This window comes from Brevibacillus sp. BD137 (assembly GCF_041644655.1).
Taxonomy (GTDB): domain Bacteria; phylum Bacillota; class Bacilli; order Brevibacillales; family Brevibacillaceae; genus Brevibacillus; species Brevibacillus brevis_D.
In genome coordinates this window covers 173015-228701 of sequence record NZ_JAOTNO010000009.1, presented here as the reverse complement: position 1 = coordinate 228701, position 55687 = coordinate 173015, and the positions used below count along the sequence as shown (strand labels likewise).

General features: G+C 47.7%; 66 protein-coding genes and 1 riboswitch (2 of these 67 cut by a window edge). Of the genes, 20 read left to right on the top strand and 46 right to left on the bottom strand.

Annotated elements, in window-relative coordinates:
* Positions 1 to 715, top strand: partial view of a vWA domain-containing protein gene (locus ODZ53_RS20000; RefSeq protein ID WP_372679437.1) — the 3' end only. 827 nt of this gene lie to the left of the window's left edge; the window shows 715 of its 1542 coding nt (coding positions 828-1542); its start codon lies off the left edge, out of view; it ends in the stop codon at positions 713 to 715.
* A 9-nt stretch (positions 716 to 724) separates the two neighbouring features.
* Here ODZ53_RS20000 and ODZ53_RS19995 read toward each other — a convergent pair whose 3' ends face one another.
* Positions 725 to 1336 carry a DedA family protein gene (locus ODZ53_RS19995; protein ID WP_199926465.1) on the bottom strand — a complete coding sequence of 204 codons (612 nt, stop codon included), beginning with the start codon at positions 1334 to 1336 and terminating at the stop codon, positions 725 to 727.
* Positions 1337 to 1460: 124 nt separating this feature from the next.
* Between ODZ53_RS19995 and ODZ53_RS19990 the strand changes: the two genes are divergently transcribed.
* The 3 genes from ODZ53_RS19990 to ODZ53_RS19980 all read left to right on the top strand — a co-directional run bounded on the left by ODZ53_RS19990 (position 1461) and on the right by ODZ53_RS19980 (position 5401).
* On the top strand, positions 1461 to 2318 hold the full coding sequence (locus tag ODZ53_RS19990) for a helix-turn-helix domain-containing protein (protein ID WP_372679434.1): 858 nt from the start codon (positions 1461 to 1463) through the stop codon (positions 2316 to 2318).
* 80 nt (positions 2319 to 2398) lie between these two features.
* On the top strand, positions 2399 to 3889 hold the full coding sequence (locus ODZ53_RS19985) for an amidase (protein ID WP_372679432.1): 1491 nt from the start codon (positions 2399 to 2401) through the stop codon (positions 3887 to 3889).
* Positions 3890 to 3976: 87 nt separating this feature from the next.
* A complete protein-coding gene (locus ODZ53_RS19980; protein WP_372679430.1) occupies positions 3977 to 5401 on the top strand; it encodes a DUF1254 domain-containing protein in 1425 nt (474 codons plus the stop codon).
* Between the two features lie 56 nt (positions 5402 to 5457).
* Here ODZ53_RS19980 and ODZ53_RS19975 read toward each other — a convergent pair whose 3' ends face one another.
* The 3 genes from ODZ53_RS19975 to ODZ53_RS19965 are packed head-to-tail and all read right to left on the bottom strand — an operon-like array spanning position 5458 to position 8470.
* On the bottom strand, positions 5458 to 6384 hold the full coding sequence (locus ODZ53_RS19975) for a glycine betaine ABC transporter substrate-binding protein (protein ID WP_142498194.1): 927 nt from the start codon (positions 6382 to 6384) through the stop codon (positions 5458 to 5460).
* 17 nt (positions 6385 to 6401) lie between these two features.
* Positions 6402 to 7247, bottom strand: a complete 846-nt coding sequence (locus ODZ53_RS19970; protein WP_372679428.1) for an ABC transporter permease — start codon at positions 7245 to 7247, stop codon at positions 6402 to 6404.
* Positions 7244 to 8470: a quaternary amine ABC transporter ATP-binding protein gene (locus tag ODZ53_RS19965; protein WP_015893301.1), complete on the bottom strand. Its 1227-nt coding sequence runs from the start codon at positions 8468 to 8470 to the stop codon at positions 7244 to 7246. The genes ODZ53_RS19970 and ODZ53_RS19965 overlap by 4 nt, the downstream gene beginning before the upstream one ends.
* Positions 8471 to 8729: 259 nt before the next feature.
* Between ODZ53_RS19965 and ODZ53_RS19960 the strand changes: the two genes are divergently transcribed.
* From ODZ53_RS19960 to ODZ53_RS19950, 3 genes are all read left to right on the top strand, one after another.
* On the top strand, positions 8730 to 9278 hold the full coding sequence (locus tag ODZ53_RS19960; RefSeq protein ID WP_199926471.1) for a GbsR/MarR family transcriptional regulator: 549 nt from the start codon (positions 8730 to 8732) through the stop codon (positions 9276 to 9278).
* A 214-nt stretch (positions 9279 to 9492) separates the two neighbouring features.
* Positions 9493 to 10050, top strand: a complete 558-nt coding sequence (locus ODZ53_RS19955) for a cysteine hydrolase family protein (protein ID WP_015893303.1) — start codon at positions 9493 to 9495, stop codon at positions 10048 to 10050.
* 113 nt (positions 10051 to 10163) lie between these two features.
* Positions 10164 to 10589 (top strand): NUDIX domain-containing protein, encoded by a 426-nt coding sequence (locus tag ODZ53_RS19950; protein WP_372679425.1) that lies wholly within the window; start codon positions 10164 to 10166, stop codon positions 10587 to 10589.
* 54 nt (positions 10590 to 10643) lie between these two features.
* On the opposite strand, the gene ODZ53_RS19945 is transcribed toward ODZ53_RS19950, so the two are convergent.
* Entirely contained in the window at positions 10644 to 10847 is a 204-nt protein-coding gene (locus ODZ53_RS19945) for a YwbE family protein (protein WP_015893304.1), read from the bottom strand.
* 78 nt (positions 10848 to 10925) lie between these two features.
* Here ODZ53_RS19945 and ODZ53_RS19940 point away from each other — a divergent pair, with 78 nt between their 5' ends.
* From ODZ53_RS19940 to ODZ53_RS19910, 7 genes are all read left to right on the top strand, one after another.
* Positions 10926 to 11411 (top strand): hypothetical protein, encoded by a 486-nt coding sequence (locus ODZ53_RS19940; protein ID WP_106840000.1) that lies wholly within the window; start codon positions 10926 to 10928, stop codon positions 11409 to 11411.
* A 111-nt stretch (positions 11412 to 11522) separates the two neighbouring features.
* The gene (locus ODZ53_RS19935) at positions 11523 to 13145 is read left to right on the top strand and encodes a response regulator (protein WP_372679422.1); all 1623 of its coding nucleotides are present in this window, start codon (positions 11523 to 11525) and stop codon (positions 13143 to 13145) included.
* A 12-nt stretch (positions 13146 to 13157) separates the two neighbouring features.
* A complete protein-coding gene (locus ODZ53_RS19930) occupies positions 13158 to 13520 on the top strand; it encodes a response regulator transcription factor (RefSeq protein ID WP_015893307.1) in 363 nt (120 codons plus the stop codon).
* Positions 13517 to 16405, top strand: a complete 2889-nt coding sequence (locus ODZ53_RS19925) for an ATP-binding protein (RefSeq protein WP_372679419.1) — start codon at positions 13517 to 13519, stop codon at positions 16403 to 16405. Before ODZ53_RS19930 ends, ODZ53_RS19925 begins: the two co-directional genes overlap by 4 nt.
* A 151-nt stretch (positions 16406 to 16556) precedes the next feature.
* Positions 16557 to 16763, top strand: coding sequence for a cold-shock protein (locus ODZ53_RS19920; RefSeq protein ID WP_199926476.1), 207 nt, complete (start codon positions 16557 to 16559; stop codon positions 16761 to 16763).
* Between the two features lie 84 nt (positions 16764 to 16847).
* The gene (locus ODZ53_RS19915; RefSeq protein ID WP_016741286.1) at positions 16848 to 17156 is read left to right on the top strand and encodes a hypothetical protein; all 309 of its coding nucleotides are present in this window, start codon (positions 16848 to 16850) and stop codon (positions 17154 to 17156) included.
* Positions 17157 to 17345: 189 nt separating this feature from the next.
* Positions 17346 to 18386 (top strand): acyltransferase family protein, encoded by a 1041-nt coding sequence (locus ODZ53_RS19910; RefSeq protein WP_372679416.1) that lies wholly within the window; start codon positions 17346 to 17348, stop codon positions 18384 to 18386.
* Between the two features lie 100 nt (positions 18387 to 18486).
* Here ODZ53_RS19910 and ODZ53_RS19905 read toward each other — a convergent pair whose 3' ends face one another.
* Positions 18487 to 19629, bottom strand: a complete 1143-nt coding sequence (locus ODZ53_RS19905; RefSeq protein WP_087348964.1) for a sensor histidine kinase — start codon at positions 19627 to 19629, stop codon at positions 18487 to 18489.
* Between the two features lie 491 nt (positions 19630 to 20120).
* Between ODZ53_RS19905 and ODZ53_RS19900 the strand changes: the two genes are divergently transcribed.
* Positions 20121 to 20624 carry a S4 domain-containing protein gene (locus ODZ53_RS19900; RefSeq protein WP_372679414.1) on the top strand — a complete coding sequence of 168 codons (504 nt, stop codon included), beginning with the start codon at positions 20121 to 20123 and terminating at the stop codon, positions 20622 to 20624.
* 45 nt (positions 20625 to 20669) lie between these two features.
* On the opposite strand, the gene ODZ53_RS19895 is transcribed toward ODZ53_RS19900, so the two are convergent.
* The 32 genes from ODZ53_RS19895 to ODZ53_RS19740 form a co-directional block, all read right to left on the bottom strand.
* Entirely contained in the window at positions 20670 to 21506 is an 837-nt protein-coding gene (locus ODZ53_RS19895) for an N-acetylmuramoyl-L-alanine amidase (RefSeq protein ID WP_372679412.1), read from the bottom strand.
* 6 nt (positions 21507 to 21512) lie between these two features.
* Positions 21513 to 21968 (bottom strand): phage holin family protein, encoded by a 456-nt coding sequence (locus tag ODZ53_RS19890; protein WP_372679410.1) that lies wholly within the window; start codon positions 21966 to 21968, stop codon positions 21513 to 21515.
* Between the two features lie 93 nt (positions 21969 to 22061).
* Entirely contained in the window at positions 22062 to 22199 is a 138-nt protein-coding gene (locus ODZ53_RS19885; RefSeq protein ID WP_372679408.1) for an XkdX family protein, read from the bottom strand.
* Positions 22199 to 22393 (bottom strand): hypothetical protein, encoded by a 195-nt coding sequence (locus ODZ53_RS19880; RefSeq protein ID WP_372679406.1) that lies wholly within the window; start codon positions 22391 to 22393, stop codon positions 22199 to 22201. The genes ODZ53_RS19885 and ODZ53_RS19880 overlap by 1 nt, the downstream gene beginning before the upstream one ends.
* On the bottom strand, positions 22393 to 25248 hold the full coding sequence (locus ODZ53_RS19875) for a hypothetical protein (protein ID WP_372679404.1): 2856 nt from the start codon (positions 25246 to 25248) through the stop codon (positions 22393 to 22395). Before ODZ53_RS19875 ends, ODZ53_RS19880 begins: the two co-directional genes overlap by 1 nt.
* Positions 25249 to 25775: 527 nt before the next feature.
* Complete coding sequence (locus ODZ53_RS19870; protein WP_372679402.1) at positions 25776 to 26048, bottom strand: hypothetical protein; 273 nt, start codon at positions 26046 to 26048, stop codon at positions 25776 to 25778.
* Entirely contained in the window at positions 26049 to 26366 is a 318-nt protein-coding gene (locus ODZ53_RS19865) for a hypothetical protein (protein ID WP_372679400.1), read from the bottom strand.
* Entirely contained in the window at positions 26363 to 26935 is a 573-nt protein-coding gene (locus tag ODZ53_RS19860) for a hypothetical protein (RefSeq protein WP_372679398.1), read from the bottom strand. The genes ODZ53_RS19865 and ODZ53_RS19860 overlap by 4 nt, the downstream gene beginning before the upstream one ends.
* A complete protein-coding gene (locus ODZ53_RS19855) occupies positions 26932 to 27747 on the bottom strand; it encodes a baseplate J/gp47 family protein (RefSeq protein ID WP_372679396.1) in 816 nt (271 codons plus the stop codon). Before ODZ53_RS19855 ends, ODZ53_RS19860 begins: the two co-directional genes overlap by 4 nt.
* Positions 27735 to 28169: a DUF2634 domain-containing protein gene (locus ODZ53_RS19850; protein ID WP_372679394.1), complete on the bottom strand. Its 435-nt coding sequence runs from the start codon at positions 28167 to 28169 to the stop codon at positions 27735 to 27737. Before ODZ53_RS19850 ends, ODZ53_RS19855 begins: the two co-directional genes overlap by 13 nt.
* Positions 28169 to 28417: a hypothetical protein gene (locus ODZ53_RS19845; RefSeq protein WP_064202087.1), complete on the bottom strand. Its 249-nt coding sequence runs from the start codon at positions 28415 to 28417 to the stop codon at positions 28169 to 28171. The genes ODZ53_RS19850 and ODZ53_RS19845 overlap by 1 nt, the downstream gene beginning before the upstream one ends.
* Before the next feature lie 3 nt (positions 28418 to 28420).
* Positions 28421 to 29374 (bottom strand): XkdQ/YqbQ family protein, encoded by a 954-nt coding sequence (locus ODZ53_RS19840; RefSeq protein ID WP_372679392.1) that lies wholly within the window; start codon positions 29372 to 29374, stop codon positions 28421 to 28423.
* Between the two features lie 13 nt (positions 29375 to 29387).
* Positions 29388 to 29978, bottom strand: coding sequence for a hypothetical protein (locus ODZ53_RS19835; protein ID WP_016741302.1), 591 nt, complete (start codon positions 29976 to 29978; stop codon positions 29388 to 29390).
* Positions 29975 to 32182: a hypothetical protein gene (locus ODZ53_RS19830; RefSeq protein WP_372679390.1), complete on the bottom strand. Its 2208-nt coding sequence runs from the start codon at positions 32180 to 32182 to the stop codon at positions 29975 to 29977. The genes ODZ53_RS19835 and ODZ53_RS19830 overlap by 4 nt, the downstream gene beginning before the upstream one ends.
* Positions 32183 to 32409: 227 nt before the next feature.
* On the bottom strand, positions 32410 to 32796 hold the full coding sequence (locus tag ODZ53_RS19825) for a phage tail assembly chaperone (protein ID WP_047069578.1): 387 nt from the start codon (positions 32794 to 32796) through the stop codon (positions 32410 to 32412).
* Positions 32797 to 32810: 14 nt separating this feature from the next.
* The gene (locus tag ODZ53_RS19820; protein ID WP_016741306.1) at positions 32811 to 33263 is read right to left on the bottom strand and encodes a hypothetical protein; all 453 of its coding nucleotides are present in this window, start codon (positions 33261 to 33263) and stop codon (positions 32811 to 32813) included.
* Positions 33264 to 34601, bottom strand: a complete 1338-nt coding sequence (locus tag ODZ53_RS19815) for a phage tail sheath subtilisin-like domain-containing protein (RefSeq protein ID WP_372679387.1) — start codon at positions 34599 to 34601, stop codon at positions 33264 to 33266.
* A gap of 2 nt (positions 34602 to 34603) precedes the next feature.
* Complete coding sequence (locus ODZ53_RS19810) at positions 34604 to 34795, bottom strand: hypothetical protein (RefSeq protein WP_199926491.1); 192 nt, start codon at positions 34793 to 34795, stop codon at positions 34604 to 34606.
* The gene (locus tag ODZ53_RS19805) at positions 34795 to 35292 is read right to left on the bottom strand and encodes a hypothetical protein (RefSeq protein ID WP_372679385.1); all 498 of its coding nucleotides are present in this window, start codon (positions 35290 to 35292) and stop codon (positions 34795 to 34797) included. The genes ODZ53_RS19810 and ODZ53_RS19805 overlap by 1 nt, the downstream gene beginning before the upstream one ends.
* 16 nt (positions 35293 to 35308) lie before the next feature.
* Positions 35309 to 35473: a hypothetical protein gene (locus tag ODZ53_RS19800; RefSeq protein ID WP_372679383.1), complete on the bottom strand. Its 165-nt coding sequence runs from the start codon at positions 35471 to 35473 to the stop codon at positions 35309 to 35311.
* A 187-nt stretch (positions 35474 to 35660) separates the two neighbouring features.
* Positions 35661 to 36314, bottom strand: a complete 654-nt coding sequence (locus ODZ53_RS19795) for a hypothetical protein (protein WP_372679381.1) — start codon at positions 36312 to 36314, stop codon at positions 35661 to 35663.
* A 257-nt stretch (positions 36315 to 36571) separates the two neighbouring features.
* Positions 36572 to 36766 carry a hypothetical protein gene (locus tag ODZ53_RS19790; protein ID WP_015893333.1) on the bottom strand — a complete coding sequence of 65 codons (195 nt, stop codon included), beginning with the start codon at positions 36764 to 36766 and terminating at the stop codon, positions 36572 to 36574.
* Entirely contained in the window at positions 36763 to 36990 is a 228-nt protein-coding gene (locus ODZ53_RS19785; RefSeq protein ID WP_087348928.1) for a hypothetical protein, read from the bottom strand. The genes ODZ53_RS19790 and ODZ53_RS19785 overlap by 4 nt, the downstream gene beginning before the upstream one ends.
* Complete coding sequence (locus tag ODZ53_RS19780; RefSeq protein ID WP_041749652.1) at positions 36936 to 37274, bottom strand: sigma factor-like helix-turn-helix DNA-binding protein; 339 nt, start codon at positions 37272 to 37274, stop codon at positions 36936 to 36938. The genes ODZ53_RS19785 and ODZ53_RS19780 overlap by 55 nt, the downstream gene beginning before the upstream one ends.
* Positions 37275 to 37653: 379 nt before the next feature.
* The gene (locus ODZ53_RS19775) at positions 37654 to 38130 is read right to left on the bottom strand and encodes a DinB family protein (RefSeq protein ID WP_372679378.1); all 477 of its coding nucleotides are present in this window, start codon (positions 38128 to 38130) and stop codon (positions 37654 to 37656) included.
* Between the two features lie 28 nt (positions 38131 to 38158).
* Positions 38159 to 38716: a DNA-3-methyladenine glycosylase I gene (locus tag ODZ53_RS19770; protein WP_015893337.1), complete on the bottom strand. Its 558-nt coding sequence runs from the start codon at positions 38714 to 38716 to the stop codon at positions 38159 to 38161.
* A gap of 124 nt (positions 38717 to 38840) precedes the next feature.
* Positions 38841 to 39584 (bottom strand): type I methionyl aminopeptidase, encoded by a 744-nt coding sequence (gene map, locus ODZ53_RS19765; RefSeq protein ID WP_372679376.1) that lies wholly within the window; start codon positions 39582 to 39584, stop codon positions 38841 to 38843.
* Between the two features lie 122 nt (positions 39585 to 39706).
* Positions 39707 to 40036, bottom strand: coding sequence for a DUF2085 domain-containing protein (locus ODZ53_RS19760; RefSeq protein WP_172142214.1), 330 nt, complete (start codon positions 40034 to 40036; stop codon positions 39707 to 39709).
* A complete protein-coding gene (locus ODZ53_RS19755; protein WP_372679374.1) occupies positions 40036 to 40260 on the bottom strand; it encodes a hypothetical protein in 225 nt (74 codons plus the stop codon). The genes ODZ53_RS19760 and ODZ53_RS19755 overlap by 1 nt, the downstream gene beginning before the upstream one ends.
* 298 nt (positions 40261 to 40558) lie before the next feature.
* On the bottom strand, positions 40559 to 41557 hold the full coding sequence (locus tag ODZ53_RS19750) for an ABC transporter permease (protein ID WP_372679372.1): 999 nt from the start codon (positions 41555 to 41557) through the stop codon (positions 40559 to 40561).
* 1 nt (position 41558) lies between these two features.
* Positions 41559 to 43049 carry a sugar ABC transporter ATP-binding protein gene (locus ODZ53_RS19745; protein ID WP_372679370.1) on the bottom strand — a complete coding sequence of 497 codons (1491 nt, stop codon included), beginning with the start codon at positions 43047 to 43049 and terminating at the stop codon, positions 41559 to 41561.
* 93 nt (positions 43050 to 43142) lie between these two features.
* Complete coding sequence (locus ODZ53_RS19740) at positions 43143 to 44165, bottom strand: sugar ABC transporter substrate-binding protein (RefSeq protein ID WP_188066124.1); 1023 nt, start codon at positions 44163 to 44165, stop codon at positions 43143 to 43145.
* Positions 44166 to 44547: 382 nt separating this feature from the next.
* A riboswitch (SAM riboswitch) is annotated at positions 44548 to 44667 on the bottom strand.
* A gap of 202 nt (positions 44668 to 44869) precedes the next feature.
* Here ODZ53_RS19740 and ODZ53_RS19735 point away from each other — a divergent pair.
* Complete coding sequence (locus ODZ53_RS19735; RefSeq protein WP_372679367.1) at positions 44870 to 46123, top strand: ATP-binding protein; 1254 nt, start codon at positions 44870 to 44872, stop codon at positions 46121 to 46123.
* Positions 46124 to 46169: 46 nt separating this feature from the next.
* Here the strand turns inward: ODZ53_RS19735 and ODZ53_RS19730 are convergent, their stop codons facing one another.
* Complete coding sequence (locus ODZ53_RS19730) at positions 46170 to 46889, bottom strand: DUF421 domain-containing protein (RefSeq protein ID WP_372679365.1); 720 nt, start codon at positions 46887 to 46889, stop codon at positions 46170 to 46172.
* Between the two features lie 88 nt (positions 46890 to 46977).
* Positions 46978 to 47721: an IclR family transcriptional regulator gene (locus ODZ53_RS19725; RefSeq protein ID WP_372679363.1), complete on the bottom strand. Its 744-nt coding sequence runs from the start codon at positions 47719 to 47721 to the stop codon at positions 46978 to 46980.
* Positions 47722 to 47911: 190 nt separating this feature from the next.
* Here ODZ53_RS19725 and ODZ53_RS19720 point away from each other — a divergent pair, with 190 nt between their 5' ends.
* The 4 genes from ODZ53_RS19720 to ODZ53_RS19705 all read left to right on the top strand — a co-directional run bounded on the left by ODZ53_RS19720 (position 47912) and on the right by ODZ53_RS19705 (position 51378).
* Complete coding sequence (locus ODZ53_RS19720) at positions 47912 to 48787, top strand: dimethylarginine dimethylaminohydrolase family protein (RefSeq protein WP_372679361.1); 876 nt, start codon at positions 47912 to 47914, stop codon at positions 48785 to 48787.
* A gap of 224 nt (positions 48788 to 49011) precedes the next feature.
* A complete protein-coding gene (locus ODZ53_RS19715; RefSeq protein ID WP_015893350.1) occupies positions 49012 to 49266 on the top strand; it encodes a FeoA family protein in 255 nt (84 codons plus the stop codon).
* The gene (locus ODZ53_RS19710; RefSeq protein ID WP_372679359.1) at positions 49263 to 49994 is read left to right on the top strand and encodes a FeoB small GTPase domain-containing protein; all 732 of its coding nucleotides are present in this window, start codon (positions 49263 to 49265) and stop codon (positions 49992 to 49994) included. Before ODZ53_RS19715 ends, ODZ53_RS19710 begins: the two co-directional genes overlap by 4 nt.
* The gene (locus tag ODZ53_RS19705) at positions 49972 to 51378 is read left to right on the top strand and encodes a nucleoside recognition domain-containing protein (RefSeq protein WP_372679357.1); all 1407 of its coding nucleotides are present in this window, start codon (positions 49972 to 49974) and stop codon (positions 51376 to 51378) included. Before ODZ53_RS19710 ends, ODZ53_RS19705 begins: the two co-directional genes overlap by 23 nt.
* Before the next feature lie 57 nt (positions 51379 to 51435).
* Here the strand turns inward: ODZ53_RS19705 and ODZ53_RS19700 are convergent, their stop codons facing one another.
* From ODZ53_RS19700 to ODZ53_RS19675, 6 genes are all read right to left on the bottom strand, one after another.
* Positions 51436 to 52839 carry a hypothetical protein gene (locus ODZ53_RS19700; RefSeq protein WP_372679355.1) on the bottom strand — a complete coding sequence of 468 codons (1404 nt, stop codon included), beginning with the start codon at positions 52837 to 52839 and terminating at the stop codon, positions 51436 to 51438.
* Positions 52836 to 53393: a sigma-70 family RNA polymerase sigma factor gene (locus tag ODZ53_RS19695; protein ID WP_372679353.1), complete on the bottom strand. Its 558-nt coding sequence runs from the start codon at positions 53391 to 53393 to the stop codon at positions 52836 to 52838. The genes ODZ53_RS19700 and ODZ53_RS19695 overlap by 4 nt, the downstream gene beginning before the upstream one ends.
* Positions 53394 to 53514: 121 nt before the next feature.
* Positions 53515 to 54255: a GNAT family N-acetyltransferase gene (locus tag ODZ53_RS19690; RefSeq protein ID WP_372679351.1), complete on the bottom strand. Its 741-nt coding sequence runs from the start codon at positions 54253 to 54255 to the stop codon at positions 53515 to 53517.
* 97 nt (positions 54256 to 54352) lie between these two features.
* Entirely contained in the window at positions 54353 to 54919 is a 567-nt protein-coding gene (locus tag ODZ53_RS19685) for an SMI1/KNR4 family protein (protein ID WP_372679349.1), read from the bottom strand.
* Positions 54912 to 55520 (bottom strand): histidine phosphatase family protein, encoded by a 609-nt coding sequence (locus ODZ53_RS19680; protein WP_372679347.1) that lies wholly within the window; start codon positions 55518 to 55520, stop codon positions 54912 to 54914. Before ODZ53_RS19680 ends, ODZ53_RS19685 begins: the two co-directional genes overlap by 8 nt.
* 95 nt (positions 55521 to 55615) lie before the next feature.
* Positions 55616 to 55687 carry the 3' portion of a methyl-accepting chemotaxis protein gene (locus ODZ53_RS19675; RefSeq protein WP_372679345.1) on the bottom strand. The gene runs 1995 nt beyond the window's last position, so the window shows 72 of its 2067 coding nt (coding positions 1996-2067); its start codon lies beyond the right edge, outside the window; its stop codon occupies positions 55616 to 55618.

Sequence of the window (55687 nt, the reverse complement as noted above, 5' to 3'; positions counted from 1 at the left end):
CAGGGTGATTTTATGCTCCGATGGCGTGGCCAATGTAGGGGAAACAGGAGCTGAGGGAATTTTGCGTTCGATCGAGGACTATGCGCGAAAAGACATTTACTTGAGCTCCTTTGGCTTTGGCATGGGTAATTATAATGATGTCATGATGGAGCAATTAGCGAATAAAGGAGAAGGCAGCTACGCCTACATCGATACGTTTTCAGAGGCACGCCGCATTTTTACGGAATCTTTGACAGGCACCCTCCAAACGATCGCTCGAGATGTGAAAATTCAGGTGGAATTCGACCCTAAGAAGGTAGACTCGTATCGCTTGATCGGTTATGAGAACCGCGATGTCCGCGACGAAGATTTTCGCAACGACAAGACAGATGCGGGCGAGATCGGCGCTGGTCATAGCGTGACCGCTCTTTATGAAGTGAAACTAGCTTCCCCTGTCCATGCAGAGCTCGGGACGGTTCGCGTGCGCTATCATCATGCCTCTTCCCAAAAAGTAGAGGAAATCTCTGAGCCCGTGAAGGTGCAAAGTACCTTGTCTCCTGATGTGACGTTCCTTGCTGCTGTAGCAGAATACGGGGAAATATTGCGAGAGAGTCCTTATGCCGAAAGAAGCTCTCTTGCCGATGTACTCAAACTGGCGGAAGCCACAGCCATTGGAGAGGAACAGCTAGAATTTGTCCGCTTGGTAAAAGATAGCATGGCGATCAAAAGGAACTAATGCTTGTTCCTATGCTTTGGTGTCACGCCTGTATCTCATCCAAATATAAACCATCATGCCAACCGCCGAACCGATTAGCAAAAATGTGATGCCATAATGACGTATATAAACGACGACCTTGAGCCATTCTTTCTCAAGCGCCCGTCCCAACAGTAAAAAAGTGACACTCCAAAGGAATGCGCCAGCGTAAGCAAATAAAGCGAATCGTCGAAACCCCATCGTAGAGACTCCTGCCAAATAGGCGGTAATATGACGGACGCCGGGCAAAAAATAGCCAATGAGCAACAGGTATGGACCGTACTTAGCAAACAGCTTTTGGGTTGACTCTATTTTTTTCGGCGTAATATGCAAGTACGGTCCAACCTTCATAAGCAACGGCAGCCCCCACTTCCACGCGATGGTATAGCTGACCGTAATCCCTACTGCCGCCCCCAAAAAAGCGCTCAGTATTGTAAACGGCATTTGCAAAACACCGCGAGAAACCGCATAACCGGCGTACGTCATCAGTACCTCATCGGGTATGGGGAGCCCCACAACACCAAGTGTGAGCGAAAAAAAGATGCCGACATATCCATATTTCATCAAAAAAAGATCCAAATGCTGCTCCACGGCTACCTCCAATAATGTTGTCCTACTTCATTGTATTCTCTCCCTATTCTTTGGCATTCTGGCTTTTTTACAAAAAAATCAGATCAAGGCATATGGTATCCTAAAAAAGATCTTATTTCCTTTTTCAGGTGACGTCATGAATTATATGGAGCAAATAACGTATGCCCTCTCGTTTATCGAGAAGCAGTTAACGGAAAAAGTCACTCTCGATGAAGTGGCATCAGCCGCCGGATATTCCAAGTACCATTTTCAACGCTTGTTTTTTCACGTGACAGGAGAAACAATCGGTCAGTACATGTCGAAGAGGCGCTTGACCGAGGCTGCCAAAGCGCTGTCGCTCGAACAAAAGAGTGTGACAGAAGTCGCCTTTACCTATGGCTTTGATTCCCACGAAGCCTTTACTCGCGCCTTTACCAAACGCTTTGGCCTGCCTCCTTCTGCTCTTCGCCGCTCTGGTAAGATGCCGCGATACATGATGTTGGAGCGCATGGAGTTGCCGTATTTAGAAAATATTCAGCGACAGTCCATTGAGCCCTTCTATGTCCCTGCCCACGAAGCACTGAACCTCGTAGGCTGCTACTCCCCTAGTTTTTCGGTTGGTGATATTACCGGTTGCTGGAGTCGCTTGGGGCAACAAGTGGGGTGGCAGCCAACGCAAAAGCGTTATGGTGTCCTTCGCTACCCAGATACATTTGGGCTGGAGCTGAGCTTTACGTATTTCGCCAGTCTGCCCGCATCGGAACATGCTGACATCGACAGTCTGGAAATGCTCACTTTGCCTGCATCAAGTTATCTTGTGTTCCCTCACAAAGGATCGGTGCAAAATCTCAAGCTGACGTATCAATACATATACGGGAGCTGGATGACACACGCATCCGCATCCGACCAGCTTTATGCTCGATGCGATTTTGAATACTACGATCACCGCTTTCTCGGAAATGACCATCCTGATTCGCTTTGTTTCATTTATATACCCGTTCTAGCCCGAGAATAGTCGGGAACGGTTCGCATTTTCGATCAAGTTTTTCCTCCTTTTCCTGTCGTACGCTGGATGTGTGAAAAGGAGTGGATCGAATGAATGAACTGACCTATTTGACAGCAACGGAGATGGGCACTTGGATTCGCGAGCGAAAAATAAGCGCCGAGGAAGCTACCCGGCATATCTTTAAACGAATCAACTCCCTCAATGGCAAAGTGAATGCCATCGTCGCCTATGATGAAAAGGCTGCGTTCGAAGCCGCCAAGCAAGCAGATAAAGAAATAGGGGAAGGCATCTATCGCGGGCCTCTTCACGGGGTACCCATCACAATCAAAGACTCTTTTGCCACAGCAGGACTCGCCACTACTTCTGGTTTCCCACCTCTCAAAGGCTACATTCCGCAACACGACTCAGCAATCGTTAGCAGACTGAAGCAGGCCGGAGCCATCATCCTGGGCAAAACGAATGTCCCTCCTCTTCTGATGGACATGCAAACAGACAATGATATTTACGGTAGGACGAATAATCCATGGAATCTGGAGAGAACAACAGGCGGAAGCAGCGGAGGATCGGCAGCCGCAGTTGCTGCCGGGCTTTCCTATTTGGATATCGGCAGTGACATTGGCGGTTCGTTGCGTGTTCCGGCTCATTTCTGTGGCGTACTTAGCTTGAAGCCAACAGAAGGAGCCGTTCCGTCAAGAGGACACATGCCCGGTTTTGAAGGAACCGCTGATTACACTTCCTCACGTCATCTTGCTTGCTATGGCCCCGTCGCTCGATCGATCGAGGATCTGGAAGTGGCCTTTTCCATCATTAGCGGTGGAAACGGCAACACTGGCCTGCCTCATGGACCACAAGTGTTGCCGCCTCTCCTCAAGGAACAGCCCCTGCACATTCGCTGGATGGAGGAGCTGCCCGGTTACCCGACGAGTCGAGCTATCCGCAATCAGTTGCGTCGCTTTGTCAAAGTGCTGGAGCAACAAGGTATGCATGTAGAACAAGTCACGGCACCACCTTTGGATATACGCAAAGCTTGGGAAACATGGGGGAAAATGATCGACGCGGAGTTAAACTCTACGACACCCACACTCATTCGCGGTTTGGCTCATCTCATGACGATGCCGATTTATCGCCAGCTTCCCACGGCTACCATGCTCATCCCGCTGACGTTCAAAAACTACATGCGTGTCTTAACCATTCGGGAGCAGCTCATTCGCAGCTTCGAGCAATTTATGGCCGACTGTGACTTGTTTTTGTGTCCGGTTAGTTGCACAACAGCTTTTCCACATATGGAAAAATCGAAAATGTGGGGCTACAAGCCGCTTTACACCAAACCGCTGTACGTAGACGAGAACCCGCAAAACTACTGGGCCGCTACGACTTTTTATACGAATCTGTTTAATGTAACCGGAAGTCCAGTCGTAACGATGCCGATTGGTTTTGATGAGCAAGGTCTCCCTATTGGCATACAGTGTGTGGGCAAGCGATGGCGTGATAGGGAATTGCTACAGAGTGCATCGACATTGTATGCGACCTGCCCAGAATGGCGAGCGCCTGCCATTTCTGTGGAGCCGCATTCAGAATAAAATATTCCAGTCAATCTGCATAAAGCCCCTTTCTTGTGAAGAAAACTACCAGTGCGAACCCCATTTCTGGTAATGAGGAGGGGCTTTATGCTTCCGTTATTATTAAAAAAGCGCCTGACACTGATCGTTTCCATGCTTTGCATGACGCTTCACCTGTCCGGCCTGTCCTTTGCAAAAGAGACAACAAACGCTCCAGCTGTTCAACAGTCCCATCTCCTCCAATCGAAGACGTTTCTTCAATCACAAGAGAGGCTTGCCTATTCGCTTGGCATTCAAGCATACATTTACGGCTATCCGTTAGTGATGTCCGCCAAAACGATGGAAGCCATGGTCAAAAATCGGGCGCCGATCAACCAGTTTTACTATGCGGACACACTCGCTTCCCCAGCTTATCGGGATATCGTGACGCCGAACTCCGATACCTTGTATATGAGCGCATGGCTGGATTTGTCGGAAACACCCGTCCGCTTGACTGTCCCCGCCAATCCGCAAAACCGCTATTATACCGTGCAAATGCTGGATGCGTACACAAATACGTTTCGTAATGTCTCCAATCGTTCCACCAAGCAGCAGGCCGGACAATATATCATTGCAAGCCCACAATGGAAAGGGCCTACCCCAGCCCATATCCCTGTGATCTACGCCCCTACGAATACCGTCTGGCTCATTGGTCGTGTCGAGGTAAAGGGTGAGGCTGATTTGCCGCAGGCAGTCTCGTTTGAAAAACAACTCGCGATTGCCCCTGTCCATCCAAAATTGCAGACGGCACATGTTCCCGAAGCGCTTCCCCCTGATGTGTTGTCGTCCCTTTCTTTTTTCCAAGTGATGACAAAATGGATCCAGAGCAATCCTCCCCCCGAATGTGATCGCGTCTTGCTCGATCAGTTCGCACAAGTCGGGATCGATGTCCAAAAAGGATTTGATCCTTCCGCGCTTGGTCCAGCCAAACTTGCGGGCCTACAGCGTGCTATACAGGATGCTCCGTCCATCGTACAAAATGGCTTTCCCAGCTACGCCACCTTCCATAATGGCTGGGGCTCCTTTTCCCCCATCGGCACGTATGGAAACCAGTTTCTCGCTCGTTCCTTTATCGCCTATTCTGGTATTGGGGCCAATGTGCCGAGCGAGGAAGCTTATTATCGCGCATTGACAGATGGCTCTGGAAAACCACTTACGGGAGCCAAAAGCTACACGTTGCATTTTACAAAGGAACAGCTTCCTAAGACGTCTGCTTTCTGGTCGATCAACGTCTATGACAACCAGTTGTTTTTAGCCAAAACAGCGGCTGATCGCGCATCGGTTCGCAGCAATACAGGAACGCTTGCGTACAATCGCGATGGCTCCCTCGATCTGTATTTGCAACAGCAACCGCCCAAAGGCAAGGAAGGAAACTGGCTCCCGCTCCCTGAGGGTGAGTTCAATCTCGTTTTGCGGGTATTCGCACCAGAGCCTGCAACGCTGGAAAAACAGCACGCTTGGCCCGTTGTCATGGAAAGCAGCCCATTACCGTAACACAAACGCAAAAAGGCACCGCCCCATCGTGAGCGGTGCCTTCTGTATTGAGTCTGTTACTTCTTCAAATCTTCAATGGAGTTAACATCCATGTAGGTTGGAACAGCCAATCCCAGCTTGGTTCCTTGCAGGTTCGGACCGAGGTCCTCTACGTCTTTCCCCAGCTTTTCCATGTAGTCTGCGTGCGTCGTTGGCAGCCAAGCTGCTACCATTCCATCCACATCGCCGTTCGATACACCGACCCACATTGGTCCAGCTTCTACTTGGCTAAGCTCCACTTTGTATTTCAGCTTTTGCTCCAGGACCGTCTTCACCACGTTCGTGCTGGCAATCTCCGAATCCCACGCGACATAGGCGAGCGTCAATTTTTTGCCTTCTGCAGGCTGGATGCCTTCTACCCACTTGTTGACGGTAGCCTCATTGTTTTTCACCCATTCGGCTGCTGCCTCTTCCGGCTTTTTGCCGCTCTCGATATCGAGCATCACTTTTTCCATATCCGCAGGTGTCCACGAAAACTTATCGAGGAATGCATACGCACTTGGTTGCTCCTCCTTCAGTCCTTTGCGCACGATGGTATGAATTTGCTCATCCTTCCCGAAAGTGCCTTTCGGATCATCGAGGTATTTCATTTGGAATTTAGAGAACATCCAGTGAGGTGTCCAGCCAGTCACGATAATCGGCTTTTTGTCTTTGTAGGCTTGGGTCAGAGCTGCTGTCATCGCTGCACTGGAGCCCTCCACCAGTTCCCAATCTTTCAGATCGTAGTCTTTCATGGCTTTTTCCGTCGCTTTCATCAGACCAGCGCCAGGATCGATTCCGATAATTTTATGATCCACTTGTGCTCCAACGCTATTCGGTGCAGACGTACCCGTATTGCCCTCGGCAGGCTGATTTCCCTGCGGTGTTCCCGCGTTTGAACATCCTGCCATTACCATGCTGAGTCCAAGTGCGACTGCCAGCCCTTTCAAGGCACCTTTTTTCATTTTCATGAAAACCCCTCCTACGCGTTTTTTCTCTTTCCAACACTTTGCGTGAGACGATCCAGCAAAATCGCCAAAATAACGATGGCCAGACCCGCCTCAAAACCTTCACCGATCTTGATCTGTGTTACGGCACGATACACGTCCGCTCCCAAGCCTTTCGCTCCAATCATGGAGGCAATCACGACCATGGACAGCGCGAGCATAATGCTCTGGTTAATCCCGGCCATCATTGTCGTCTTGGCAATCGGCAGCTGTACCTTCGTCAGCTTTTGCCAGTAGGTAGAACCGAACGCTTCAGAAGCCTCGATCAGATCGGCAGGAACCTGACGAATTCCTAGGTTGGTCAGACGAATCGTCGGTGGCATCGCAAAAATGACAGAAGCGATAACCCCTGGTACTTTACCGAGTCCAAAGAAAAAGATAGCAGGAATCAAGTACACAAACGCCGGCATCGTCTGCATAAAATCAAGCAGCGGTGTGACGACCTTTTGCACAGAATCATTCTTCGCGCACCAGATACCGACGGGAATCCCGATAATCACCGAGATCAGCCCTGCCGTCAATACCAGCGCAAGTGTTTCCATTGAGTGCTCCCAATAACCCAAATTCTGAATCAGAAGAAGTCCAATGAAGGTAAAAAGAGCAATTGCCACTTTGCCAGCACGATACGCCAGCAGCGTAAACAAAATGATCAGGGCCCAAAACGGGATTCCTGTTAGAATCCACGAAAACAAGTCAACGGTTCCACCGATTCCAGCTGATATGAAGTCGAACAAGAAGCCCAAATTCTTTTCCAGTCCATCTACAATCGTTTCTACCCAACTGTCGAGCGGCAGCTTCGGAAAAAATTGATCTTGACTCATGATGGATTCACCTGCCCCTCTTCAATCGTTGACTCTGGAACTTGTTGATTTACTTTTCCTGCCAATCCGCCCAGGACGGCTCCTTTTACAATCACGCCCAACAGACGATTTTGTTCCCCGATAACCGCCACAGGAATATCTGAAAACGCAACAAGGTCAAACATCTCATTGAGAAGTGTCTGCGGTCCGACAGTCGGTACCTCTGTTCGCAGCACAGATTCCAGCGACTGTCCTGCTTCCTTGGCTCCATTCACCGCGTCTGCCGTCAGCACACCCAGTAATGTTTTTCGTTTATCCACTACGTACAGACTTGATACACCACGCTCACGCATCATTTGGAGTGCGACGCGAGGCCCTCTGTCCAGTGTGATCGTCTCTGCTCGCTTCATGACTTTTTCCGCAGACAACACCTTGGAACGATCCACATCCTCTACGAAGCGTTCTACGTATTCGTTTGCTGGATTGGTCATGATTTCTTCCGGCGAGCCGATCTGCACGATCGCACCGTCTTTCATCAGAGCGATTCGATCCCCGATCTTTAATGCTTCGTCCAGGTCATGCGTAATGAAAATAATGGTCTTCTGCATGGTGCTCTGCAGTTCCAACAGCTCATCCTGCATGTCCTTGCGAATCAACGGGTCCAAGGCACTGAACGCCTCATCCATCAACAGCACATCGGGTTCATTCGCGAGTGCACGGGCCAGGCCCACACGCTGCTGCATCCCGCCACTCAACTGATCCGGATAGCTTGCTTCCCAACCGCCGAGTCCGACAAGTGTGAGTGACTTTTTCGCTTTTGCCTCACGCTCGGCCTTTGGCATCCCTTGAATCTCCAGACCGTACTCCGCATTTTCAAGTACTGTCCTGTGAGGGAACAAGGCGAACTTTTGAAATACCATCCCCAGCTTCTTTCTTCTTACTTCCTGTAACTGCTCGGTGTTCATACTGACGATATCCGTACCGTCAATCAGGATCTTGCCTTCTGTAGGTTCAATCAACCGGTTCAATAATCGAACCAAGGTCGACTTCCCGCTTCCCGAAAGCCCCATGATGACGAAAATTTCGCCTGCATGCACCTCAAAACTCGCTTGATTCACCCCAAGGGTAAGACCCGTTTCCTTCAAGATTTCTTGCTTGGTCTTCCCCTGCTTCACCTGGGACAATGCGCGTTGGGGTTGGCGTCCAAAGATTTTGGTCAAATTCTCTACTTTGATCTTGGGCATATGGTCACCTCCAACTATTACGCCCGGCATCCGGACTGTTCTTTACCCTTACAATTGTAACCAGCCATTTTTTTTACCTCAAACTGGGTGAGGCATGATAATCCGTCATTTTCAGCGTTCAGAAAAAACTTTACGTACTTTACTTCCTGTATTCTCAGTTTATCGCGTATATACTGTACAATATCTCCATTTACTTTTTGCAGTTGGAGACGTACAATTCTAGTCAGGTTACTATGATAGAGGAGCTGCTTTTTTCAAAATGGATACCAATCAGGAAAAAATCCTCGAAAAAGCTCAGGAACGCGTGATTGAAACGCTGGCTCGCAACATGGATCTGTATGGAATCACCATGTCAACGGGACTGCTGTATGGCACATTGCTCTTTCAGGACAAATCAATGACACTCGATGAGATGGGCGAAGCACTGGGCATGAGCAAAACCAGTATGAGCACTGGCGTCCGCACATTGATGGACTTAAATATGGTAGAAAAGATATGGAAAAAAGGGACACGGAAGGATCATTACGAGGTCAATCTGGATTGGTACCAGAACTTCATTGACCTCTTTTCCGTGAAGTGGCGTCACGCCTGTGAACATAATGCACACGCCTTGAAAAAGTCGCTCCTTGAGCTTCGCGCGCTCCAGCAATCCGAAGAGCTTTCCGAAGAAGTCACCGAGCGTGTGGACCTCAGTATCAAGCGCATTGAAAATGGGTTAGAGTATTATCTGTGGCTGTCCCGTTTGATCGACTCCTTCGAATCCCATGATATCTTTCAGTTTGTACCGAAAAAGGAAAATGAATCATAAGAAGTACACAATCGAAAAAGACTCGTTCCTGACAATAGGAACGAGTCTTTTTGTGGTACAATTATCCAGAGCGAATTCACGCTCTTCTATGATGAAAGGAGTGGTCAGTTATGAAAAAGGACAGGAAACAACGTTCTTATAAAGCTGTGCGTGTACCAAACAACCAAAAAGGGGAACACCAACACTAACCCCCTTTCACCAAGGAGGAAATGGATTGATTCGGAAAACAGCTCTACTGATTATTGATGCGCAAGTAGGTATTATCGAAGGGCAACTTGGTCCTGTTTTTCAGCCGTCTACACTTGTCCAAACATTGAAAAAAGTAAGAGAAGACGCCTATAGCAAGGGTATTCCTGTGCTGTACGTTCAGGATGCGGATGTCGGGGAAGTCGGTTCAGACGACTTTGCCATCCACCCTGAGATCGCACCTCTCCCATCAGAAACAGTGATTCAAAAACTAGCGACTGACTCGTTTCACGGAACAGACCTGCACGAAAAGCTACAAGCGCTCGGAATTAACCACCTTGTTATCACAGGGTGCAAAACCGAGTATTGTATCGACAGCGCCTGCCGCAAAGCGACGACACTCGGCTATGATGTGACGCTCGTCAAAGACGGGCACTCTACATCGGACAATCAGGTATTGTCAGCGGAACAAATCATCGCCCATCACAATACATGCTTGCATGGATTAGGGAATATTGAGCCATTTATTTTGGTACGGGAGTCAACCGAGGATATCTTCGCCCCTACCCATGATTCTTACCGATAACGTTTTGCTGAATTTCCCGAAACCGTCTCTTCAGGCGGTTTCTTGTTTTGTCCTGCTTACGATTTGATCTTGCTATAATAGAAGAAACGAATCTGCCTATCGAAGGAGAAACCATGTCGACTACTATCGCTATACCAAGATTGGGCATAGGAGCTGTCATCCTAAACGACAAGAATGAAATTTTGCTGGTATTACGAAACAGAGATCCTGAGAAGAATACATGGAGCATTCCGGGTGGAAAAGTTGATCCCTATGAACAACTGGAGACGAGTGTTGTCCGCGAAATCAAAGAAGAAGTCAATCTCGATGTCGAGGTAAAGGCTCTGCTGTGCACCGCAGAAACCATCCGCCCGGAAAGTGTCGAGCATTGGGTGTCGGTCATTTACGAAGTCACGATCCTGGGTGGAGAAGCACGCAATTTAGAGGAAGGCGGGGCGATTGGAGACATGCGCTGGTTTTCACTCGATGCACTTCCGTCGAGTCTGGCTTGCTTCGCGGTACCAGCTATTGAGCATTTGCAAAACCGGAACCGTTCATGAAAAGCAAAACGGACAGTTGCCCATAGGGTCTGTCCGTTTTTTTAAAAAAGAAGATTACTGCCCTTTTCGGATGATCTCTTGCACTCTCCCCACTTGTCCATCCGTCAAACGGACCTTGATTCCATGCGGATGGGTACTGGAGTTCGTCAGGATATCCTTGACGATTCCACGGGTGCGCTTGCCTGTGCGTTGGTCCTGTTTCAATACAATCTCGACCTCAAGACCCGCTGCGATGTCTTTTCGATTTTTTCCGTTCATTTTTCCCTTCTCCTTTTTTCGTTCTATGTCCCACCTATGATATAATCTACAAACAAATCCATCTCACCGGAGGAAACCATGCTTACTTTTGAAGAAAAACTAGCGATCATTGAATCTTTTCCACAACTGACTCGGAATGACGTCTCCCTGAAACGGGTTAATTTTCATTATGAGGAAAGTCTTCATGAAAAGAAAACGGTTGTCTATCACCTTCATCCGAACGGCAACGGCTTTGTGTTCGTCGGCTTTGTGAAGAGCTATCAAAAGCAAAAAGACGATAAGGGCTTCATCAATATCCGTGATTTCTCGGCGGAAGAACTGCGCACGGTTATCGAAGCGTCTATCCACTCTCTCTCCCAAAAACGTGAGGAAGCGCCTAAAATCACTGCCGCATCAGATCAACTGGAGCAAACATGGGTCGACAAGCAAAACCGCACGCTCTTGCTGCAACAGGAAGACGCGTTGTGGAACGTATACCACGGGATGAACCTGGAAGCTTCCTTTGAATCGTACGTAGAAGCGGAGCAGTATCTGATTGAAGAAGGATTTTCCCTTCAACAATAAGCCCTTCCTCCTCCCTGCTACATGTACCATACCAAATCGTAGAGGTTTTGATCAAATGGGCGCAGGTGAACCTACCGCTTGCGCCATCCCAACACAGGGGGGGCGTATGACATGATCAAGTACAGAGATGCACTTCTTACGAATATTCACAAACAGATTGAGACGTGGTATACCCAGAAGTCCCCCATCTCTCATGAAGAGCTATATCGCTTTCTTCATTCGTTAAAAGGGACATCCGGGACGATTGGCTTGACCGACTTGTCCGATCTGTCTCAGATCCTCCTGGATCGAATGGATGACATGCCGGCCAAGGATTGGTCGCTCGGTGAATGGCGATTGTTTTTGCACGAGTTGATCAGCTTGTGTTACGAACAACGGCCGGAACAGGAAGTTTTTATCGAGAACCCCATTCTCCAACGGGAATCCCCTTGTGAGCAACAGCCTTTGGTCCTCATCCTGGACGATGACGTCACCCTGCTTATGTATCTAAAGGAATATTTAGAAAACCACAATTGGTCTGTCATCGCAACGGTCTATCCTCATATGGCTCTCGACTATTTTCACGACATGAACCCCGACTGCTTCATTCTGGATTTGAACATCCCGGAAACGGGCGGCTTCCAAGTGATACAGACGATTAGCGAAAAAATAAAGAAGCAATATGTGCCTACGACCATTATCAGCATCGATTGCGGACGGGAGACCCGTCTGAATGCCTATCGTTTGGGCGCAGATGACGTCATGTGCAAACCGCTTGATATGGAAGAGCTGGTTGTACGCCTTGAACGCCAGCTTCGCCGGAAGCGCTGGATGAATAGCATTTTGTTTTTGGACGAGCTCACGGGTGTCAACAATCGCAATTCTTTTGTTGATACATACCAACGGCTTCTTTCTGATGCCCAACGAACCAACACCCCCTTCTCATTGGCATTTTTAGATATCGATTTTTTCAAAGGGGTCAATGATACATATGGTCATCTGATCGGGGACGAGGTGCTGACTCGTTTTGCTGCTTTCATCGGGCAGAGCGCGGAAAAACAGGATGTATTATTCCGGTACGGCGGAGAGGAATTTATCCTGTTGATGCCGCGTACGACTGTACAGACAGGAAAGATACGCCTGGAACAAATGCTCTCTGCTTTTTGTTCGCTTACGTTCGATGCTCCTGAAGGAACGTTTTCCTTAAGCTTTTCCGGTGGAATCGTACAAGTAGATGATCCTCATAGACCGCATACGTATTGGGTAGAAGCTGCAGACACTGCTTTGTATGCAGCCAAAAATGCAGGGCGGCGCCGGATTGAAACCGCTCAAATCACAGAGACACATGATACCCCTAAGGTAAAACTAAAGGTTGCGATAATCGATGACGATCCGATGATTCGCGTGATGCTTGCCGATTCCATCCAAACCAGTTTTGACGGTTGGATGCACGTCGACATCCAGACTTTCGAAGAAGGAGCAGCTTTCTTTGGCTCCACCTGGCATCAGGGACAAGAGCCTTATCTGGTCATTTTAGACGGGATGATGCCACAGATGGATGGCCTCGAGGTTCTCCGGAAAATCCGGAATTTGCCGAATGCCAAGAAATATACGGTGATTATGCTAACAGGTCGTACGGAAGAGCAAGACATAGTCCGCGCGCTTCAGCTCGGAGCTGACGACTATATGACCAAGCCATTCCGTACACGCGAACTGGAGGCTCGCATCACGCGACTGGTTAAGCGAATGCTGTAAGGAGGTAGCAAGATGGCAACAATTATGCTGGCCGAAGACGAAGCCGTGTTGCGCATGTTGATTGGCGACACGCTCGAAGACGAGGGACACGAGCTCGATATCGCTTGTGATGGAGAGGAAGCCCTGCAAAAAATCGGTCAAAATGAGTACGACTTGATTATTTTAGATTATATGATGCCAAAGCTGACAGGCTTTGAAGTATTGCAGCAGCTCAAACAGATGGACGATAAAAAGGCAGTCAAGGTCCTGATCCTCTCGGCAAAAAGTCAACATGCCGAACAGGAGAAAATGCGTGAAGCTGGTGCTGATGACTTCATGCCGAAGCCCTTTAGCCCGATGGATCTCGTCCGGAAAGTGGAGGAAATGCTCGCATGACGGGTTTCTGGGCGTTTATCAGAAAAAGCATCACGCGTCGCTTCATAGCGATGATGCTTCTTTTTCTGTCACTGCTGATTGCGGGCGCTGGCATCGTTCAAGATTTGAATAGCAGCGTACTAACCCATTATCAGACGGAGATATACAATACCAAGGAAAAACAAAATTTGGTCGCAGACATCGCTGAGCACACGAACCAGATCTTTTTTCGCGCAAGGGGTTATTACGCTTTCTTGAGCCCATCTGAGTACAATGAGCTATTTCTTGAGAAAAAGAAGCTGGAACAAGCGCTGGATAAATTTAAGAAGCTTCCGCTCAATGATGATGAGCAAGCGCTTGTCGCTTCGATCGAATCTTTCTTTACGAACTTTTTCGCCAATGTGTTTCCTACTTTTTCGAGTTATGCAAAAAACGGAGACTTTGAATCCATGCGAAAAGCTTCGGCCAGTGGCGTGAATCAGGAAGTGAACAACCTGCTTACATACGCCGCGCGGTATCAGGAAGAGCACGATCAGCTTATCTATACGAAAAACCAACTACTGTTCGATGAGATGTCACAGCTAAGCACCTGGTTTCTCGTGTACTCGCTGATGGTGCTGGTGATCATGATAGTAGTGACCATTCAAACTACGCGGGATATCGGCAGGCCGTTGGTTCGTCTATCCCAAAATGCTGAACAGTTCGCTAATGGCGGTACACCTCTTTTGCAGGACTTGAACAGGATTGACGAAATCGGCAGGCTCTCCCGCTCCCTCGACTATTTGATCAGGCAAATTCAAGCCAAAGAAGAAGTGCTCATGGCGCAAAACGAAGAGCTGCAAGCCCAGCAGGATGAACTGATGATGCAGCAAGAAGAGTTACAAGAAGCATTGGGCAAGATGGAGGAAAACGAACGGTATTTGGAAAAGAAAAACCGTTTCATCCTCGCTTTGTCGAATACGCTGGATAAAGATGAGCTGCTATCCAGTATCATTCGTAATATAACTGAAGTCATGGATGCCGATAAAGGTGTTATCGTCATGTTGAACACTGACAGGGACGCAGCTAGCTTTGGCGTTTCGCAGAACGGTCTGGAGCAATTGCGCAAAGGATTGGATGATGGTCCATTCGTGCGAATCAGGGAAACGGGCCTGCCATATGTCCTGATGCGTGAAAGCACTGACGCTGAGCGCGGCTACACAGAGGAAAAGTCACAAACATTTGAGCTTTACCTCCCAGTGCTAGATGCTCAGCAGACAATCGTTGCCTGTATCATTTGCTCCCGTATCGGTCGAAAATTCACGAATCAGGAGCTACAAGTCATCATCGGCATCGCCAAGCAGATTTCCTTGGCACTCGACAAGCTCGAGATGTATGAGGAGACAGAGCGACAGCGTAAAATGACGCAGGATATGCTCGATTCTGTTCAAGAAGGCATTCAGCTTATAGATTTGAGTGGAGAAACACTTCAGGTGAACTGGAATTTTTGTGAGCTCATGTGTTACGACCATCAGCTCGCTTCGCAAGGATTTGACTTGGAACAGTTCCTTTCCCATCTACAGAGTCGAACCTCTGAGCCTGATCGGCTGATTCAGTATGTCAGATCTGTTGTTTTAGACGAAGGTGCCATTCCTTCAGGCAGTATTGTGTTTGAGATGACTGGACCGCAAATACGCTATATTCAGCTCTATGCAGAGCCATTGTACCGGAACCAAGAGAAATGGAGTACCTTGCTCGTTTACCGTGACTTCACCAAGGAATACGAGATCGACCAAATGAAATCGGAATTCGTCAGTACGGTCAGCCATGAGCTGCGTACTCCTCTTGCCAGCGTACTTGGTTTTGCGGAGCTGCTGTTAACGAAAAAGCTCAAGCCCGAACGTCAACAGCGGTACATAGCGACCATTTATCAAGAAGCTACTCGCCTGACTGCACTAATCAACGATTTCTTGGATTTGCAACGCATGGAATCCGGCAGACAGACGTATGAGCTAGAGAATGTTGCCATTGATCAAGTGATTCGAGATATTTTCGAACTTCATCGAGTACAGTCCCCTCTCCATCGGTTTGAACTCGACTTGCAAACGGATCAAACCGTTGTTTATGGAGACCAAGCCAAGTTGCATCAAGTATTTTTGAATCTAATCAGTAATGCCGTCAAATACTCACCGCATGGTGGTCATGTCCGGGTGGGTTGTCGACAAGATGGCAATCGCTTGCTCGTGGAGGTCCAGGATGAAGGGCTAGGCATTCCTTCCGAAGCCATCCCTCACCTGTTTACCAAATTTTATCGCGTAGATAACTCGGATCGTCGCGAGATCGGCGGTACAGGATTGGGTCTCGCCATTGTTCAGGAAATCGTCCATATGCATCATGGAGAAGTTTCCGTTATTTCCGAATCGGGCAAGGGTAGTACATTTACGGTTACTCTTCCATTGACTGAGCACGCTTTGTCCCCTGGCTATCCAGCGGGAAGTGAGGAAGCTGTTTCTCCAACTGGTCCATGCAAAGGAAACGTTGTGATCGTCGAGGACGATTTGAACTTAACCGAGCTGCTGCGTCATGAGTTAACATGCTCTGGATTCAGCGTCAATTCCTTCTCTACGGCGTCCGAGGCAGTAGCAGCAATCGAGGAGCTACGACCGGATGCTGTCGTGCTTGACCTTAACTTGAAGGACGGCGAAAGTGGTTGGAAGGTCATTGAGGAGATACGCAACAACCCGGATTTACGAACCATTCCCATCGTGATCTCCAGTGCTTTTGAGGAAAAGAAAAAGGCATTTGATCTGGGGGCAACCGGCTATCTGATCAAGCCTTATCATCCAGATACCTTGTCTAAAGCGATTTTGCTGGCCATCACGAATCATGAAGCAACGGGACAGATCTTCATTCCCGACGAACAGTAAAGATGGTATGGACAAAGGAGGCTGCGTCGATGGAAGCGCGGCCTCTTTTTTTTCCTACTACCAAAGAAAATCTTGGTATATTCACGCGCTTTCCATCACACATTAATAGAGGTTACTTTGTGCACTTTTGCCCTGCAAAGGAGGAGTTCATGTGTATTTCTCAAAAAAAGCAGTCGTTCCAATCGAAGAAGAGGAAACAGATGTATGGACGTGCAGTAACGAGGGCTGTACGTGCTGGATGAGAGATAACTTTTCCTTTGATAAGAGCCCGAGCTGCCCTTTTTGCCATGCCCGTATGGTAAAAGACACGCGCATGCTACCGGTCCTAACCAATCACAACAGCAAACGGAACTCTTGAGTCCTTCTTTTCTTTTTTCTTGCGGGTATTCTTCCTCTTCTCTACAATAGGCTCATGACGTACGAATGTTAGAGGAGTATGCCCATGAACCGAAAAGAGATGGAAGATCAAGTGATTCAAGCCTACCAGCGCGATGAGGGCATGATGATTCTCGTTTTTGCCCAATGGTGTGTGAATCACGGTCTCGATGCACGCGAATTATACCGCCGCGCTTATCCCGCTCAAGGGGAAAATACGTTACTCGCTCAAATGCTGGACAATACCGTTCCCAAAGAAGAAGCTGAGGACATTCCTGATGCGACTCTCCTCGGTGTATTGTCACTGTTTGGCAATGACGATTTGGCGTTTGTGGTCAGTGAGACCATCGATGAAATGAAAAAGAATCCGAAATAATGTATGAAAGCCATTCTCGTGCGAAAGCTACACGCGCGGGTGTGGCTTTCTTTCTTTTTAATTTTTTCCGGAATCCCCCTCTCCTGTCCAAATACGAATCAAAGAAAACTTTATTATCATAAAACCATTCACAGTTTATTGTTTGAGCGACAACGTCAGCCGACAAACGATGAAATGGAGAATATCGAAATGTATACAGATTCAAAAATCTTGAAATCTCTGTTTTACATCCAGCTCTTCTCAAGTTTTCTCGTTGTAGTCGGTCATTTCACGGCTTCTGCACTTTCTTTTACAGATCCGTTCTGGATCGTGGCCCTCAATCAGATCAGTCGCTACGGCACTGTCCTGTTGACGATCGCCACTGGTTATTTGACTGCTTATTCTTTTGAAGCCAAGAGCCCTACTGCTCGCGAGTTTTTTTCAGGGAAGCTTCTCTATATTTTTGTCCCTTATTTAGTATCTGGTGTCCTGTACCATTACTTGTTGAAAAAAGGGATGCCTCATACTGCCCAAGACTTTACGAACATTGTTTTAGGCAAATCGGGTGACCATCTATACTTTGTGTTTATGATTTGTCAGTATTACGTTTTTGCCTATCTGTTTCGTCGTGTGATTACGAAGCGCAATATTTTGGTTGTCATTTGGATTCTGCTCGGTATTCAGTACATCTACATCAACTTCATCCATCAGGGCTGGTTCGGGCTCACCACGCGTCATATGCTCCCGAGCTGGATTTTCACCCTATACATGGGGCACGTGTTGTATTGGTACCGTGAATCGATCCTTTCCTTTTTGCGAAACAACCGCTCAATCCTGACGCTGATGACGGGTGTTTCCACTGCGGCTGCGCTGTTTTTTGTTATCTCAAACAAGCTGTATGTGGCTGTGCATTTGACTTTTGTCTTCGCCACGCTTTTGTCGTTTCTCGTGCTCATGGTCTTCTTTTTGGAACGCGTCGATCGTTTGCACATCAAGTTTCGAAAAGGGCTGACGTATTTTATTTTCTTGTTTCACTCTGCTTTTTTGATCATGTTCAAAGATTATTTGTTTGCGAAATACGGCGAGGTCGCTTGGCTGTTTGAAAGCACGTTGTACTCGCTGCTGTACTTACTCCTGATTATCGGGTGTAGTTGTCTATTGGCGCTTATGCTGGTCTGGATGGTAAACAAACTGGAGCGTATCTCCAAAACCATACGACAAACACGTAGGCCGCTTCACGCTAGCAAATAAACAGTCACGTGTTTTTTCACAAAAAAATGACCTATTCATGCTGCACGTCTGTTCTCGAGCGTGCCTTCAGGAATAGGTCGTTTTTTTTTTTTTTGTACCGTTAGATATGATGGCTCATCGACATCGAGCCACTTGTACATGTGTCGCAGGGCTTGAATTGCATGGAAAACTTCGTTTGCAGATCAGTAGATTCGCACGTAATCGTTCCTCCATGTCGCTCAATGATTTCTTTGCAAACGTATAAGCCAATTCCAGTACCGAGCTCCTTCGTCGTGAAAAACGGTTCAAAAATAACCGAGAGCAGGTCAGGTGGTATTGGCGAACCATTGTTGGACACTGTAATCGAGGAGCTGTCGGGCGTTTGGGACACCTCAATGACGATCTCCTTATCGCTTGTTTTTTTATGTAACGCATCCAGCGCATTCGAAATGATATTGATAAACACCTGCTTCATTTCATCCTTGTAGCCTTTTAGTTGGAAGGTAGGATCGATACTGCATTGGATATCCACATTCACGTCAACGATATTCGGATAAAGGAAGGACAGAATCTCATCAAACAACTCCCAAACGCTAAAAACCTCCATTTGCTTATAGACCGCTCCCTTTTTCGAGACCAGCAAAAACTGCGAAACCCGGTAATTCAATTGCCGCAGCTCATTTTCAATAATGTCTACGTAAGGGAGGTTCGGGTAATCTTCTTTTAACAAACGCGAGAATCCCATAATGGAAGTAAGCGGGTTCCGGAATTCATGGACGAAGCTGGATGCCATTTGCCCTAGAATCGTGAGCCTGTCTTTGTGAGAACGCTCGATAAATAGCTTCTTCTCTTCCAAATCGTTGTCTTTGAGATCGGTATATTTAAAAACAGCATGTACCAAAAAGACATCAAAGCATTCGTTTATTTTCAATAGGGCAGGCATTAAAGTGGCAGGCGTAAAAGGACCTTTTTGGAGAAGATCGATAACCATTTCTCGGCCCATGCACACGTTGGAAACGAAATCGCCGATGTTGGTCTCTGCCCTGTTTCGTTCATATGCGACCTTGTAAGCCAATTCTTTAATATCCTCAAGAGTGATTTCCGAACGAAAATATTCAATAACCATACGATACAGTGCTTGTCCATTCAGATGGATCAATCCCTTGTATTGATCACTGTCCGAAACGGCAATTCGTCGCTTGAATTCTTTTACGATCGCTGCCTCGTGCTCGTCCAAATATACTGCCAAGTCATCCATCGGCATCTATCCCCACTCCGAATTATAGGCAAACTCACCTTCCAGCCCATTATACTATCATTATCATTAATTAACTAAATATTTTTACTACTTTAGCAAAAAAGAATAGTAAGGGGAAAGGAGCTACTTGTCAAAACCACTCGTCCTCCTGTCGTCAACAATACGATTCCCCTTGGAAACTGACCCATTATCTGGTATATTGGTGTCACGTCTATTTGGATGGAAAGGTACGGTAACTACGTATGCCAACAACTACTTTGTAATGGCCTAAAAAACTGGATAGCTTGCCCTTCGGAAAACTAACGGTGTTTTTCGCACAGGTGCAGTCTGCCCTTTTTTCCCATTACAAAGGAACGTAACGAAATCTGTAGGTGTATATCCTAACGGAGGTTCGCTATGGGGAATCTCCGTTTTTTTGTGTCCAAAAACAGGCCTGCCCTACAGGACATCCAAATAGCAGGTGCGTTCCTTTCACTTTTTATACGAGGTGAAGGACCATGCATACCATCGAGCATACGTGGGTATTACGTGAAAATCATGAAAATCAGCCAGTCCAGCGATATTGCAGCAATTGCGGGCGAACCGTTCTCTTTTTCGATACCAACGTCCGCCGCCACAACGCTAACGGCAAAAACATCTATCGCTTCGCTATCTATAAATGCGAAAAAAATCATACATGGAACGAAAAGCTGGCCATCTACAAAGCCTTTACAGATCATCGGGAGGTGCCAGATACGGAGTTCAGTGAAGAGATCGCGCCGCTCCCTATTCTCCCTTTGCTTGAATACCAGGAAAAGGGCGTTCAGGAAGTGACGATTCGTATAGAGAGTACAGAGGCGCGCTTCCGCCTCGACAAGCTGCTGTCCGAACAGATAGAAGGCTGGAGCCGCAGCCAGATTGCCCGCAAGATCAAGGACGGGCAAATTCTCCTAAATGAGCAGGAGACGAAGCCAAGTGTTGTCTTGAGTGCAGCGGATATCATCCAGATTCGGATTGGATAATAGTATGTATGGGAAAAGTCGCAGACGGAATCTGCGGCTTTTCTTTTATTTCTTCAATACGACTGCTTTTCGCGGCTCGTCCCACTCCACTTGCAAACCAAGTAAGGCGGCAAGCTCTCTTGTTTTCGCAAAAGCAGTTCCCTGGTCGTTTACATAGGAGACTTCCTCTCCGTTCACGGTTACTTTTTGCGTGGTAGGCTCCCATTCCACTGCCCCACCCACTGCCTCCGCAATCATACGGATGGGTACATAGGATACATCATCGATTAGTTTGCCTGTAGAAGTTAGTGTCAGTTCAACCGCGCACTTATCCACATCAAGCTGTGGTTTTTGTGGATAAGCTGTGAGAAACCTGTGGACATCCTGTTGAAACTTTGCCCATGCGTCCTTCGCTGGCATTCCCGTATAGGTTTGTGCGGTCGTATTGACGACAAAAAAGGCTGGGCAGTTTTTCCCCGTAATGTCGTAATGACGCCACAGGTGCTCGACTCCCCAGCCATGTCGCTTCAAGATATCCGCGGTCAGCGCCACTGTTTGCTCGTACATTTTCGCAAAGCTTCCATCTGCATTGACGCACATTTCAATCCCAATCGTGCAGTTGTTCGGATAGTTGCTCAATTTGTTCAAGGCGGCCTGTGAATAAGTCTGCGCCCCGACGTGGTAGCCCATCTCGTCCTCCGGCAGGCAGCGAATGATTTGCTTGTCGTCCACGATGTAGTGGGCGCTCGCTACTGTCGTTGGTTTGTTGAAGTAGTTTCGGTTTGCGACGGCATTTGCCCCGCTGCGTTCATTGGCCGTCCAGTGGATGACGACTCCTTTTGGGGCAATTTTCTTTTTGGGACGGGAATTTACGTTGGTCAGAAGCATCTCGGTGATATTCATTGTTAACTAGGACTCCTTTCGTTTGGCACGCTCTGCCTTTGCCTTGATTTCGGCGCTGACTAATTTCTCGACGGATTTGGGCATCGGCCAGCCTGCGCGGTGGGCATTGGCGGTCAGGCTTGTCCAGGTGTGGTAGATGAGGCCGAAGGTGACGCCGTAGAATAAGAAGCCCGGGGTGCCCATGACGCGGTCTAAGAGATTGGCTACGGCTGGTAGGGCCATGAGGAATAAAATGCGGGGGATTCGGGACAGGCCGTAGTCGGAGGAGTAGGATTGGTTCTTTTTGGCGGCGGAGATGCCTGTGATCCAGTCGAGGGCGATTAGGAAGAAGAGGACGATGAGGATGTCTTGGCGGTTGGTGCCGTATAGATAGTGAAAGGCGGGCGACACGATTGCACCTGCTGTGGTCGCCCAGGCGTTTGCTGGGGTTGCGATGGTGTCTAGGCTGTGTAGGGATTTCATAGGTTCGTACCTCCTCGCCCCCTTGGGGGAACAAAAATAGCCCCGCTAGGTACGGGGCTGACTCCAATTCTTTGTGTATGAAATAGTAGTAGCTTAAAAATCTTGGTTGGTAATTTGCTTGAATTCCTTTGGCGAGATTTCTCCAAAAGGATTGGATGTTGTTTTTACTGCTAGCCGCAGCTTTTCTGCTGTGACCCACTTCATGCTAAATGCCAACTCCCAAAATGCCATCAGTTAGCACCTCCTTTTAATTGAATGAGCTCAAGCTTAACTTGGGCTACCTGTTCGCCCATTTTTTGGATTAACGCATCTTTTTGGATGTTGCTAATTTTGAGCGAGGAGAGCTCCTGTCCCATTGTCATAACTGGATCGGTTTGTTGCTGTTCTCTAATCACTGAGATAGCCTCTTTATTTTGCATCTTCATTAATCGAACGCACCCCCATAACCATTTACAAGTACGCGTTCCTTCGCTGTTCCTTTGTCGATGGTCACCCATAGATTGATAGCCCATTCGGGAGCTGTTTTATTCTTATTGGTGAACAAGTAGCCTCGATTTCCCTTTACTGCCCCTGTGCAATCTTCCCATGTAGGTGCGTCATCTAAGTAGTTATTGCATACTTTTACACTTTCAATGGACGAGCCTTCTGGTAAGTATCGCTCAAGTGTCACTAATACACGTAATGGCATACCGTCCAGGGTGAAGTCTGCTTTAATATCTGGATTTCCGTACTCTAGCATAAATTCGATATGGGTCTCTGTTCGGGTGAATGTGTAAATTCGCTCGGATGAGATTCCCGCGCTGTCCGTGGCAACGATCTTGATTTGATGTTGTACGTCCAAATCCAGTCGAATCCAAGCGTCATGGCTAATATCAACTGTGTATCGCTGGTCGGCTATGCCAGCAAACGACCTGATTTTCTTGCCATTCAGATACTCGGTAAAGGTGAAAGTGTTGGCCTCTGGATCAGTGGCTGAGTAGTTCACTATTGGAGGCTGCATGAAGACGCCCAGGTCTTTATTCTCGCCATCAATAACTGGTGGGCGGTTCCAGACGACTCGGAACTTGCGTGTGACCTCCAAGCTCTTCCCCTGCTTGTTGTCTTCTGCCCAAACTGTGAGGATGTGGTCGGTATTCTGGGTTAAATCAACGCCTGTGAGGTCCGTATTGCCGAGGTAAATCCGCTTGTTTTTATAGGTAATTGTCTTGTCAAACAGAATAGGCTTGCTACCATCTGATATGCTGGATGCAGCCGCCTGAGAAGGTCCGTTATTTATTTTGAAAAAGAAAGAGACGATGTTTCCCGCGTCCTCGTCTACAGCGCTACCGGATACCTTGAGAGTTGCGTTTTCCATCAGAGTTTGATTCTCAGGCGTGGCCAGAGTGACGACAGGGCGCTTGTTAAGGTTCAGCACGCCGCGATACTTGACTGCGTTGCTCGTCCGATAGATCGTTGGCGGAATGCTGAAATCAGTTGCAAACGACTGGTCATAGAACGTTGCTTGATTGGTGCCTACGCCGTCTACAAACGGGCCGCTGAATGAGACAAACTCGTTGCTGGACTCAATCCGCTTGATATAGCCGCCATCCTCATAGGTGATTGTCAACTTGCCGTTTTTGTCGCTCGTGATGCTGGCGTTTGTGCCTTTGACGAGCTTCTTGGGTGTAGGGAGCCAGCTTGTGCCGTCTGTGGAGTTACTGTACCTGATCCATGGGTTAATACTGTCGCTTGAGTCCGTGCCATGCCATACAATGTACAGCTTGCCGTTTGGCGTGCGGATTGCCATGGGTGAGGATTGGGCGTAATTCCCCGGCGCGTACAAATTATTTACATGCGTCCAAGTCGTGCCGTTAAAGTTAGAAAACCCGATTAGTTTGTTAGTTGAATCGGCAAAATCCCACGCAACCGAAGGCATATTGTCCGACCTTATAACAACAGACGGATTCTTGTAATCAGTTCCAGAAATATTAGTCGCTGTAACCTGAGTAACAACACTCGGCGTCCCCAGTGTCCCGTCCGTGTTGATAGGAATGGAACCAGTGCGGATGTTGAAGCTGTTTGGAAACGTGCTGTTCTTCGTACTGGCTGCCCAATATAGCTTTGTTCCGTCAGGAGTAATTGCGCAAGTGGTTGAACCAATAGAATTTATACCACCATCAACAATTTTAGCATGTTCGAAACTTAGTGGGCTGATTGGACTTTGTACATCTACAGCGTAAAATAGAATATTCGATCCTTCGGTAACGAGAAGATATACTTTTGTTCCAATTGCACACAGTGAAAGATTTGATGGTGTTGTTAACGAGCGATATGTGAGTATATTCCATGTGTAACCGTTGTTTTTGGAAAGATAAACCCATACTGAAGTTCCAGTCGTATCTGAAATTCCAACTACCAACCATCCATTGCTCAACCGAACAGGCGGAGCCATCTTAGACACGAGATAAGGATGGCTCGCCACATTAACAGGTACGTAAATCTTCCCATCCTCTTGCTGTATCGAGAAGTTCCTTGTCTGCTTGGCTGAATCGTCTATACCGTCGTTCGCCCAAATCTGAATCGATGACGCCTCTGCTGGCAACAAACTTGATACGGCTGTCGAGCCATCCCAGAATTGTCCTCGAGAATAGGTCAGCGTCTTGCTGAACGACTTCGGATTTACCCCGTCTGCCGTGCCTACAGGAATGCTCTGCGCTGGTCCTCCAGCTATGGAGTATTTGACGGACAGCGCTTGTCTTACGCCTGTATCGGATACGGTTCCCTCTAATTTGTAGGAGCTACTTTCCGATAATGAGAGATTATTTGCTGGTGAGGTTACGGATATAACTGGCAAGGTATTGTTAATGACAAACGTTCTCTCGTCTGAAGTTGTAACTCCACCTTTGCCGTCTTTTGCGATGACTCTCCAATAATAAGTTCCTAATACAACCCAGTTGGAAGCTTCCCCTTTTATTGATGTTTCACTTCCCACATTTGCATTGTAAATATTAGATGATCCTGGCGATATTCCTACCTGAAACGTGTAGGTCAGAACGTCCTTGTCTGGATCACTGCCAGACCATTGAAATTGGATATCGCCTCTTGCGAAGGTTTGATTATTTGCAGGTGATGTTAGAGTTATAACAGGAAGGCTACTTAACGGCATGCGAACAAATAACGTCTTCTCTTCAAAAAGGCCTGTAGTCAAAGAACCGCCTGAATTTGCGATACGGACACTACTGTAAGTTGCTCCCGATACATCGAGTGGGACCATGGTAGTATTTTCGGTTTTAAACAGCAACTCCTCTTGTCCACTTGCTCTTGATGTTCCATAAACACTAATACCATAACTATAGCTTGATTGTGTTCGAATTCTATACCTATGTGTTGAGGCAAGTGGAGCTGACAACTGGGTGTAACCCCATTTGATATATTCCCAAACGTTAAAAGGATTGTCTTTATCACCTACAGCAATCGGCATTCTATTGAGCACTGTATAATCAAGTAATAAACCTGTAGTCAAAGAACCACCTGAATTTGCGATACGGACACTACTGTAAGTTGCTCCCGATACATCCAGTGGGACCATGGCAACATTTTCAGTTTTAAACAGAAGCTCCTCTTGTCCGGTTGCTCTCGATGTTCCATAAATGCTAATACCGTAGTTATTAGACGAAACCACATTAATCTGGTACTTATGTGTACTAGCTAAACCTGCAGTAGTTGCGGCATAAGGTAACTGCACATATTCCGAAACATAAGCCAACATTTCCATCTCCTTCCCTATTTCAAGTGGCCATTATTGTGACCCATTCCTGTTTCTACCATCTATACCTCCAGCCGACTCTGAGCTTCGTTATAGTAGCCCCGAATCACTCTTATTGAGCTGATAGTAGACAGGTCATCGTTGAAATTGTTGTGTACGAATCCGTCCGGCAATGTAGATTCGATTGTATTCACTCGTACTTTCAGATTTGATACATCTGCCATCAGCACAACTAGCTCTGCGTGGGCATCCGCAATGCCTCGCTCCCAACGGTTAATGTCCTGTTCGGTAACCGGGTCATCGTGTTTCCAGTCCGTTTTCGCTACATAGGACACTTACACCCCTCCTCTCACTTCGATAACAAAGGCTAGGTTTATGAACTGCGCCCCGTTCATTTCAATGTTTCCTGTCTTCTCAGCAACGACCGATCCAGTTCTGGTCCTCAACTTTGCGCTCGTGATTACTGGCACGCTGGCAACATGCTGGGCAGATACTTGTAATGCTATCCCGTCTTGTATGCCCGCAATCGGATGCGAAGCAATCTCCACAGCCTGTACAGGCACTGAAACTGAGCCGTTTATCAAAATGTCGCCGCCCGACACCCTAGCCAGCAGGTCATTCCGGACGGTTTGAAGATAGCTTGGCAGGATCATTTCACGACCTCCTTATAACGCTTGATTGGTGTCATCCCTACACGAAATTCACTGACCTTGTGATACTCCTTAATCCCAACCACTAAGATATCTCTCAGCTCGATCTTCTCCGACACAACAGGTTCAAAAGCGACTCCATTACAATGAACTGGCCTGATTCTCTCAACAGCTTGAACAGCATTCTTTGTATCGAATCGGTCCTCAATCGGGTAGACGTACCGAATCACCTTTTTGCCGTAATCTTCGACCATCTGGACATGCTTGAATGACGAGGAACTCAAACCAATTGCACGCAGCACGCTTGGGGTAAATCCAAGATACGACCAATGCTTTTGCTGGATATTCTTTCGCCGTTCCTCCACGCTCAGCAATTGCTTTCTCCCGAAATAAATCCAATCCCAGACATCCAATCCCCAGGTAGCTGACCATGGGCTAAACTGCTGTAGGATGTCCTCACGCTGCAAATTGAAAGCATCTACAACTGTCCCTGCACCTTCAAAGTGATATTCCGCCACTTTATTCTCGTACCATTGCGGCGGCAGCATCTGCCGATAGCGTTCTGGTATCATGCTGTCACCGCCATCGTTAGTGTCGAGACAGAGTCAGCAGGCACAGTCACATTCAATTCCGCGCCGTTTAAGGTGTAGCCCGTGAAATCTATTACCCCATCCACGAAAAAGAGCGCTCCGATCTGCTGATACACGATCTGAGAACGCCCTTTTAGGTAGGTTTTGATTTGCGTAGTAATTTGGTCTTTGACCTTCTCGATTTCCGCATCTGGTCGCAAAGCAAGTTTTACAGCGATAGTCACCGGATACACTTTCGCGGGTAACACCTGCAAGTCATGCAAGGCCCTGCGTTTGGCTTCCAGTTTCGTCCGTACACTCGTAGCCAGTTCCTGCCCCGCAGGGTTGCCTGTCAGGTCTGTGATATACACGTCGATAGATAGGTCATGCCGCGCCTTCTCGATAGCAACGGCTCCTCCTACCCCATCTACATTTCGCGCCCACCGCTCGTAGTCTTGTCGTCTGCCGTCTCCCTCTTCTGTACGAGCTCGATCAATTAAGCGCTGCCGATATGCGTCGTCAGTTTCCGCCTCATTGCGAGATAAGCCGAAGAATACGCCTGTGGCATCCAAAAACTCTCCATCCGCCCATGGGAGAAATCGCTGAAGAAAGCCGTACTCAAATAACTGTTGCTGATCGCTGATTTCCTCTGCAATCGGATAGCCGAGGTCATAAAAGATTTCTCCCTCTTCCGTCGCTGGTGGCGTCTCTCCACGCTTTTGCGCTATCTGGTCCATCCGATTAGCCATTCGCTGATAAATCTGATCCGGGGTTTCCCTGAGAATCGGCATTTCTGGTTTGTCTAACGTTGCCATGTATTCACCTCCATCCTAGTTGTCCCTCTCATGCCCTCAATTTCAAGTAAAAAAATGACCCGGTTTTCCTCAAACCGAATGTCTACCACTTCCGCACGCTCTATCTCACTGTGAGCCTCTAGTGCCTCTTGTGCATGCGTCTTAATCGCTGGCAATGAAATGCCCGAGCGCATCCTTCCTGTCTCATATAGGAGGTCTACTCCGTATCTTTCGGAGTAAATCTCGTACCGGAAACGACGCGTATTCAAGATTTTCTTTGCTGTCTCTTCCAGATACTCCGCATAGGTAGCCGTCCGCAAATAGCGACCATCTGGCCCTTGCATCAATTGTTTTGTAGTCCAGTCGAATTTGTATGCCCATGGAATCGGGTTATCTGATGATCGAACCAGTTGTGTTTCGTCTCCGTTCAGCTCTGGAAACATTACTCCACCACCCCGAGCAGGAGGTATTGTTCGTTGTTGCATCGCAGCAGAGCTACTTTTTTGCCCACATCTTCTTGCAACAATCGGGCAGAACGCAGTACAGACAGCTCATACGGCTCCAAGGGTGTCGGGTCCTCATCCAACTTTACAGACAAGGGCGAGAGCGACAAAAGCTTGCCGAATTCCCCTTGGGTGTTCTCGATGCCGTCTTGTGCATGCCCCCGCAGTTTTGCGATAACCGAATGCATCCCTTACGTCCTCCTTTCCAATTGGAGATCCATTGTGTATTGACCGCCTTGCCAACGCGCCTGACAGTTGGTGACGATCCAATCCGTGATGGATTTATTGTCCTTTTCCATGATTTTGATTAGCCAGCCTGCGCGAAGTCTCGCAGCATTTTCATCCTCGTGCTTGACCGAAATGGAGCGCGTCTTTGGGATTTTAGACAACTCCGCAAGCTGCTTGGCTGCCAATCCAGCCACGTTTTTGTCCTCTCCTGCATCGATGACTTTTTGCATGCGTCCGATTTGTTTGACCAGGCTATCGTTAGATTTCGTTGCACTGCTCACGACCCGATCATCTCGGTAGCGCTCTGCTGTCACAACGGTGTAAACCTCCTCGATGCTCTCACCCGTCGAACTGCTTGTGAGCAAGCTCGCCTTGAACATCGGGATGATGCTGTTTTTCCCCTCGGGCAGTACCGTCAGCTTGTCTCGCTGGTATTGTACAAAATAGCGGATGCCTGTCTTTTCGTACGCCTGCTCTGTCAGTGATGTAAAGAGAGACGTATACGATTGGGACGAGATCCTCTCCTTGACCGTAAAACCGAATGCCGGGCAGCTAAAATAGATACCTGCCGACTTAATGATTCGTGCAAGCTCTGTTCCTGCATCTCCATCCAGCTTGAGCCTGGAGACTTCGTTTTTTTGCAAATACCAGCCAAGCTCGTATGCTGTTGCAGATAAATCGCCCGTCCGATCATCCCGGTCAAAACGAACGAGCGGGCCATGGAACAGCTGCTGGGATTCTTTTAACTCCGCACCTGCAAAGAGCATCAAAAAACCCGCCGTTTGCAGCGGCGGGCCTCCCTTGATTTTCACATCACAATTTTGGGCGATTTGTCCCCTGGCCGAGGACCAGGAAAGCTCGGTAACGGCCGGGGTCAGGTCATAGCGGGTCTGTTCTTTTCCGTAAATGACTCTCATTCCATCCACTCCGTTACATTCTGTTTTCTCTTTCTAGCTTCTCGTGAATCTCTCTTTTCCTATCTTCCAACCTTTTACTGTCTATCCGTGGGGCCGCTTGCTGCTTCTTCGTCTTCTTTGCTACCTTCCCGCTCGTGTTCGGACGAGCTGGCTGCTGTCGCGTGATGACCGCACCCGGGGATAAAAGCTGGGTCTGATTGCTCCACGTAATGAACTCATCTTTGACAAACAACGGTAGCTCAATCGAGCCATGAAAATCGACGTTTTTCCCTTGGAATTTTCCGTCGCATGGCCCGATGAGCACATTCCACGCCAAATCAAGCTCGTCTATAGTCAAAAGTGCTTCAGAGCCCGTTAAGCGATCCAATCCAGCAAGCCATTGCCTAGGCCCTTGATAGCCTTGTACCTCGACATAGGGGGCCGTACTGTCTCCGGGTAAGATGAAGTCAAAAGAGATGGACTTCGGACGTCTGGAAGAGATGCGATTGCCGGACAATAACGTAATCGATGTCGAGCTTTCGATGTCGTTGCCGTAGCCACGAAACTGGATTTCCGCAGGTGTAACCGGAAACGTCAGCCTATATTTTCCCTGTAGACGGATCATTTCGTTACTCCTCCCCTCGTCTCTATTGCATCCAGCAGGGAGCGCTCGATGATGTCCTTGATTCTCTGCGCGACAGATGGATCGCTGAGCATTTTTAACATAGTTGGTATATCTTGTAGTACGCCTTGTACGTGCAGTGGAATCGAAACTTGCGGAATAGCAATGGAGACAGGCTGCGGATTCCCAGGTGAGTTACCAACAGGCGAGTGATTCGGAGCAGCAGGACCTGCTTGAATTGCTGGTTTCATAGCTGCAGCTCCCGCAGATGCCACAGGAGTCTTGTTCTGCCACCACGACTTGATCCCATCATAGAGGGCACCACCTGCTGTTGATCCACCCATTCCACCAATAAAGCCACCAACTATCCCCCCGATTGCTGTACCAATCCCAGGTAACACCGAACCAATAACTGCTCCAGTAGCCGCTCCCGCTGCTGCCCCTCCCCAGCCACCAAGTGCTTCTGCCCCCACTTGTGCTGCAGTATCCAGCTTGTTCGCTGAGCCTGCAATAGCTGTGACGCCTAGTAAAGTTCCCAGAAGAGGAACCCTTCTGAGTCCTCCTTTCAGCATTTTTTTCCAGCCACCGCTGGCAGCTTTACCAGTCTCAGCATGATTGCCGCCACTATCTGGTCCGGGTTGATTTCCTACAGAAGAGGGAGTTGGCGCACTGTTTTGATTTTTGTTTTTGCCGTCAGTTTTCTCTGCTTCTTTTTGGGGATTACCGCCACCAGCGTCCGGTTGTTTTTTTCCTGCCGTAGAAGTTGTTGGGCCATTGTTTTTTGTTTTCCCGGCTTGTCCTTGGGGCCCACCACTATTCGAAGCAGATTTCTCTCCAGTTGGAGAGCCAACCGGAGAACTTTTTTTCTTTGATTTCTTTTTAGAAGAAGGACTTTGTGTGCCATCGCAGCAACAGCAGCAGTCTTTTCCGCCAGTCTCTTCTTGAGGAAACTTTTCTTTGGTTGTCCGAAGATCTTTGATTTTTCTCAGTTGAGATATAATATGGTACAGAGCACTGCCAAGGATTAGTACTCCTCCGACAAAAATCGTAGTACTTTTTATCGACTCGTTCAAAGAGTTAAACGAGCCCATTACTCCTTCAGCTGCTTTCGAAATCCCTGTATTTATCTCAGACATTTGTTCTGCGTAAAGAGTCGCGATCTCCATGGCCTCGTTTCTCGCCATCGCTTGTGCCTGCCCAGTTTTATAATAAGCATCGTTCTGAGCAGACAGCTGATGCGCATTCACCGCTTCATTCCCGACTTTATATGCGCTCTCTTTCCCCATTTCCGGCACAAAAGCCCCTGTAGCCGTATCTTTTACTTCTCGCAGACCCTTCGCCATGTCATCTCCGGCATCGCCTCTCAAAGTATCGAATGCACGTTGTTGTAACGTTTGATCCTGGATGCTAGAAAAAGTCATCAGGAGTTTTCCGAGGGCGATATTTATTGTTTCTTTCTCCCCTGTTGCGAGACTTCGATTCAGCGTTGCTATATCTTGGGCGGCCTTGGCCTTTGCATCCTTCTTATTTTGAGCCTTGTAATGCTTCTCAAGAATTGCGGCGAGATCACCATTATCCGACATCTTCATTGCATTCTCATATAACGCACCATACGTTTTAAAATCATTCAAAAGGTTCCCTATTGAAACATAGGTAGCGGCCATTTTTTCAGGCGTATTCAGCAAATTGCCATTCTGTAGGTTGAAATGAGCCATAGACTCCACAAATTTTCCAGTCGCGGCTCCTCCTCCCTTGTTGCTTAAATACTGAACGGCATTTGATTGCCTAACGGTACTTTCATCACCAGTAGAAATCTCAATGGAGCTCATCATTTTCATGATGTCATCTTCCGTAAACCGCGTCGTGTATTTCAGCATGCTTGCTTTTTCTGCATACTTTAAACCATTGGATGCATGCACAAGTTCAGCTTTGGCCATGAGGCTGTATGCTTGATCTTTCTTTATATCAGGGTTGAGCTCACGTATGGTTATGGAAGTCTCTTCTATCTTCAAGAGTTGCTCCTTACTTTTGCCACCAGCTTCAAAAAGTGTCTTTTCTCTTTCAGTCGCCTGAGCTTCTTGGGCAACCGAACTCAGCGTTGTTCCAACACTCTTTTCGATCAAGGGAGTTAGTGAGCCCAGGAGTCCTTTTGCGAAACCGTCATATCTACCTACTAAATCAAGCGCTCCCATTATTGTTCCTGCCATTCTTTCACCTCCTTGTCCTCCTAGATGTCTACACCCAGCAGAACCCGAAAAAAGCCGGGAGATCTATCCCCCAGCCCTTTCCTCATCCTCAGCCTCAATCATCTGACAAGCAAAAATAAACAGCTTCTGCTTGTACAAATCGACTTCGTACTCAAGTAGATCCGACGGGCGGCCTCTGCCTTTTAGAAAAGCGCGGCAAATATGCCAGGCCTCGCCGTCAGATCGGATTAGTTTTTTGCTTCTTCAATGGCTTCTTCTTCCGTTTGGGTCGCATTGACTTCACGGACTGCATTGAGTAGCTTGGTGTAGCCTTCTGGGTTGTCGCGGAAAATTTTCTCGACGAGCTCATACTTGGTGCCAACCTTGTACGCTTTCTTCAGCTCTTCCTGATTCCAAGGAAAATCGTGCTCGGTGGCCTTCACCAAACGCGCATCGTTGTACAGGAACCAATCCGTTTTCTCTCCCTTGTCAGCCATGCGTTCGCAATCACGCAGCTCGGACAAATTCAGTTGGCGTACCTTCCACTCGTCACCGTCGATGGTTACGGTGATTTCTTTTCGCGGAGCTTGTTCATTGGCTTTGGCCAAAAATTTCTCGAGTTTGTTTTTGTTCATATTCAAGCACTCTCCTATTCGGTGTAGGTTGGCAATTCATCCAGGTAGTCTGGCTTCTCAATGGAAATCCCTTTTAGATCGTAGGTCGCGTGATCGTTGCCGTCTGCTTTGGCTTCCCACAGCGTAATCTCGTCTGGGTTCAGCACGATGTTGGAAATGCGGACGCGTTCGGAGTTGCCGGCTTCCTTGTCCAGCGTCTCGCCGATCAGGAATGGGAGGACTGGGGTCTTGCCTTGCGTCAATTGATCGACGCAGTAGTATTTCAACGCAGCGTTGGTTGCGGTAATTTTCAATGTCACTTCTACATGCCAGTCGTTGACGGTTTGGATTTTTCCTTTTTGCAGGCGATTTGTGTCGCCATACTCTACCTTGAGAACCATTTTTCCTTCCAAGGTACCGAAGATCGGGTCTCCGTTTTCATCGTAAATTTGGCAGTTCTTCAGTTTAATATCGCGTGCAATAGCCAATTACAGCACCTCCCAGTCAATGTCAAAGTATTCGATGGCATCAAGCGGTTTCGCAGACAAGAGGAAGCCACGGCGATCCCCGATGCCATTCTTTTTATCCGTAAATGTCCAGCCCGTATCAATCGCGCCCTGCTGCTCGCGGACGGTCATGTACGCGTTGACGGCAGAGACAAACACCGCGCCGCCCAAATCGTTGTTGCCGAGCTTGCCTTTGTATTTCTTGCCGACTTGGCTGATGTCGTTGACGATCTGATCCAGCGTCATGCTGACACGGATTTTGCCGTAGTCCTCGCGCTCATGCGTACCCAGAACAGCCAGCGTATTGACGGCGCTCTCGATGATGTACACATCTCCGTCGCGGGTTGCGATCAGCGTACCGGAGCCGAGCGCACTCAAAATATCGGTGTGCCCCCAATCCTTGAGCGATTTTTTCAATGGAACGACGACGGCCGTCAGCGATTCATGCGCAGGTGTCGCGGCGATCATACCCGCTACCCATGCGGCCCACTCCAGGCTGCCGTATACTTTTCCGTTATTGTGTTGACCAGCGATAGCACTGTTCACGACAAAACGAGCATTTTGCGCCACAGAGCGCTCGATGTGCTTCGCCATGTTCTCATCGTCAGCCGCTTTTCCACCGATTACCAGCGTGCTGAGCTTCTTGTTTTGTGTGCGACGATCGCTCATGAATTGCTTCGCTGCCGCTTGTACAGCCGCATCGTCAAAAGGCAGATACATCGTGTCAAAATCAGCTCCGGACACAGCCATGAACAGCTTGGTAGAGTCAGCTGAGGTAAGCGCTACCGTGCCACTTTTCGCTCCTGTTAGTGCTGTTTCCGGCACGATTGTAACGGCAGTCTCACCCAGCTTTTTCACACGCACATAGTTGGATTGGCTCGTTTTCGCTGCCAGCTCATTTGCATCCGCAAACGAAAACTTCTCCGTTTGCAGCGGACCTGTTACCTGAAGTTCTTTTTTACCTGGCTCGGACGTCGAGACCGTGATCGTAACCTTCAGCTCGTTACCTACCAAACCCGGATACAGAGCCTCGACTCTGATTGCATCGGCTTGCTCATACGCTGCTTTTGTGGCTGTGCCATTCGTCATGCGGTACGCGAGAATCGTCGCCCCGCCTTCTGCTGCCAGCTCCACTGTATCGACCTTGCCAAATGTCTGGGCAAGTCGCTCCTCAAAGCTCCCCAGCTTCACCAGCTCATCTGGCGCACCCCACTCTGCTTGATACGGTACCAGTACGACACCGCTCTTCGGTACTACACGTTCTTTTGCTTTTGCGATCAGTTCGACCGTTACACCCGGACGCTCACGTTGAATGGTCATGCTTACACCCCGCCTTTGTATTTGGTCAGTCGGCTCTTCACTTGTCCTTCTGCCAGTAGTTGATCATCTGCTTCAGAAAAAAGAGCACCTGCTACCTCGAACCGTTCGGCTCCAAGGTAAGCGGCGCTCTTGATCCACTCTTGTTTGTTTTGCACAAGCTCTGGGGCCTGTGCTTGTTGTTCTTTTCGTGCCACTATGATCGGACCCCCTCTACATCAAATTCGTTGATTTTTTCTGTGACTGCTCTCTGCACCGCCACGTTGTAGGTGAACTGGAACGCGATTTCCGTCCGATCCTTTTTATCCCGCCAAATACGCAAGGTGGAGCTGTCGATCTCGATAGAAAATCCAGACGTCTTGCCTTGATAACTGAACTGCCTTTGGCGAAGAAGCTCACGCAGCGGTTCGGCTGAAAGCGGCTGGTAGACGCCCGCTACCTTTGGATAGTGGAGGACGATGGCTGCTTCTGAGACCACCTGATAGGAAGTGAGGCTTCTTCCTTCTTCACGGACCCCTTGCGTCAAAAGAAACGCGATAGGCGGTTGGAATCGCTGCGCCATCCAATCGTCCACATTCACAACAGTAAACAGCTCTGGATACGCTTCCTTCACCAACTCACTGAGGACAGCTAGCTCACGATCCATCCAGCTTCCACCTCCCATACTTGCGGTATTCTCATCTGTCTTCGTCACATGTCTCTTCCCCCCACTATTTCACTTCATTTGGCAAGGTATCCACGGCAAATACCCGCCGAGCAGGGAGCGAGTGCCTTTGGCTTTGACTCGCAACATCGTGTGGCGTCAATTGCCGTTTTCCCCGCTCGCCGGACATTTGAGTCGGCGGCGTACATAAAAAGCCACCCGACAGCTTCATCGGATGGCTCGTATCTCTCTTACTTGTTTCGCTTGACTCAAGTATAACCGATTTGAAGGAAAAACCGGGAAAATGACCCGATGTGTCAGGAAGTGTCAACCTTTGTCAGCCTCAACATACTTGTGAAAATAAAAAGAAGCTGTCATCATCAGACAGCTTCATCTATTAAGCCGGGCTCTGTTTTTCATCATCCAGTCTGCTGTACCTGATCGCCATACATCGCCCATGCCATCTTCATCACGGCACTGCGCTTGATTTCATAATACCGCTGTCGGGACACACCGATTTCTTTGGCAATCAGATTGTTCTTGTCGCCATCCAGCAAAGCTTCGACTATCAACCGTTCCTGCTCTCCTGGAATCGTCTCAACCGCTTTGTTGATCCGCTCGATTTTATCCTGCAAATTTTGTAGCCTCTTCCATTTCCGCTCCCGGCGTACAACCTCTGCGTGCGTCTTATCACCATTGCTGCCTTTTCCTTTCGGCATCCCTGCATCCAGTCCGTACTGTGCGACCATTCCTTCCCCTGCTTCACGCAAAAAACGCTGGATGCGCACGATCTCGATCTGCATGTAATTGTAGTCGCGGATTTCTTCCTCCGCCTTTTGTAGAAAATCTGTAATGGGTGCTTGCTCGCTCGTCCGGGCAAAACCTTCTTTTTTTGTGGATAATGTCTTTTGCTGCCCTTTTGTCTCTTGATCCCGCATGTACTTGTCCCACTCCGGGCAAGAATCGATTTTTCCTACGTGCTTATCATGAACCTGGCAATGTGATTTCTTTCCCCAGCACGTTGCCGGACACACCTCGCATACTGCTTCCATGAAAATATCTTTGCTGATCAAGGTACTATTCCCCCTCGGTCATATATATGAAGTCCGTATGATTGCTTATTGCTTATCGGTTTTCGTTGAGTCTTGCGTCTTTTCTTAATCTTTGAGACAAACCGATCTGTCCGATAATGACTCCGACCAATAATACAACTGCTCCGATTAATGCTGCTTCTATCATTTCGTACGTATCTCCTTTGCATGGTCATTTTCTTGTATAATGAAAGGGGGCAAAGAGGATACTCACCAGTTGTATTCTTTGCCCCAAGCAATTAATGGGGATTCCGATCGTCAGTCGGGGTCTCCTTTTTTTCCTGCTGCTCTTTCTTTTTCTCTTTGTTTGCCTTTAATTGCAGGTTGAACAGATTATTGATCCGAATCTGCAAATCCACCTGCTTAAACGTGACGATTAGAGCAAGGAAGCACACGACAACCGCGAGAACCTGAACGTAATCAATCGTCATCATAGCATCACTTCTCCACTACGGATCGCCTCGAGCATCGCCGTTTTCATTTCTTGCATGCTCTCTTCGCGAGGTAGTTTGATAAAGGAAGCAAGGTACTCCATGTCAGGAAGCAAAAAGTCGAGGATCGTCAGTACGGCCCGATTATCCCCTAACTGTGCTTTTTGGAGGATCAAGCTGAACGAGTCAGCTTCTCGGCCAATTGGCGCAAATATTTGTTTTTGCATTTACTCACTCCTTGTCTGGTCATATTCAGTTTTTGGGCTACCTGTTCTTCTGTCATTCCTTGAATAACGACATGCTTGATAATGATCCGGGCTTTTTCTGGGAGCTGCATCAACACCTCCTGAACATACAGGTCGGACAGATTGTCCTCGATCGTTTCCGTTCCCCGCATCCCTTCTTTGATCACCGTCTCCCTGCACAAACGCTTCTTGGCGGCGTATTGCAATCGCCAAGCAATCCTTTTGAGCACCTTTCTGCAATGCTCTTTTAACTGCTCATCTGTCATATGCTTCACCTTCTGTCTTTTTCGAACATCCAACCGAAAATAGGAACACTCGTTCTCTTTGTAGTACAAGTATCTCATGCTATGGTAATAAGTTCAAGTTCTTTCTACCAGATTTTTGGAGATAATTTCTCCGATTAAACTTCTGCATAAATTCTAAATAAAACGTCAAAAAACACGATCCCCAGTGGAGATCGTGCCTGTGTAGAAGTATGAAATTATCCTTACACAACGGATGTTCCCACTCTATAAAAGTACAAAATCTCCATACTTTTCGAGCTTTATCTGTCCATCACACAAAAACACGATAAAAATAAAAAAGCAAGCTCCTCTCTCATTCACAACAGAAGAGCTAGCCTGCTTTTTTATCTTTCGCACTTTTTTAATCCCAAATATTCGGTCGTTCAACGCCCATCGTTCTCATATAATCTAGCAGTTGACCGGTATGTACCGACTCATGATAGGCGATTCTCAGTAGCATGTCTCCAAGTGTGCGGACATAGCCTACATCGGATCGATCAATGCGGACACTATCCAAATCGCTCTTGGACAGCCCTCTGACGAAGCGGAGAAACTCTTCTCGATATGGCTTCGCAAAGGCTAAATCTTCTTCTACGGTCGAAAACTCTTTGGTTTCATACGGATTGGGAATGTCAGACAGGGCAGCGCTTCCCCGTTGGATCAAAATCTGGTGATACAAAAACTCACCCTCCATGACATGACGAATCATTTCTCCGCACGTGAACGCTTTATCGTCGGGCTTCCATTTTAGCATATCTGTAGGGATTGCCTTCCACACCTTGATGCTTCTACGCCTTACTTCCTCAAAATTTAAGATTAAGAGATCATTTTCGTTCATGCCATTCTTCCCTCCCCGTAAGCTCGTCCTAATTTTTTTGATAGAGATCACAAGTCGCTACGTGATCATTGACCATGCCGACTGCTTGCATAAAAGCGTAGCAAATGGTTGAACCGACAAAGGTAAAACCGCGCTTTTTCAAGTCCTTGCTCATTTTGTCGCTGATTTCGGTAGAAGCAGGCACATCCTTCATTTCCTGAAAATGATTATGAATCGGCTTCCCGCCTACAAACGACCAAAGATAGCTACTAAAAGACCCAAACTCCTCCACAACCCGCAAATAGGCGTGGGCGTTCTTCACGACGCCCCGAATCTTCAGCCTGTTTCGAACGATGCCTTCGTCTGTCAGCAATTGCTCGATTTTGGCTTCATCGTATTGAACGATTTTCTCCGCTTCAAAGTTATCAAACGCTCTTCGATAATTTTCCCGCTTCTTCAGGATCGTGTACCAGCTCAGTCCGGCCTGTGCGCCTTCCAAATTCAAATATTCAAAAAGCAAACGATCCTCATAGACAGGAACTCCCCACTCGTGATCGTGATAATCCATATAAATAGGGTCCTGATTCACCCAGCCGCACCGATTCATGGAAAGAAACCTCCTCCACCAAATACGAACATATATTCCTATACAAAGAATATACAATCATTGGGTATTTTGCAAGTTTTTCTTCACAAAAAAAAGACCTCATCTATCCGAGGTCTCTCTGCAATCAAGCAGTTAAAATAATTGGCTTCCCCTTCGTTACAACGATGGTGTGCTCGTATTGAGCTACGTAACTCTTATCAGGCGTAATGAGCGCCCAACCGTCCCTGCCATCATCCACATATTCCGTCCCCGTTGAGATGAATGTTTCTATTGCCAACACGAGACCTTCTGTGAGCAAGCGTCTTTCCTTTTTGTCATAGTAATTCAAAATGTAAGCAGGCTCTTCATGCAAGCTTTTGCCGATGCCATGGCCCGTAAGGTTTTTGACCACGGTAAAGCCCTTTTTCCTAGCCTCATGGTGAACAATGCGACCAATTTGGCTTAGCTTTGATCCCGCCTTTGCTGCATCCAATGCCTTGTACAGCGACTCCTCTGCACATTCGCATAAGGATTGCTTCTCAGGCTCACCTTCCCCTACAACAATTGAAGCACCTGTATCGGCGAAATAACCATCCAGTTCCGCCGAGACGTCAATATTGATGATATCGCCATTTTGCAGAACTGTATCATCAGGGATGCCGTGCGCAACAATGTGATTGACACTGATGCATGTATGCCCTGGAAAATCATACGTAATATTCGGTGCAGACCGCGCTCCGTACTTTGCCAAGATCTCTCCGCCAATCCGGTCGAGTTCTTTTGTTGTCACGCCTGCCCGCACTGCTTTGAGCATCGTCTCCCGTGCTTCTGCCACAATGCTACCAATCCGCTTCAAACAAATTAAATCATGTTCATTTTGAATCGACATGTTGTTTCCCTCCTGCCTACGAATGTAATGATTCCTCTACATTGGAACATTTTTCATTGCCAATCGCAACCTGTTGAAAAAACAAAGAACCCCAGAAGCACCCTCTGCGACCTTATCTAGCTTCACCCCAGTCTCTCTACCAAAAACCAAACGACATTGGAAATGAGCAAAGACTGTCCGATTCCAAAACTGAATCCTGTGAAAAAACGCAGCTTGTTATTGCTTGTTCGCCACTTCCAATGTTGGGTAAAGCCATCTATCAGCATGGGCAATAAAAGCAGTCCAATCAAATAGTAAGAGGTCACGATATGCATTCCTGCAAAAACAGGCGCCGGCAGGTATCCAACTAGGATCGAAACACATCTGGCACATAGGGGCATTTTCTTACCACCGATAGAAAAGGAACGATCTGCTCGTCGATGACAGGGAATCCACTGTGTATTGATCATCATCAACTCCCACAATCTGGCTTGCAATCGCAATCTGGTGTATCACAATCCGGACAATCAACGGGAAGATAGCTGCAATCTGGCGAACCATTTTTACGCTTTTTCCGGTTTGTCGAATAATAGAGGATCATGCTAATGAAAACGAGAAGACCAAGTATGAGCAAGACTCCTCCTGTAACATAATCCCCTTGATACAGAAATACGCCTCCCGCAATCCATGCGATCATGCAAAGCGTTAATCCAACAAAAAACAGATACACCCTCTCCCTTCCCTTCTTTCTACGGGAAAGAGTATCTGCAGTTTCAACTGTGCGTTACGTTCGGGCGTGAAGTCATCGACCCTGCTGATTTGTTATAGCGTCCACATATTTATACCGCTCTGTACGTGCCGATGTAAGCCGATAAAAACAACATCCCTTCTCTTTATTTGAAATTGCTTTCGCATTTGTCTCACTTGCGTAAGACCAATACTAAGCTTCAAAAAAGAGAAGGGAATAATAGGAAGATGAGAAGAACGTTACGATTCTAAGCGTTTCGTTTTCTCCGCAGTTGATAATAGGTCACAGCCAGTGCAAGCGCCAAAACCGTCCCCTTGATAATATCGTACGCGTAATACGGCAGATTGAGCATCGTCATGCCGTTGAGCAGCACCCCGATCAGGATGGCTCCCACAAATGTACCGAACACATTTGGCTTCCCTGCTCCAAAAACGGAGAAGCCTACAAAAGCAGCTGCTACTGCATCCATCAGCATGGAGCCGCCGCTACTCACCTGCCCGGTACCGATCCGCGCTGCCAAGAGCATCCCACCCAAGCCTGCAAAAAGAGCAGAAAGCACATAAGCCAAGGTACGATAGCGATTCACAGGAATCCCCGACAGACGAGCTGCTTCCAAATTACCACCTGTCATGTACAGCATCCGCCCCTGTCTCGTATAGGTCAAGTACACATGCGTAATCGCGACAAGTAAAAACGTCAGGATAACCGGAACAGGAACGGAGAGAATTTCTCCTTGGCCCAGCCACAGAAACCATTCCTGGAATTTTCCTGGAGCCTGCGAGCCGTCCTGCATCGGCATGTTTGCGTAGATCGAGTAGCCTTGGGAATACGTCATATGAATGCCGTTGACGATGTAGAGCATCGCCAGAGTAGCCAGCAAATCAGGAATGCGGATTTTTACGACCAGGAAAGCGTTGACCAGCCCGACGAGCAAGCTGAGTACAATCGGAACAACCAAAGTCGTGAAGACTCCTTGTTCGTACCAAACCATCATCGAAGCAGAAACGACCGTGGTCAATGAAACCGTCGATCCTACAGACAAATCAAAGCCTCCGACAATCAGCGAGAACGTAACGCCTATCGCGACAAATGTCACAATCGAGATGGAGCGAAGAATGTCCGTCAGGTTGTCGTACGTGAAGAAATACGGGTTGGTCAGACTGAATAACAACATGACAATGACGATGACTGCAGCCGTTCCGTATTTGTAAACAAAATCAAACAAGCTAAACTTTTTATTTGCCACGTTACTCACCTCCGCTTGCGTAGTACATAATCAGCTCTTGTGTTGCTTCCCCGCGACTCAATTCCTTCACGATCTTGCCCTCGAACATGACGAGAATCCGGTCTGCGATCCCGATGACCTCCTGAAACTCACAGGAGAAATACAGGACGCCCTTTTTCTGCTCGGCAAGATTTCCAATCAGGCGGTAAATATCGCTTTTCGCCCCGATATCCACTCCTTTTGTCGGCTCGTCAAACATAAGGAGGTGAGCGTTTGTATCCAGCCATTTGCCGATCGCGACTTTTTGCTGGTTTCCGCCGCTGAGAAAACCGACCAGCTGCTTGATGTCGGCTGTTTTTACACCAAGGCGCTGCACCAGCTCTTTTGCGTTAGCCGCTTCCGCCCCTCTTTTGATAAAACCGAGCCAGGACTTCTTTTTCAACGAGGAGACAGACAGGTTGTTCTGCACGGACTCTTCTACGAAAATCCCTTCTTTGCGCCTCTCCTCCGGGACGAGTACGATTCCGGCATCGACGGCGTCTTTTGGCGAGCGCAGTTGGATACGTTTTCCATGCAATTGAATGGCTCCAGCCTTTTCCTCATCTGCACCGAAGAGCAATCGGGCGAGCTCAGTCTTCCCTGCCCCGACTAGACCGACGACACCTACGATTTCTCCCTCGCGAACCTGCAAGTCGACTCCGTGTACCTTGCCGCCAGTCACACCTGCTGCCTCAAAAATCGTTTCGCCAATCGGCACTGCAAGCTTCGGGAACTCCTCGTCAAAGCTTTTGCCCAGCATGTTCGCGATCACTTCGTCCATGTTGGTCTTCGCCGTCTCTGTGGTTACGACATGCTGTCCATCGCGCATGATGGTGATCTGATCACAGATTTCAAAGATTTCCGGCAGGCGATGGGAGATATAAATGATCCCGACTCCAGCTTTTTTCAACTGCGCAATAATTTGAAACAGCCGCTCGCTCTCCTTCGTGCTCAACGGCGCTGTCGGTTCATCGAAAATGACATACTTTGCCTTTTGAACGGTCGCCCGTGCAATCAAAATCAATTGCTTTTCCGACAGCGTACATTCTTCGACGAGCATCCTCACCGGAATGGAAAAGCCGAAGTTGTTTAAAATCTGCTCCGTTTCGTTGTACAAGCTCTGCCAGTTGATCAGTCCCTTGGTTTTCGCCTGGACGAGCTGGTCCGCCAATATGTTTTCGGCGACACTCAAATTCGGGATCAAGGCGGTGTCCACTTCCTGATATACACATTGAATGCCCTGTGCTTTGGCGTCCTGCGGAGATTGAATCGACACGGCCTGTCCATCGATGGTGATCGTACCGCCATCTGCCTGATAGGCTCCCGTGAGAATTTTCATCAGGGTACTCTTTCCCGCACCATTCGCTCCGAGCAGTGCGTGAACCTCTCCTGCGCGCACCTCAAAATCGACGGATCGCAGGGCAGGAACCCCAGAAAACTGCTTCGCCATCCCTTTCATCTGCAATGTGGACATTTTTCACACCTCCTGTTAACCTGCGTGTTCCCACCGCTATAAGGAAAAATCCCGTTGACGGATACAGCTCAACGGGAAAAGCCATTTTGGTTCTTACTTGCCCCACTCTTGTACGTATTGGGACAGGTCGCCCATCGTTACTTTTTTATCCTTCGGCAGGTCTTCTTGTTTCACCAGTACTGGGTTCAGCTTCACGTTGTCTGGCACTTGCTCGCCTTTGATTTTTTGGAACACGGTTTGGGCATGAATGCGCCCGATATTGGATGGGTCTACCGCTGCCGTCGCTGCCCACGGAGAGTTTTCTGCCTGGATCATTTGCAAATCCTCATCGCTCAAATCGATGGAGTATACTTTGATTTCCGTACGGCCTGCTTGTTGGATGGCACGTGTCGCCCCTTTGGCAAATTCATCCCAAGCCGCCCATACCGCTGTGATGTCGCCTTTGTTCGGATACTTTTTCAAGATCGCTTCCATCTGCGTTTGTGTATCGAGTGCTGTATTGTTGGTAGCAGAACCGAATGCCGCAATTTCTTTCAAGTCCGGGTATTTCTTCTGGAAAGCTTCATACGTCACTTGGCGTTTTTCCATGGGCGCAAAGCCAGCTACCCAAACTTTTACGATGTTGCCTTTGCCGTTTGTATCTGCCGCCAGCTTCTCCAGGCTCAGCTCAGCCAACTTGTTGTCATCCTGCGCCACAACTGGCACACCCGGAATGTTGATGTCTGTATCAAACAGGACAACCGGGATTTTTTTATCCACGGCCTTTTGCGTGCCCTGCTGCAACGCTTCTGCCGTACCATGATCGATCAGAATGCCATCAAACCTTTGGTTCACAGCCGCATCGAGGTTGGACGCCATTTTTGCCAGATCGGTATCTGCGTTGAATACGGTCAACTCGCCGCCGTTTTTCTCCACCTCTGTCTTCACGCCATTGATATATTGAGCGGAGAACGTCCCTACGTTTTGGCGCATGATCAGTGCGATTCTCTTTGCCTTCTCTCCCGAGGCACCGCCGTTTGTGCTGCCGGTTCCCGTTGTTGCCCCACTGCCGCATGCCGTCACGAGAACAGATGCTGCTAAAACAAGTGATGTGATCAGACCGAGTTTCTTTTTCATTGAGATTTTCCCCCTTTTTTCTTTTTAAAACAGATAACAAGATGAAATTTTTTTGTTTCCCCTCAATCGATTGAAGCTTCTTTTGATTTCACTTTCAAAAAGGAATAAAACTTCGTAGAAGAAGCGCATTTCCAGTCCAAGCGCCTCTGGAGCCCATCTCAGCTTCGGAATAAATGGCGGGGAATTTCAGCTTCACTTATGAAATCCTTCCTGAACCTTCTGCGTTTGAAGCGCTCCCGACATTTCTTCCGAAGCGGACAGTCTTCACTCACAGCGGGGCGGAGGCCGAAGTGTAGACTGGAAATGCGCTTCTTCCCCACGACAGCTACGCAAAAAATCCTCTTTCACAGAGAAAGAGGACAAAAATCGACAAGATTCTCGCCTCTTATCTGTCAGGTATTCTACCTGTTGGAGTTAGCACCTTGGCTCGAAAGAACGGATTCTCTCGTGCTAGGTTGCCGGGCTTCATAGGGCCATTCCCTCAGCCTTCTCTTGATAAGAGTAGTTTCTATTTTCAAAACGTTTGTATAAGTATATACAGAATATAATCTGGCAATTACCTATCTGTCAACTAGGTTTACCGAAAGAATTTTCTTGATAAATATTCCAGTTTCTTCTGTAACATCAAGAGGGATTTTGTTGTGTCTTGTCGAATTATCGTAGATTGATACAAGCCTAGCAAATATTTGCGATGGGGATGCTACATGAGTCTATTAAAAGAAGTTATTCTTCAATGGTTTTTCGCCATTATCCCGTTTGTGTTTTTCAACATTTATTACCGTGACAAAATGAGGAACTACAGCCGTTCCTTTATTGCCATCACCAGCTCAGCCTGCATGTTTCTCGCGATGACCTTCGCCCCGAGTGTCACGAATGGCATGTTTTTTGATATCCGACATGTCATCATATTTTTCGGACTCGTTTATGGCGGAATCGAGATTGCCTTGCTCCTTCTGATTGAATCCTTGGTTTATCGGTACTACCTTGGTGGCGAAGGAACATGGGTTGCCTTGCTGATCCTTACAGTCAATTTTGTGTTGTCACTCTTTTTGTATCGACACTACAAAGCCAGTTATCGGAAAACACTGTATCTTTTTATGACGAGTGCGATTTTTTCTACGGTTGCTTTAGGGACTACTTATTACTTTTTTCCCACGTATGTAACTCAACACCTCGTTTACTACACCATAGCGATTCCTATTCAAAACTTTTTCGGCCTCTGGTTATTAATGTCGCTTTTCAGCAAATGCGTTTCGGATAAGGAGCTGTTTATCCGCCACGCGCAAAACGAAAAAATCCAGACGATGAGCCATGTTGCTGCATCGCTCGCACACGAGGTTCGCAATCCGCTGACAGCAGTCAAAGGATTCTTGAAATTAATACAGGAATCTCCGGAAAATTTAGTAAAAGTCGATCAATACATTCGCATCAGTCTCGATGAAGTTCAACGCACAGAAGCCATTTTGACCGAGTACCTTGCGATTTCCAAGCCGCTCAAGGAACGACATGAGATCATTAATCTTAGCGAGCATTTGCATGCCATCCGCGAGGTGATGCTCCCCTTTGCCAATATGCATAACGTGGAGCTTACGCTGCAAGATTTTGAGAGACCTGTGACGATCAAGGCCAATCCAGACGAGTTCAAGCAAGTGTTGGTGAATTTCATCAAAAATGCTATCGAGGCGTGCTCGGATATTTCGGACGGAAAAGTCTCCCTGGACTTGCTCATCGAGCGAAACAAAGCCCTATTGGTCATCAAGGATAACGGCGTCGGCATGGATGCAGGACAGATTAGCCGTCTCGGAACGATTTACTTTTCTACGAAAACAACTGGGACCGGTCTTGGATTGACGTATTCCTATCATGTCATTCATGCGATTGGCGGAACGGTCAATGTATCAAGTAAACCACGAGTAGGAACCAAGTTCACCATTATGCTCCCGTATAAGGCACAGTGACTTCATGCAATTTTGCAGAGGGACTGTGCCTTTTTCCATTCGATCGCTAATGATGCAACGGGGGTACTTGTGGTTCTTTTTTGTTTTTCAAGGAAAACTGCAATTCATTTTGGCGATTGATCGTCGCGAGAAAGACTTGTTCGGATGCGATCCCCTTTTTCTTCAATTCGTGCGCAAGCCATTGCTCATCGCGTTTCCGGTATGACAGCACGTCCGGATAAATCTTGCCTTCTACAATGACCGGCAGCGACATTCCCGCTGAAGAAGTGTGGATGCCCAAGTCTTGTTTCGTTACGACCTGCTGTTCTACTTTTTTGAGCACAGTCAACCGACCGTTTGCCTCGATAATAGCCAAATCAATCTCTGCCAGGTCAAAAATATCTTTTTCGCGAAGCATATGGAGGACATTATCGAGCGAGTAGCGGATTTTTTTCAAGTTTTTGATGTGAAAAGCCCCGTTGTGGAAAATGACGGTCGGTTCAAATGTTACCATTCTGCCAAACCAGCGAAAGACAATGGACAACTGCGATACGACCCGTTGCAAGACCCCCAATGTCACAATCGCTACTGCAATTGAAATATGCCGGACATCTGGCTCTGCAATGTCAGCTCCGGCCACTGAGCCCAAAGTAATAATGATGATAAAGTCAAAAACAGGTAGCTCCCCAATCGAACGCTTGCCCATGAATAAGGTGATGATCAGTAATAAAGGAATAATCGTACATACGCGCCCGATGACAATCATGGTTTCTCCGAATCCTTCCACGTTTGTCCCTCCCTTCACGCTTTACTATGCAATTTCTGGGAAGGTATTATGCAAAAATACCCATTTGTTTCGAAATAAAAAAGGCCAGTCAAGCCTTTGACAGGCCGCCTAGCCGTTGCGAGGTTTTGAGAGCGACATCCTTTACCCGTTCAATCAAATACTGGAGTCGTTCCTCCTTCAAATCATACGTGACAATTCCAATGCTTAACGCCCCAATTACCTTTTGATTGTAGTCGATCACCGGTGCTGCGACAGAGGCCGTGTTTTCCGTCCGCTCCGCAAAGCTGACCGCATGACCAGCACCTCTGATCTCCTGGAGCTTCTCCATAAAAGCTGGCACCTGCTCTTCACCCACGAGTTGGACGACCGTTTGTCTGGCTTCTTCCACAGGCATGTGGGCCAGCACGACTTTATTGGCCGCACCGATATGCATTGGAATCCGCAAGCCCAACTGGTCGTAGATGCGGATATTGTGCTGACTGTCTACGCGTTCGACGACAATGGATTCGAGTCCGCTAGGTTGACTAAAATAAACACTTTCGTTCACTTCTCTGGCGAGCTCCTCGATCATCGGCTTGATCACCTTCCGATAATCGATCCGATCAAGCACCCGCAAGCCGAACTCCATCCATTTAATCCCCAACGTATATTGCTTGGTCGCAGCATCCTGCTCTACCAGTCCATGCTTCATCAACGTGTACAACAGCCGATAAATGGTACTGACCGGGAGCTGGCATTCCTTCGCTAAATCATTGATCGTCCACCATTTTCTATGTTCATCCGACGAAAGTGCCGTTGCAATCGCCATCGCTCGATCAAACGATTGAATCACGGTCATCCCCCCTTTTCTATCTATCTTCACCTATGAAACTATGTTAAACCATTTGCTCTAATCTTGTGAATCGCAAAAAAACTCCCGAAAGGAATCGCAGATTGACAGTCAGAAATCAGAATGTGTAAACTAATGGTGAACATTTCGAAATATGAATAATATTCTGCAATGTGGAAAAAGGGAGGCAACTATGTTCCAAGGCAGCCAATCCATGGTCAAGAAGATGAAAACCGTCATCATCAAGCATCCCCATCAAGCATTTATCAGTCAAGAACATCTCGATCAATCGTGGAAAACCTTCAACTATACAGACCGCCCTGACTGGGACCGTGCTCTGCATGAATACGCCAAATTCGAATCGATTTTGCGCGAGCATGTGGAAAACGTCCTGCACTTGCCACAATCCGATAAAACCGGACTGGATTCCATTTACGCCCACGACCCGGTGAAATTTACTTCCAAAGGGGCAATCATCCTCAAATCTGGTAAAGAGCTCCGACAGGGAGAAGCAGAAGTATACAAAGCCTTTTTAGAAGAAAACAATATTCCGATCCTGGGACAGCTCACAGGCGATGCCTTGTCAGATGGCGGCGATCTCGTCTGGCTGGATGATAAAACACTCGCGATTGGCCATGGCTTTCGTACGAACGAAGCGGCTATCGTTCAAATTACGGAAATGGTCAAGGATTTCACGGATGAAATCATCGTGGTACAGCTTCCTTATGATCGCGGTCCGGCGGAATGTTTGCATCTGATGTCGATTATCAGCATGGTCGATCGTGATTTGGCAGTCGTCTACTCCAAGCTGATGCCTGTATTTTTCCGTCAACTGCTCATCGACAGAGGCATTCAGTTAATCGAGGTGCCTGATCCTGAGTACGATAATCTCGGCAGTAATGTTCTCGCGCTTGCGCCGCGTGTGTGCATGGTCGTGGCAGGCAACCCGATTACGAAGCAACGCCTTCTCGACGCAGGTGCGACTGTGTACGAGTATGAGGGCGAAGAGATTTCTTATAAGGGAACAGGTGGGCCTACTTGCCTGACAAGCCCGGTGGAACGAATCTAGCCGTTAACAAACTGAACTGCACCTCCATTGTTAGATACCTTTAACGATTGGCGGTGCAGTTTTTCTATGACCAAAAAGTTTCCTTAAGCAAAAACTTTGTTGCCTAGGAAAGAATCTTACCTTAAACTAAAATCATAAGATATCGACTACGTGTACTTTTTTTTACCTTCATTTTTGCCCTAAGCCAACAGTTTGTCCTTAATGAAAAAAGGAGAGTGAACCTCATGCCATCCATCAGTATTCCTTTGTCTGATGCCTTGATTGGTAGCCACATCTGTCTGGATCGTATTGACGTTCAGGGTATACTGCGCAGACGATTGCTGGATCTCGGCTTCGTCCCCGGCAACATCGTGGAAGTCATGCAAAAAAGTCCGTTGGGCGATCCCACTGCCTTTCGGGTAAATAACACGATCATCGCCCTGCGCAAAGAAGAAAGCTCCCTCATATTCGGGGAGTACGTAGGAAGTGACGAAACATGAGTTCATACACCATTGCGTTGGCAGGAAATCCGAATACCGGTAAGAGTACATTATTCAACACATTGACGGGACTTCGCCAACATACGGGAAACTGGGCAGGGAAGACAGTCGTAATGGCTGAGGGAGAATTCTCTCGGGGAAATACGACTTTTCGGATCATCGATTTGCCAGGTACGTATTCCTTGTATTCCAACTCGGCGGATGAAGAAGTGGCGAGAGATTACATTATTTTTGAGCAACCCGATGTCACCATTGTGGTACTGGATGCAACTTCATTGGAACGGAATCTCAATTTGGCCTTGCAGGTGTTGGAAATGACCCCTCGCGTCGTCGTATGCGTCAATTTGATCGATGAGGCGAAAAAGCTGGGCATTCGTATTGATCTGGAAAAAATCTCGCAAAGATTAGGCGTTCCTTGTATCGCCATTTCCGCCAGAAATCATATCGGGATCGAGAATTTGCTCGATCAGGTGGAGAAGGTAGCAAACGGAACCACCGTGCCCACTCCTGTACAGATAACCTACAGTGATCAGATTGAATCCAAGCTGGCACAGTTGGAACCGCTCATCGAGAAAACCTTGGGTAGTCGTTTTCCGACAAGATGGATCGCTCTGCGGTTGTTAGATGGCGATGAGAGTTTGTTGAATACCTTGCGGGAGCGAATGCAAAAGCCAGCAGAGTCTTTCGGAGAGGAGCGCTTGACCCATGGCCAAACCATTTGCCACTAATCCGTCCGATCCACTGGATGCGCTTCTTTCCGTGGCCCGCGCCTCAGTAGCAGGAAGTGAGATTCGGGACACGATTGTAAGTGACATATACCGCACCAGTCGGAGCATTTGTAAGGAAGCTGTGACCTACGAAAACAAGCAAAAGCTGTCTCGCGCATACAAGCTCGATAAAATTGTGACGTCCAAAGTATGGGGCTACCCCATCATGCTGGCGATATTAGGCGCAGTATTCTGGATCACAATTGCAGGTGCGAACGTTCCATCCGGAATGCTTGCCGACATGTTCGGTGTTGTCGAGGGTTATCTGACTGCTGGCTTTCAAGCTGTACACGCACCTGAGTGGCTGCACGGGATTCTGGTTCTCGGATTCTTTCGCGGTACCTCATGGGTTGTCAGCGTTATGCTGCCTCCGATGGCTATCTTTTTCCCAGTCTTTGCCCTGCTCGAGAACTTCGGATATCTGCCGCGTGTAGCGTTCAACATGGATCGTCTGTTTAAAAATGCTGGCGGACACGGAAAACAGGCATTGACCATGTCGATGGGGTTCGGCTGTAACGCAGCAGCCATCCTATCTACCCGAATTATCGAGTCTCCCCGGGAGCGAATGCTGGCGATTCTGACCAACAATTTCGTTCCGTGTAATGGTCGCTGGCCCACACTGATTTTATTGTCTTCTTTATTTATGGCGACCAGCGCGACAAGTGGATGGCAATCTCTGACTACTGCTCTCATTGTAATGGGTATGGTTATTTTTGGAATCGCTATCACTCTTACAGTTTCCTGGACATTATCCAAAACAGCCTTGCGCGGAGTACCGACACACTATACGTTGGAGCTGCCCCCTTATCGCCGTCCTCAGATTTGGAAAACGATCCTGATCTCAAGCAAGGATAAATCGTGGAGCGTGCTGAAAAGAGCCGTCATTGTGGCCGCCCCTGCCGGTATCATCACTTGGGTATTGGGCAATATCTATGTCGGTGGGGACAGCATCCTCGCCCATATGGCTGCCTTTTTTGATCCGTTTGCGCAACTCATTGGTCTGGATGGCTACATTCTCATGGCTTTTATTCTCGGTTTGCCTGCGAATGAAATCGTACTGCCGATCCTTCTGATGGGGTACATGTCCTCCGGTGCCATGGTTGATGTGGAAGGCCTCGACAACATCAAGGATGTCTTCTTACAGCACGGGTGGACTTGGTTAACAGCACTCAATATGATGCTATTCTCTCTGCTTCACTACCCTTGCGGCACTACCTTGTTCAATATTTACAAGGAAACGAAAAGTGTGAAATGGACAGTACTATCCGCACTCATTCCGCTCGCCATTGCGATCGGAGTAACGTTCTTGACTGCCCAGTTGGCAAGAGCACTCGGCTGGGTGTAAAAAACAGTAAAAAGCCTTTGCACAATACCAGACCTCCTGGTTCGTGCAAAGGCTTTCTTATTTCGTAATAGGTATTACACCTTTAAGGGGAAATCTCTCAAACTCAAGTCCGCTCATCTCCAGCTGATACGTATCCTGTTTGGGTACCTCGAAAGTAAGTGAAACGGTCTCCAGGTTCTCTGCGATAATAAAATCCTGGTAGTATCGACCTTCTACGCGCAAGATAATCTCTTCCGGTCTATTATTCGGGATGACGATGAAAAGCTTGCCTTTGTCGTAATACACCTTTTCGATGTTCAGCTTATTCTTTTTGCCAAATGGAATGCTTTGCGGGTATTTGGCATTCCGATCCAGCATGATGTTTTCGCTAATGGACTTATTCGCAGATACCTCGTCGAATCGAAGCTCGAGTTTTTTCGGTACGTCTTCATAGAATAGAGATGGGAAAAACTGTATTGTATACTTGTCGCTGCCTTGAACCCGGGAAGCATCGCCACCTCGAACCCGTTCCAGATTCTCATTAATTCGGTCATCTATTGCCGGATATTCCTTTCCATTCCCATCTACCAGCTTCACATTCTCCAAGCGATACAGCTCGAATCCATCCTGCAAAGTAGCTTCTAGCTCCGCTTCCATTATAGTCGGAGAAGCTATTATCTGGTTTACTTTCAGACTCGTCAACAGACTGTCTGTTTCTAGCACACCATCTACTTCTGCGTCCGGTTGAATTACTTTTTCTGATACAATGACGGACTTTGGCAGGGGCAGCAACAGTTCAGCTACCACTTCATCAGCATCATTCTTGTGCATATCTACAATTTGCACAGGCAAGACGGGCTTCGTCTGATTCATGAACTCCCGCATTTTTTTCTCGTCAATTCGGTAATTCGGTCTGATGATAAGATAATGCACACCATCGATTAATTGAAAATCTTTCGGAGCATGACCTACTTCATTCAGCTTCCCCAAATCTACACGAAGACTCCCATAAAGCATATCGCTTCTTTTCGATTCATCCGGAATCCGTGCAATCTCCTCCATTTTTTCACCGGAGATTAACAGCGTAAACGTAATCCGTCTGTGGTCGACCATAGCATCCCTGATCTGATAAACAAAACCGTCCTTCTCCACTTTCACCTCTGGCAGAATCGGATAACCGTTCTTCAAAGCATGCATAAAGCCTTCATCTGGCGTGATCCATTCAAATACTTCCTGACCTCGCTCTGCACCAGTCAGTCCCCACAAGCTTCCATCGAAGGGCTGAACAATCTGGAGGAAAAAGGTAGCAGCAACTACTACTCCGGCTGCCCAGGAGGTTACTTGCCAGCGACGGCGACGCTTCTCACGCTGAATTTTTGTGAGTACTTCCTGCTCGAATTTCCCCAAATGAAACGGATATTTTTCACGAACGGATTGCTTTGCTGATTGACTCCATTCCCTCCACATGCGATCGTCGCTCATCCTTTTACCTCCTTCGACATGGTTTCCTTCAATTGCTTCCTGGCACGATGCAAACGCGTACGGACGACCTCCTGCGAAACCGCGAGAATGTCCGCCACTTCCGCAATCGACAGGTCTTCGTAATAATGCAGGAGAATAACCTGCCTGTACTTGGGTGCGAGGGATTGAATGTAGGTGACGATCTCTTCCCGCTTCACCCGGTTTAAAATCTCTTCCTCTACCTGATTGTTTGCCTGCCGATCCATCAGGTCGCCCAAATGATCATCCATCGTCGGAAAAATGTTGCGGAATGACCACGACCGAAAATGCTTTTTGCTTTCATTCATCGCGATCTTGTAGAGCCAATGCTTGATCTCTCCGTCCCCGCGGAACTGATCGAGATGTCGATACGCTTGGATAAACACGTTTTGGGTAATATCGTCCGCCAAGGCATGATTTTTTACCGTGAGGCTTACCAGATGAAAAATCTTCTCCCCGTATTGCTGCATCAGCCATTTCAGTCTGGCTTCCCGTGTAACCTCCAGACTCACTGGCATTGTTTCTGCTTCGTTCAACCCGTTCACCTCATCCGTTGATTGCTTGCTATTAGGTATGATCCGTCTCACGGCAAAAAGGTGACAGAAAATGCAAAAAAGAAACCGCTGTGGTTTCCACAACGGCTACTTCGCTATCGCTCTACAAAAAATGCTGCATCCAAATATTCGGCTCGATGTATACCACTTCGTCCTTTTCCACGTCAACCTGTACGGGAACTAATGCGTCTGGAATGATGTACGATCCAGACTCGGGAAATTTCATCCCTGTCCAGCTTTCCCAATCTGTCAGACTTCCTCTGATCAGCATGGATTCCGGCGCTACCTGCATGATCGTCGCACCCAGTTTCCAATGCGTGCGCACCCACGGATCAAACGGAGCGTCATCGGTCGTTTTCCACTGAACATACGTGTCCATGGGCGTGAGCGGGTACTTGTGCTTGAGCGATGGACGTACGGGTGCCACCAAGTACGCCAAGCCATTTTCCTTGGCGATATCCTTCATCGCCGTAACCATCTGCTTGCTCAGACCGAGTCCGCGATAGCGGGGATCGATGGAGATGGAGAGTGCCGATAATGCATTTGGCTGTTTTTCTTGGCGGTAGTCTTCAATCCCTTGCAGAAAGACATCATCCCAGCCTTTTGGGAGTCCTTCCACAGTGCCATCCCAATAAAACGGAATCGCATTTCCTACAGCCATCACCTTGTCAGCCTCGTCCGTCAGCACGAACTGATAAGGCGAGAACCAGTCATACAAATGATTGTAATATTCATTCGCCACTTCATCATTGAGCATGAAGGCAGACCAGCTTGCCTCGATTAGTACATCAGCTTGATCATCTAGATCTGATCTTTGTGCGAAAGTGTAGATGTTGTATGACATGCTTGGAATCCTCCTACGAACTCAGATGTCTAGCTTCCCATCTAATCCCTATTCGAGTTTCTTCGACATTTTCCTCTTGCGTGTGTCACACATCGCTTCATGCACGTTCTAAAAAAGTGTGTTCAAAATATGTTTTGAAATTCGGATACAAAAAGATCAGTGATTCTTTCAATTCGTTGCGTTCTGTATTTTCTTCATCCATTTCAAACAAAATTTCATGGTCAATTTCATAGATGCCACACTTCTCTTCATCCGGGCTTTCTTGCAAATCGATACATCGTATTTTTCCGTACTCTGTATCCCATGAAAAAGGAAGGTACCCTAACTTGCAAAGCAATGGATTGTACATATCCTTAATACGATCGAATGGCTCATCGATCCCTTGTTCAGGAATGACGTCGAAATAATGATAGTAAGTAGAAATGAAGGCTTTATACCACTCCGGAAAATTCAGCCCAAATTCTTCTTCGAGTGCAGCTACATCCTCCTGACTTACGGTAGAAGGAACTAGCTTCCATCTGGACCATTCTTCATCGATATCAGCTACCTTCATGACATCAGGGACGTCTGGTCGCATCCATCTGCAAAAACCTTCTTCTGTCACTTGGTTATATCGGGCATAGTAAGCTTCAAAAGCATTCTTGATATACTCTTTTCTATCCATCTAGCAAGCCTCCGTTTTTTATAGGAAGTCCGTTCTTCCACAATCGCTTCGTTTCCACGAGTACCTCATCCTGAAATTCCATTTTGTATATATCAGGCTTGGACGTCGTCAATAAAAAATCCAAGTCGTACTGACTGTCAAAGTACCCCATCATCAATGTCATAACGGCACCATGCGTTCCGATTGCAACTTTCTGCCCTTTGTATTTCTCTAAAATGTTTCGAAACGTTCTTACCACACGATTCCGACAAATGGTGATCGACTCTCCCCCAGGCAAAGAAAAGTCTGGCTCAGTAAACATCTTCTTTACTAATGGATACAATTCGTTATCGGCCATGATTTGATTGTCTCCGATAAAAACGAGTTCTCTCAGCTCTTCAAAAACGACGATCTCTTTCCCTACGGACTGGGCTAGTTCTTCTATGGTTGCCACTGCCCTTTGATACGGACTTGAAATGAACGCATCTATCCCCTCGTCTTTTAACAACTGAGTAATGATACGGGCATCTGACCTACCTTTTTCAGTCAGTCCTCGTGTTCTTTCGTCCCCTTCGGTTTTTGGTGATTCTCCGTGCCTGACCATGTAAATATAGGTTTTCATGCCTAACCTCCGTGGTTATTTTCCGCCTAGATCCTTCCTGCAAATATATTACAACAAAAACCCCCTTCCCGGCTTTCACCAGAAAAGGGGCACTCTTAGATTTTGAACCGATGCACGATCTCTTCCATCGTCTGCGTCAAGCCGACATTTCGCTCTGAAATAGCAGC

What these genes read in the sequence shown, in the direction of transcription:
- ODZ53_RS19990 (WP_372679434.1), top strand. Translation starts at nt 1,461, where the DNA reads ATGAATTATATGGAGCAAATAACGTATGCCCTCTCGTTTATCGAGAAG.
- ODZ53_RS19985 (WP_372679432.1), top strand. Translation starts at nt 2,399, where the DNA reads ATGAATGAACTGACCTATTTGACAGCAACGGAGATGGGCACTTGGATT.
- ODZ53_RS19980 (WP_372679430.1), top strand. Translation starts at nt 3,977, where the DNA reads ATGCTTCCGTTATTATTAAAAAAGCGCCTGACACTGATCGTTTCCATG.
- ODZ53_RS19975 (WP_142498194.1), bottom strand. Translation starts at nt 6,384, where the DNA reads ATGAAAAAAGGTGCCTTGAAAGGGCTGGCAGTCGCACTTGGACTCAGC.
- ODZ53_RS19970 (WP_372679428.1), bottom strand. Translation starts at nt 7,247, where the DNA reads ATGAGTCAAGATCAATTTTTTCCGAAGCTGCCGCTCGACAGTTGGGTA.
- ODZ53_RS19965 (WP_015893301.1), bottom strand. Translation starts at nt 8,470, where the DNA reads ATGCCCAAGATCAAAGTAGAGAATTTGACCAAAATCTTTGGACGCCAA.
- ODZ53_RS19960 (WP_199926471.1), top strand. Translation starts at nt 8,730, where the DNA reads ATGGATACCAATCAGGAAAAAATCCTCGAAAAAGCTCAGGAACGCGTG.
- ODZ53_RS19950 (WP_372679425.1), top strand. Translation starts at nt 10,164, where the DNA reads ATGTCGACTACTATCGCTATACCAAGATTGGGCATAGGAGCTGTCATC.
- ODZ53_RS19945 (WP_015893304.1), bottom strand. Translation starts at nt 10,847, where the DNA reads ATGAACGGAAAAAATCGAAAAGACATCGCAGCGGGTCTTGAGGTCGAG.
- ODZ53_RS19940 (WP_106840000.1), top strand. Translation starts at nt 10,926, where the DNA reads ATGCTTACTTTTGAAGAAAAACTAGCGATCATTGAATCTTTTCCACAA.
- ODZ53_RS19935 (WP_372679422.1), top strand. Translation starts at nt 11,523, where the DNA reads ATGATCAAGTACAGAGATGCACTTCTTACGAATATTCACAAACAGATT.
- ODZ53_RS19930 (WP_015893307.1), top strand. Translation starts at nt 13,158, where the DNA reads ATGGCAACAATTATGCTGGCCGAAGACGAAGCCGTGTTGCGCATGTTG.
- ODZ53_RS19925 (WP_372679419.1), top strand. Translation starts at nt 13,517, where the DNA reads ATGACGGGTTTCTGGGCGTTTATCAGAAAAAGCATCACGCGTCGCTTC.
- ODZ53_RS19915 (WP_016741286.1), top strand. Translation starts at nt 16,848, where the DNA reads ATGAACCGAAAAGAGATGGAAGATCAAGTGATTCAAGCCTACCAGCGC.
- ODZ53_RS19910 (WP_372679416.1), top strand. Translation starts at nt 17,346, where the DNA reads ATGTATACAGATTCAAAAATCTTGAAATCTCTGTTTTACATCCAGCTC.
- ODZ53_RS19905 (WP_087348964.1), bottom strand. Translation starts at nt 19,629, where the DNA reads ATGCCGATGGATGACTTGGCAGTATATTTGGACGAGCACGAGGCAGCG.
- ODZ53_RS19900 (WP_372679414.1), top strand. Translation starts at nt 20,121, where the DNA reads ATGCATACCATCGAGCATACGTGGGTATTACGTGAAAATCATGAAAAT.
- ODZ53_RS19895 (WP_372679412.1), bottom strand. Translation starts at nt 21,506, where the DNA reads ATGAATATCACCGAGATGCTTCTGACCAACGTAAATTCCCGTCCCAAA.
- ODZ53_RS19890 (WP_372679410.1), bottom strand. Translation starts at nt 21,968, where the DNA reads ATGAAATCCCTACACAGCCTAGACACCATCGCAACCCCAGCAAACGCC.
- ODZ53_RS19885 (WP_372679408.1), bottom strand. Translation starts at nt 22,199, where the DNA reads ATGGCATTTTGGGAGTTGGCATTTAGCATGAAGTGGGTCACAGCAGAA.
- ODZ53_RS19880 (WP_372679406.1), bottom strand. Translation starts at nt 22,393, where the DNA reads ATGAAGATGCAAAATAAAGAGGCTATCTCAGTGATTAGAGAACAGCAA.
- ODZ53_RS19865 (WP_372679400.1), bottom strand. Translation starts at nt 26,366, where the DNA reads ATGATCCTGCCAAGCTATCTTCAAACCGTCCGGAATGACCTGCTGGCT.
- ODZ53_RS19860 (WP_372679398.1), bottom strand. Translation starts at nt 26,935, where the DNA reads ATGATACCAGAACGCTATCGGCAGATGCTGCCGCCGCAATGGTACGAG.
- ODZ53_RS19855 (WP_372679396.1), bottom strand. Translation starts at nt 27,747, where the DNA reads ATGGCAACGTTAGACAAACCAGAAATGCCGATTCTCAGGGAAACCCCG.
- ODZ53_RS19850 (WP_372679394.1), bottom strand. Translation starts at nt 28,169, where the DNA reads ATGTTTCCAGAGCTGAACGGAGACGAAACACAACTGGTTCGATCATCA.
- ODZ53_RS19845 (WP_064202087.1), bottom strand. Translation starts at nt 28,417, where the DNA reads ATGCATTCGGTTATCGCAAAACTGCGGGGGCATGCACAAGACGGCATC.
- ODZ53_RS19840 (WP_372679392.1), bottom strand. Translation starts at nt 29,374, where the DNA reads ATGAGAGTCATTTACGGAAAAGAACAGACCCGCTATGACCTGACCCCG.
- ODZ53_RS19835 (WP_016741302.1), bottom strand. Translation starts at nt 29,978, where the DNA reads ATGATCCGTCTACAGGGAAAATATAGGCTGACGTTTCCGGTTACACCT.
- ODZ53_RS19830 (WP_372679390.1), bottom strand. Translation starts at nt 32,182, where the DNA reads ATGGCAGGAACAATAATGGGAGCGCTTGATTTAGTAGGTAGATATGAC.
- ODZ53_RS19825 (WP_047069578.1), bottom strand. Translation starts at nt 32,796, where the DNA reads ATGAACAAAAACAAACTCGAGAAATTTTTGGCCAAAGCCAATGAACAA.
- ODZ53_RS19815 (WP_372679387.1), bottom strand. Translation starts at nt 34,601, where the DNA reads ATGACCATTCAACGTGAGCGTCCGGGTGTAACGGTCGAACTGATCGCA.
- ODZ53_RS19800 (WP_372679383.1), bottom strand. Translation starts at nt 35,473, where the DNA reads ATGAAGCTGTCGGGTGGCTTTTTATGTACGCCGCCGACTCAAATGTCC.
- ODZ53_RS19790 (WP_015893333.1), bottom strand. Translation starts at nt 36,766, where the DNA reads ATGATGACGATTGATTACGTTCAGGTTCTCGCGGTTGTCGTGTGCTTC.
- ODZ53_RS19785 (WP_087348928.1), bottom strand. Translation starts at nt 36,990, where the DNA reads ATGCAAAAACAAATATTTGCGCCAATTGGCCGAGAAGCTGACTCGTTC.
- ODZ53_RS19780 (WP_041749652.1), bottom strand. Translation starts at nt 37,274, where the DNA reads ATGACAGATGAGCAGTTAAAAGAGCATTGCAGAAAGGTGCTCAAAAGG.
- ODZ53_RS19775 (WP_372679378.1), bottom strand. Translation starts at nt 38,130, where the DNA reads ATGAACGAAAATGATCTCTTAATCTTAAATTTTGAGGAAGTAAGGCGT.
- ODZ53_RS19770 (WP_015893337.1), bottom strand. Translation starts at nt 38,716, where the DNA reads ATGAATCGGTGCGGCTGGGTGAATCAGGACCCTATTTATATGGATTAT.
- map (WP_372679376.1), bottom strand. Translation starts at nt 39,584, where the DNA reads ATGTCGATTCAAAATGAACATGATTTAATTTGTTTGAAGCGGATTGGT.
- ODZ53_RS19760 (WP_172142214.1), bottom strand. Translation starts at nt 40,036, where the DNA reads ATGATGATCAATACACAGTGGATTCCCTGTCATCGACGAGCAGATCGT.
- ODZ53_RS19755 (WP_372679374.1), bottom strand. Translation starts at nt 40,260, where the DNA reads ATGATCGCATGGATTGCGGGAGGCGTATTTCTGTATCAAGGGGATTAT.
- ODZ53_RS19745 (WP_372679370.1), bottom strand. Translation starts at nt 43,049, where the DNA reads ATGTCCACATTGCAGATGAAAGGGATGGCGAAGCAGTTTTCTGGGGTT.
- ODZ53_RS19740 (WP_188066124.1), bottom strand. Translation starts at nt 44,165, where the DNA reads ATGAAAAAGAAACTCGGTCTGATCACATCACTTGTTTTAGCAGCATCT.
- ODZ53_RS19735 (WP_372679367.1), top strand. Translation starts at nt 44,870, where the DNA reads ATGAGTCTATTAAAAGAAGTTATTCTTCAATGGTTTTTCGCCATTATC.
- ODZ53_RS19720 (WP_372679361.1), top strand. Translation starts at nt 47,912, where the DNA reads ATGTTCCAAGGCAGCCAATCCATGGTCAAGAAGATGAAAACCGTCATC.
- ODZ53_RS19715 (WP_015893350.1), top strand. Translation starts at nt 49,012, where the DNA reads ATGCCATCCATCAGTATTCCTTTGTCTGATGCCTTGATTGGTAGCCAC.
- ODZ53_RS19710 (WP_372679359.1), top strand. Translation starts at nt 49,263, where the DNA reads ATGAGTTCATACACCATTGCGTTGGCAGGAAATCCGAATACCGGTAAG.
- ODZ53_RS19705 (WP_372679357.1), top strand. Translation starts at nt 49,972, where the DNA reads ATGGCCAAACCATTTGCCACTAATCCGTCCGATCCACTGGATGCGCTT.
- ODZ53_RS19700 (WP_372679355.1), bottom strand. Translation starts at nt 52,839, where the DNA reads ATGAGCGACGATCGCATGTGGAGGGAATGGAGTCAATCAGCAAAGCAA.
- ODZ53_RS19690 (WP_372679351.1), bottom strand. Translation starts at nt 54,255, where the DNA reads ATGTCATACAACATCTACACTTTCGCACAAAGATCAGATCTAGATGAT.
- ODZ53_RS19685 (WP_372679349.1), bottom strand. Translation starts at nt 54,919, where the DNA reads ATGGATAGAAAAGAGTATATCAAGAATGCTTTTGAAGCTTACTATGCC.
- ODZ53_RS19680 (WP_372679347.1), bottom strand. Translation starts at nt 55,520, where the DNA reads ATGAAAACCTATATTTACATGGTCAGGCACGGAGAATCACCAAAAACC.